This is a genomic window from Asanoa iriomotensis (assembly GCF_016862515.1).
In the GTDB taxonomy this organism is placed as follows: domain Bacteria; phylum Actinomycetota; class Actinomycetes; order Mycobacteriales; family Micromonosporaceae; genus Asanoa; species Asanoa iriomotensis.
Window position 1 is genome coordinate 55,310 of sequence record NZ_BONC01000024.1, and the last position, 51,682, is coordinate 106,991.

General features: G+C 71.6%; 56 protein-coding genes and 1 pseudogene (1 of these 57 only partly in view). 19 read left to right on the forward strand and 38 right to left on the reverse strand.

Features of this window, described 5'->3' with window-relative positions; genetic code table 11:
* On the forward strand, positions 1-311 hold the 3' end of the coding sequence (locus Air01nite_RS18315; protein ID WP_239090786.1) for a patatin-like phospholipase family protein. Its footprint begins 631 nt before the window's first position; 311 of the gene's 942 nt are visible here — the last part of the coding sequence; its start codon lies off the left edge, out of view; its stop codon occupies positions 309-311.
* Here the strand turns inward: Air01nite_RS18315 and Air01nite_RS18320 are convergent.
* A complete protein-coding gene (locus Air01nite_RS18320) occupies positions 276-674 on the reverse strand; it encodes a MerR family transcriptional regulator (protein ID WP_203703799.1) in 399 nt (132 codons plus the stop codon). The two genes, Air01nite_RS18315 and Air01nite_RS18320, sit on opposite strands and share 36 nt — an antisense overlap.
* A gap of 52 nt (positions 675-726) precedes the next feature.
* Between Air01nite_RS18320 and Air01nite_RS18325 the strand changes: the two genes are divergently transcribed.
* Together Air01nite_RS18325 and Air01nite_RS18330 are read left to right on the forward strand one after the other, a co-directional pair.
* Positions 727-1,710: an aldo/keto reductase gene (locus tag Air01nite_RS18325; protein ID WP_203703801.1), complete on the forward strand. Its 984-nt coding sequence runs from the start codon at positions 727-729 to the stop codon at positions 1,708-1,710.
* A gap of 61 nt (positions 1,711-1,771) precedes the next feature.
* Complete coding sequence (locus Air01nite_RS18330; RefSeq protein ID WP_203703803.1) at positions 1,772-2,362, forward strand: hypothetical protein; 591 nt, start codon at positions 1,772-1,774, stop codon at positions 2,360-2,362.
* Here the strand turns inward: Air01nite_RS18330 and Air01nite_RS18335 are convergent.
* The gene (locus Air01nite_RS18335; protein ID WP_203703804.1) at positions 2,332-2,760 is read right to left on the reverse strand and encodes a hypothetical protein; all 429 of its coding nucleotides are present in this window, start codon (positions 2,758-2,760) and stop codon (positions 2,332-2,334) included. The two genes, Air01nite_RS18330 and Air01nite_RS18335, sit on opposite strands and share 31 nt — an antisense overlap.
* A 127-nt stretch (positions 2,761-2,887) precedes the next feature.
* Here Air01nite_RS18335 and Air01nite_RS18340 point away from each other — a divergent pair, with 127 nt between their 5' ends.
* Positions 2,888-3,778 carry an RNA polymerase sigma-70 factor gene (locus Air01nite_RS18340; RefSeq protein WP_239090787.1) on the forward strand — a complete coding sequence of 297 codons (891 nt, stop codon included), beginning with the start codon at positions 2,888-2,890 and terminating at the stop codon, positions 3,776-3,778.
* On the opposite strand, the gene Air01nite_RS18345 is transcribed toward Air01nite_RS18340, so the two are convergent.
* Positions 3,775-4,611 (reverse strand): patatin-like phospholipase family protein, encoded by an 837-nt coding sequence (locus Air01nite_RS18345; RefSeq protein WP_203703805.1) that lies wholly within the window; start codon positions 4,609-4,611, stop codon positions 3,775-3,777. The two genes, Air01nite_RS18340 and Air01nite_RS18345, sit on opposite strands and share 4 nt — an antisense overlap.
* Positions 4,612-4,642: 31 nt before the next feature.
* Positions 4,643-5,092, reverse strand: a complete 450-nt coding sequence (locus tag Air01nite_RS18350) for a MarR family winged helix-turn-helix transcriptional regulator (protein WP_203703806.1) — start codon at positions 5,090-5,092, stop codon at positions 4,643-4,645.
* Positions 5,093-5,151: 59 nt separating this feature from the next.
* Between Air01nite_RS18350 and Air01nite_RS18355 the strand changes: the two genes are divergently transcribed.
* Positions 5,152-5,949: an alpha/beta fold hydrolase gene (locus tag Air01nite_RS18355; protein WP_203703807.1), complete on the forward strand. Its 798-nt coding sequence runs from the start codon at positions 5,152-5,154 to the stop codon at positions 5,947-5,949.
* Here the strand turns inward: Air01nite_RS18355 and Air01nite_RS18360 are convergent.
* The 5 genes from Air01nite_RS18360 to Air01nite_RS18380 all read right to left on the reverse strand — a co-directional run bounded on the left by Air01nite_RS18360 (position 5,921) and on the right by Air01nite_RS18380 (position 9,099).
* Complete coding sequence (locus Air01nite_RS18360; protein ID WP_203703808.1) at positions 5,921-6,211, reverse strand: hypothetical protein; 291 nt, start codon at positions 6,209-6,211, stop codon at positions 5,921-5,923. The genes Air01nite_RS18355 and Air01nite_RS18360 overlap by 29 nt on opposite strands.
* Positions 6,212-6,298: 87 nt before the next feature.
* Positions 6,299-7,012: a class I SAM-dependent methyltransferase gene (locus tag Air01nite_RS18365; protein WP_203703809.1), complete on the reverse strand. Its 714-nt coding sequence runs from the start codon at positions 7,010-7,012 to the stop codon at positions 6,299-6,301.
* 10 nt (positions 7,013-7,022) lie between these two features.
* On the reverse strand, positions 7,023-7,442 hold the full coding sequence (locus tag Air01nite_RS18370) for a hypothetical protein (RefSeq protein WP_203703810.1): 420 nt from the start codon (positions 7,440-7,442) through the stop codon (positions 7,023-7,025).
* 99 nt (positions 7,443-7,541) lie between these two features.
* Positions 7,542-8,789 carry a cupin domain-containing protein gene (locus tag Air01nite_RS18375; protein ID WP_308439974.1) on the reverse strand — a complete coding sequence of 416 codons (1,248 nt, stop codon included), beginning with the start codon at positions 8,787-8,789 and terminating at the stop codon, positions 7,542-7,544.
* Positions 8,782-9,099 (reverse strand): hypothetical protein, encoded by a 318-nt coding sequence (locus Air01nite_RS18380; RefSeq protein ID WP_203703812.1) that lies wholly within the window; start codon positions 9,097-9,099, stop codon positions 8,782-8,784. Before Air01nite_RS18380 ends, Air01nite_RS18375 begins: the two co-directional genes overlap by 8 nt.
* Before the next feature lie 141 nt (positions 9,100-9,240).
* On the opposite strand from Air01nite_RS18380, the gene Air01nite_RS18385 reads away from it, so the two are divergent.
* Together Air01nite_RS18385 and surE are read left to right on the forward strand one after the other, a co-directional pair.
* Complete coding sequence (locus Air01nite_RS18385; RefSeq protein ID WP_203703814.1) at positions 9,241-9,990, forward strand: DUF72 domain-containing protein; 750 nt, start codon at positions 9,241-9,243, stop codon at positions 9,988-9,990.
* On the forward strand, positions 9,987-10,778 hold the full coding sequence (surE, locus tag Air01nite_RS18390) for a 5'/3'-nucleotidase SurE (RefSeq protein ID WP_203703816.1): 792 nt from the start codon (positions 9,987-9,989) through the stop codon (positions 10,776-10,778). The genes Air01nite_RS18385 and surE overlap by 4 nt, the downstream gene beginning before the upstream one ends.
* On the opposite strand, the gene Air01nite_RS18395 is transcribed toward surE, so the two are convergent.
* Genes Air01nite_RS18395 through Air01nite_RS18405 form a run of 3 tightly spaced genes read right to left on the reverse strand, consistent with a single transcriptional unit; the run spans position 10,775 to position 12,812 of the window.
* Positions 10,775-11,236, reverse strand: a complete 462-nt coding sequence (locus Air01nite_RS18395) for a hypothetical protein (RefSeq protein WP_203703818.1) — start codon at positions 11,234-11,236, stop codon at positions 10,775-10,777. The two genes, surE and Air01nite_RS18395, sit on opposite strands and share 4 nt — an antisense overlap.
* 9 nt (positions 11,237-11,245) lie before the next feature.
* Positions 11,246-11,878, reverse strand: a complete 633-nt coding sequence (locus Air01nite_RS18400; protein WP_203703820.1) for a maleylpyruvate isomerase N-terminal domain-containing protein — start codon at positions 11,876-11,878, stop codon at positions 11,246-11,248.
* A 16-nt stretch (positions 11,879-11,894) separates the two neighbouring features.
* On the reverse strand, positions 11,895-12,812 hold the full coding sequence (locus Air01nite_RS18405; protein ID WP_203703822.1) for an AEC family transporter: 918 nt from the start codon (positions 12,810-12,812) through the stop codon (positions 11,895-11,897).
* A 37-nt stretch (positions 12,813-12,849) separates the two neighbouring features.
* On the opposite strand from Air01nite_RS18405, the gene Air01nite_RS18410 reads away from it, so the two are divergent.
* The 3 genes from Air01nite_RS18410 to Air01nite_RS18420 all read left to right on the forward strand — a co-directional run bounded on the left by Air01nite_RS18410 (position 12,850) and on the right by Air01nite_RS18420 (position 14,896).
* Complete coding sequence (locus Air01nite_RS18410; protein WP_203703824.1) at positions 12,850-13,536, forward strand: nucleoside/nucleotide kinase family protein; 687 nt, start codon at positions 12,850-12,852, stop codon at positions 13,534-13,536.
* A gap of 87 nt (positions 13,537-13,623) precedes the next feature.
* Positions 13,624-14,001, forward strand: a complete 378-nt coding sequence (locus tag Air01nite_RS18415; RefSeq protein WP_203703826.1) for a TraR/DksA family transcriptional regulator — start codon at positions 13,624-13,626, stop codon at positions 13,999-14,001.
* A gap of 10 nt (positions 14,002-14,011) precedes the next feature.
* Positions 14,012-14,896: a DUF72 domain-containing protein gene (locus Air01nite_RS18420; protein ID WP_203703828.1), complete on the forward strand. Its 885-nt coding sequence runs from the start codon at positions 14,012-14,014 to the stop codon at positions 14,894-14,896.
* Here Air01nite_RS18420 and Air01nite_RS18425 read toward each other — a convergent pair.
* The 6 genes from Air01nite_RS18425 to Air01nite_RS18450 form a co-directional block, all read right to left on the reverse strand.
* A complete protein-coding gene (locus tag Air01nite_RS18425; RefSeq protein WP_203703830.1) occupies positions 14,893-15,462 on the reverse strand; it encodes a hypothetical protein in 570 nt (189 codons plus the stop codon). The genes Air01nite_RS18420 and Air01nite_RS18425 overlap by 4 nt on opposite strands.
* Before the next feature lie 66 nt (positions 15,463-15,528).
* Positions 15,529-15,879 (reverse strand): winged helix-turn-helix domain-containing protein, encoded by a 351-nt coding sequence (locus Air01nite_RS18430; protein WP_203703832.1) that lies wholly within the window; start codon positions 15,877-15,879, stop codon positions 15,529-15,531.
* A complete protein-coding gene (locus Air01nite_RS18435; RefSeq protein ID WP_239090788.1) occupies positions 15,876-16,307 on the reverse strand; it encodes a rhodanese-like domain-containing protein in 432 nt (143 codons plus the stop codon). Before Air01nite_RS18435 ends, Air01nite_RS18430 begins: the two co-directional genes overlap by 4 nt.
* A complete protein-coding gene (locus Air01nite_RS18440; RefSeq protein ID WP_239090789.1) occupies positions 16,304-16,753 on the reverse strand; it encodes a cysteine dioxygenase in 450 nt (149 codons plus the stop codon). The genes Air01nite_RS18435 and Air01nite_RS18440 overlap by 4 nt, the downstream gene beginning before the upstream one ends.
* 52 nt (positions 16,754-16,805) lie before the next feature.
* Complete coding sequence (locus tag Air01nite_RS18445) at positions 16,806-17,030, reverse strand: winged helix-turn-helix domain-containing protein (RefSeq protein ID WP_203703835.1); 225 nt, start codon at positions 17,028-17,030, stop codon at positions 16,806-16,808.
* 262 nt (positions 17,031-17,292) lie between these two features.
* A complete protein-coding gene (locus Air01nite_RS18450; RefSeq protein ID WP_203703837.1) occupies positions 17,293-17,976 on the reverse strand; it encodes an ElyC/SanA/YdcF family protein in 684 nt (227 codons plus the stop codon).
* A gap of 100 nt (positions 17,977-18,076) precedes the next feature.
* Here Air01nite_RS18450 and Air01nite_RS18455 point away from each other — a divergent pair, with 100 nt between their 5' ends.
* Complete coding sequence (locus tag Air01nite_RS18455; protein WP_203703839.1) at positions 18,077-19,237, forward strand: MFS transporter; 1,161 nt, start codon at positions 18,077-18,079, stop codon at positions 19,235-19,237.
* 188 nt (positions 19,238-19,425) lie between these two features.
* Here Air01nite_RS18455 and Air01nite_RS18460 read toward each other — a convergent pair whose 3' ends face one another.
* The 11 genes from Air01nite_RS18460 to Air01nite_RS18510 all read right to left on the reverse strand — a co-directional run bounded on the left by Air01nite_RS18460 (position 19,426) and on the right by Air01nite_RS18510 (position 30,515).
* On the reverse strand, positions 19,426-20,769 hold the full coding sequence (locus Air01nite_RS18460) for a serine/threonine-protein kinase (RefSeq protein WP_203703840.1): 1,344 nt from the start codon (positions 20,767-20,769) through the stop codon (positions 19,426-19,428).
* 118 nt (positions 20,770-20,887) lie between these two features.
* A complete protein-coding gene (locus Air01nite_RS18465; protein ID WP_239090790.1) occupies positions 20,888-22,024 on the reverse strand; it encodes an ABC transporter substrate-binding protein in 1,137 nt (378 codons plus the stop codon).
* Positions 22,025-22,044: 20 nt separating this feature from the next.
* Entirely contained in the window at positions 22,045-22,866 is an 822-nt protein-coding gene (locus Air01nite_RS18470; RefSeq protein WP_203703842.1) for an ABC transporter permease, read from the reverse strand.
* Entirely contained in the window at positions 22,863-23,645 is a 783-nt protein-coding gene (locus Air01nite_RS18475; protein ID WP_203703844.1) for an ABC transporter ATP-binding protein, read from the reverse strand. Before Air01nite_RS18475 ends, Air01nite_RS18470 begins: the two co-directional genes overlap by 4 nt.
* A gap of 70 nt (positions 23,646-23,715) precedes the next feature.
* On the reverse strand, positions 23,716-24,573 hold the full coding sequence (locus Air01nite_RS18480; protein WP_203703846.1) for an ABC transporter permease: 858 nt from the start codon (positions 24,571-24,573) through the stop codon (positions 23,716-23,718).
* Positions 24,570-25,583: a TIGR03842 family LLM class F420-dependent oxidoreductase gene (locus tag Air01nite_RS18485; RefSeq protein WP_203703847.1), complete on the reverse strand. Its 1,014-nt coding sequence runs from the start codon at positions 25,581-25,583 to the stop codon at positions 24,570-24,572. The genes Air01nite_RS18480 and Air01nite_RS18485 overlap by 4 nt, the downstream gene beginning before the upstream one ends.
* A 15-nt stretch (positions 25,584-25,598) precedes the next feature.
* The gene (locus tag Air01nite_RS18490; protein WP_203703848.1) at positions 25,599-27,080 is read right to left on the reverse strand and encodes a CoA-acylating methylmalonate-semialdehyde dehydrogenase; all 1,482 of its coding nucleotides are present in this window, start codon (positions 27,078-27,080) and stop codon (positions 25,599-25,601) included.
* An 11-nt stretch (positions 27,081-27,091) separates the two neighbouring features.
* Positions 27,092-28,498 (reverse strand): dihydropyrimidinase, encoded by a 1,407-nt coding sequence (gene hydA, locus Air01nite_RS18495; RefSeq protein ID WP_203703849.1) that lies wholly within the window; start codon positions 28,496-28,498, stop codon positions 27,092-27,094.
* 13 nt (positions 28,499-28,511) lie between these two features.
* Entirely contained in the window at positions 28,512-29,351 is an 840-nt protein-coding gene (locus Air01nite_RS18500) for a nitrilase-related carbon-nitrogen hydrolase (protein ID WP_203703850.1), read from the reverse strand.
* Between the two features lie 69 nt (positions 29,352-29,420).
* On the reverse strand, positions 29,421-29,834 hold the full coding sequence (locus tag Air01nite_RS18505) for an acyl-CoA thioesterase (RefSeq protein ID WP_203703852.1): 414 nt from the start codon (positions 29,832-29,834) through the stop codon (positions 29,421-29,423).
* Positions 29,835-30,515 (reverse strand): N-acyl homoserine lactonase family protein, encoded by a 681-nt coding sequence (locus tag Air01nite_RS18510; RefSeq protein ID WP_203703854.1) that lies wholly within the window; start codon positions 30,513-30,515, stop codon positions 29,835-29,837.
* 23 nt (positions 30,516-30,538) lie between these two features.
* Between Air01nite_RS18510 and Air01nite_RS18515 the strand changes: the two genes are divergently transcribed.
* The 3 genes from Air01nite_RS18515 (at position 30,539) to Air01nite_RS18525 (ending at position 32,724) form a co-directional block, all read left to right on the forward strand.
* Positions 30,539-31,459, forward strand: a complete 921-nt coding sequence (locus tag Air01nite_RS18515) for a DUF3500 domain-containing protein (protein WP_203703856.1) — start codon at positions 30,539-30,541, stop codon at positions 31,457-31,459.
* A 127-nt stretch (positions 31,460-31,586) separates the two neighbouring features.
* Positions 31,587-31,979, forward strand: coding sequence for a hypothetical protein (locus Air01nite_RS18520; RefSeq protein ID WP_203703857.1), 393 nt, complete (start codon positions 31,587-31,589; stop codon positions 31,977-31,979).
* A 16-nt stretch (positions 31,980-31,995) separates the two neighbouring features.
* Positions 31,996-32,724 carry a TIGR03089 family protein gene (locus tag Air01nite_RS18525; RefSeq protein WP_239090791.1) on the forward strand — a complete coding sequence of 243 codons (729 nt, stop codon included), beginning with the start codon at positions 31,996-31,998 and terminating at the stop codon, positions 32,722-32,724.
* 104 nt (positions 32,725-32,828) lie between these two features.
* Here Air01nite_RS18525 and Air01nite_RS18530 read toward each other — a convergent pair whose 3' ends face one another.
* From Air01nite_RS18530 to Air01nite_RS18550, 5 genes are all read right to left on the reverse strand, one after another.
* Positions 32,829-33,554, reverse strand: coding sequence for a DUF2231 domain-containing protein (locus tag Air01nite_RS18530; RefSeq protein WP_239090792.1), 726 nt, complete (start codon positions 33,552-33,554; stop codon positions 32,829-32,831).
* Positions 33,555-33,675: 121 nt separating this feature from the next.
* Positions 33,676-34,419 carry a GAF and ANTAR domain-containing protein gene (locus Air01nite_RS18535; protein ID WP_203703859.1) on the reverse strand — a complete coding sequence of 248 codons (744 nt, stop codon included), beginning with the start codon at positions 34,417-34,419 and terminating at the stop codon, positions 33,676-33,678.
* A gap of 888 nt (positions 34,420-35,307) precedes the next feature.
* Entirely contained in the window at positions 35,308-37,614 is a 2,307-nt protein-coding gene (gene secA2, locus Air01nite_RS18540; RefSeq protein ID WP_203703860.1) for an accessory Sec system translocase SecA2, read from the reverse strand.
* 100 nt (positions 37,615-37,714) lie between these two features.
* Positions 37,715-38,809: a zinc-dependent alcohol dehydrogenase gene (locus tag Air01nite_RS18545; RefSeq protein WP_203703861.1), complete on the reverse strand. Its 1,095-nt coding sequence runs from the start codon at positions 38,807-38,809 to the stop codon at positions 37,715-37,717.
* Complete coding sequence (locus tag Air01nite_RS18550; protein ID WP_373310429.1) at positions 38,802-40,052, reverse strand: Gfo/Idh/MocA family protein; 1,251 nt, start codon at positions 40,050-40,052, stop codon at positions 38,802-38,804. Before Air01nite_RS18550 ends, Air01nite_RS18545 begins: the two co-directional genes overlap by 8 nt.
* Before the next feature lie 230 nt (positions 40,053-40,282).
* Between Air01nite_RS18550 and Air01nite_RS18555 the strand changes: the two genes are divergently transcribed.
* From Air01nite_RS18555 to Air01nite_RS18570, 4 genes are all read left to right on the forward strand, one after another.
* Positions 40,283-41,308, forward strand: a complete 1,026-nt coding sequence (locus tag Air01nite_RS18555) for a glucosyl-3-phosphoglycerate synthase (RefSeq protein WP_203703864.1) — start codon at positions 40,283-40,285, stop codon at positions 41,306-41,308.
* 807 nt (positions 41,309-42,115) lie between these two features.
* Positions 42,116-43,261 (forward strand): glycosyltransferase, encoded by a 1,146-nt coding sequence (locus Air01nite_RS18560; protein ID WP_203703866.1) that lies wholly within the window; start codon positions 42,116-42,118, stop codon positions 43,259-43,261.
* Positions 43,262-43,347: 86 nt separating this feature from the next.
* A complete protein-coding gene (locus Air01nite_RS18565; protein ID WP_203703868.1) occupies positions 43,348-43,878 on the forward strand; it encodes a hypothetical protein in 531 nt (176 codons plus the stop codon).
* An 83-nt stretch (positions 43,879-43,961) separates the two neighbouring features.
* A complete protein-coding gene (locus tag Air01nite_RS18570; RefSeq protein WP_203703870.1) occupies positions 43,962-44,471 on the forward strand; it encodes an AAA family ATPase in 510 nt (169 codons plus the stop codon).
* Positions 44,472-44,803: 332 nt separating this feature from the next.
* Here Air01nite_RS18570 and Air01nite_RS18575 read toward each other — a convergent pair whose 3' ends face one another.
* Positions 44,804-46,282, reverse strand: a complete 1,479-nt coding sequence (locus Air01nite_RS18575; RefSeq protein ID WP_203703871.1) for a glutamate-cysteine ligase family protein — start codon at positions 46,280-46,282, stop codon at positions 44,804-44,806.
* A gap of 157 nt (positions 46,283-46,439) precedes the next feature.
* On the opposite strand from Air01nite_RS18575, the gene Air01nite_RS18580 reads away from it, so the two are divergent.
* Positions 46,440-47,789, forward strand: a complete 1,350-nt coding sequence (locus Air01nite_RS18580; protein ID WP_203703872.1) for an AMP-binding protein — start codon at positions 46,440-46,442, stop codon at positions 47,787-47,789.
* 128 nt (positions 47,790-47,917) lie between these two features.
* Here the strand turns inward: Air01nite_RS18580 and Air01nite_RS18585 are convergent, their stop codons facing one another.
* From Air01nite_RS18585 to Air01nite_RS18595, 3 genes and pseudogenes are all read right to left on the reverse strand, one after another.
* Positions 47,918-50,500: a sensor histidine kinase gene (locus tag Air01nite_RS18585; protein ID WP_203703874.1), complete on the reverse strand. Its 2,583-nt coding sequence runs from the start codon at positions 50,498-50,500 to the stop codon at positions 47,918-47,920.
* Between the two features lie 22 nt (positions 50,501-50,522).
* Positions 50,523-51,425, reverse strand: a complete 903-nt coding sequence (locus Air01nite_RS18590) for a potassium-transporting ATPase subunit C (RefSeq protein WP_203703875.1) — start codon at positions 51,423-51,425, stop codon at positions 50,523-50,525.
* A pseudogene (locus Air01nite_RS18595) lies at positions 51,425-51,682 on the reverse strand (potassium-transporting ATPase subunit B); the annotation flags it as partial. The pseudogene Air01nite_RS18595 and the gene Air01nite_RS18590, both read right to left, overlap by 1 nt.

Sequence of the window (51,682 nt, forward strand, 5' to 3'; positions counted from 1 at the left end):
TGCGGACCCGGCGCGTCGACGAGAAGGCGTCGGCGCCCTCCCGCGGCGAACGCCTGTTGCTGTCCCGTTGGTTCGCCCGGCAGGCACCGGGCGCCTACGAGACCTGGCTGCGCCGTGCGACGCTGCGGGCGGAGGAGGAGCGCCTGCTGGCCACCCACCCCGCGACCCTGCAGATCCGCCCTCCGCTCGGCAGCGCACGGATCGGCCGCACCGAGCGACGCCCGGGCCCGCTGCGCGCGGCCGTCGACGCGGGCCGACTGGCCGCATCGCACGCGCTACAAACCGACTTCACGAGTCTCGCCCCGAGCTGAACCGGCCACTCTGCGCTCGTAGTAGCGGATCTTCCCCTGCAGGTGCTCGTGCTGCTGGTCGAGCAGGCGCATCTGTTCCTGTACGCGGAGCGCGTGGTCGCGGAGCAGGGCGAGGCGGTCCGTCTCCGTCTCGGTGCCGGCCCGGGACATCTCCGCGAACACGCACATCTGCGCGATCGGCATGCCCGTGTCGCGCAGGCAGCGCAGCACGCTGAGCCAGTCCAGGTCGTCGTCGGTGAAGACGCGCTGGCCGCCGCGCGTGCGGTCGATGTCGGCCAGCAGGCCGATCTTCTCGTAGTAGCGCAGTGTGTCCAATGTGAACCCACTGCGCCGGGCCGTCTCCGCCGGGGTGTAGACCGTCATCACCGGAACATACCTTGACCTGGAGCGCACTCCAGACCCCAGGCTGAATGCCATGACGACGACACGAGTCCTGGGACGCAGCGGCATCGAGGTTTCCGCGATCGGCATGGGTTGTTGGGCGATCGGCGGGCCGTTCTTCGGTGGCGACGGCGAGCCCTACGGGTGGGGCGAGGTCGACGACGACGAGTCCGTCCGCACGGTCCACCAGGCGCTGGACCTCGGTGTGACGCTGTTCGACACCTCCAGCAACTACGGCGCCGGGCACAGCGAGCGCATCCTCGGCCGCGCGCTGGCCGGGCGGCGCGACCAGGTGGTGATCGCCAGCAAGTGGGGACACACGTTCGACGAGTCCCGCCGGCTGATGCTCGGCACCGACAGCTCGCCGGACTACCTGGTCCGCTGCCTCGACGGGGTCCTCGACCGGCTCCGCACCGACTACCTCGACCTCTACCAACTGCACCTGAACGACCTGCCGGTCGACGACGCGCTGGCCCTGGTGGACACGCTCGAAGATCTGGTGACCAAGGGCAAGATCCGCGCGTACGGGTGGAGCACGGATCACCCGGCCAAGGCGGAGGCGTTCGCCAAGGCGGGCACCCACTGCGCGGCGATCCAGCACGACCAGTCGGTGCTCAACGACAACGCCGACATGATCGCGGTGTGCGAGGCGCAGGACCTGGCGAGCCTGGCCCGCGGCCCGCTGGCGATGGGGCTGCTGACCGGCAAGTACCACGGCCGCACGACGGCGACCGCCGCTGACGACGTGCGTACCCTGTCGCCCGAATGGTTGCCCTGGTTCGACAAGGGCATCGCCTCGCCGGAGTGGACACGGCGGGTCGACCAGCTCAGGGCGGCGTTGACCGCCGACGGCCGGACCCTGGCGCAGGGCGCGCTCGGCTGGCTGATGGCCCGCAGCCCGGCGATCGTGTCGATCCCAGGCGCGCGGACGCCGGCGCAGGCGATGGAGAACTTCGCGACCCTGGCGAAGGGTCCGCTCCCCGCCGACGCGATGGCCGAGATCGATCGTCTTCGGTGACCTGCGGCCTCCCGGCTGCCATGCTGGACGGAAGGGAGGAAGCGGACACGAGAGGATGGTCATGATCGACCTATCGGGGGACCCGCCGTCCGCGGTGGCGCCGCCTGGCTCGGCCTTCACGCGCATGTCCCGGCGGCAACTGCTGCTGGCCGGCCTTTGTGGACTGGCCGGTGGCGCCGCCGGGGCGTACGCCGTCATGTCTCTGACCCACAGCGACGATCCGGACACGGCGGCACACAGCGTCACCACCGTCGACCCGGCCGGCGATCCAGAGCAGTTCGTCGACCTGGCGACGCTCGGCCCGGCGGTCACGGTGGCGATCCGGGCGTCGGGGCGGTGCGCGGTCACCGTCGGGGCGACCATCGCGTACGGCTCGGCCGACGTCGACGTGCTCTCGCAGGCCGGCGCGATGTCGTTCGAGGCGAGCGGGGCCAACGAGCTCCCGCCGAGCCTGGAGCGGGCCGCGCGGTCGTCGCTGTCGCTGGGTGGTGTGGGGGTGCCGTTCACCGTCACGCAGCCGGTGGCCTCGACCACGATCCTCGACGACCTGCGGCCGGGGCGCACGACCTTCACGGCGAAGTACCGCGTCGAGGGTGGCTCCCCCGTGCCGGTGTTCTTCAGCTACCGCTCGATCATGGTCACGCCTCTCTGACGCGGGCGGGCGTCGCGGATCAGCGTCAGCACGATGACGGCCAGCCCCAGCAGCGCGACGACGGCGTTGGCCGTCGTGAGGAAGACCGCCTGGCCGACGGTGGCGTGCGCGAGGTGGCTCAGGTGGAAGAAGAAATGCGGCACGGCGAAGACGGAGTACGCCGCGGCGGCGGGGATCGTGAACACGGCCCGCGGCTTGACCAGCGCGATGCCCAGCAGGAGGGCGAGGCCGAGGGTCGCGCCGCCGAAGTCGCGCGCGTAGTGCTCGCTGAACGGCGGCGTGAGCGTGACGGTCGGGAAGTGGTCGTAGAAGCTCCTGGGAAAGACCTGGTTCCAGAACCCGACGACCAGTTCGTCGAGGAACAGGATCGCGAGGGCGATCCGGATCAGCAGGGTCATGTCAGGTGGACCGAGCGACAGCGGAATTCGTGACGGCGTCACGAACGGCGTGGCTGCTCGGTCCACCTGGTGAGCACCGACCCGGGCCGGGTACCTGCCTAGGCGTGCGGCGGTACAGGTCACGACGATGGTGCGGGCGGTGATGGTGGGGCAGGAGAGGGCCTTCGCGGCGTTCGAGGCGGTCCGGCCGAGGCTGTTCGGCATCGCGTACCGGATGCTCGGCAGCGTCCCGGACGCCGAGGACGTCGTGCACGACGCCTGGCTGCGCTGGCAGCAGGCCGACCGCGACCGGGTGCGGGACCCGGACGGGTTCCTGATCACCACGACGTCCCGCCTGGCGATCAACGCGGCCACGTCGGCGCGCGCCCGGCGCGAGGTCTATCCAGGACAGTGGCTGCCCGAGCCCGTCGACACCGCCGCTGACCCGCTGCTGCGCCTTGAACGGGACGAGTCGGTCGAGCTGGCGATGCTGTTGCTGCTGGAGCGGCTGTCGCCGGCAGAGCGCGCGGTGTACGTGCTGCGCGAGGCGTTCGACTACCCGTTCCGGCAGATCGGCGAGGTGCTCGGCACGACCGAGGCGAACGCGCGGCAGATCGGCCGCCGGGCCCGCGCCCACGTGGCCGAGGAGCGGCACGACCCGGTCGCGCGCGCCGACCACGGCCGGCTGCTGCGGTCGTTCCTCGCCGCCGCCCGGACCGGCGACCTCGACCAGCTCGAAACCCTGCTGACCGAGACGGCGATCTCGTACGCGGACGGCGGCGGCACCGTCCGGGCGGCCCCGATGCCCATCTACGGCCGGGAGAACGTGGCGCGGTATCTCGTCGGCCTGATGGCGAAGTTCGGCCACGACCTCACCTTCGAGATCGTGGAGTCCAACGGCCAGCCGGCGATCCTCGCGTCGCGGCACACCGCGGCGGCCGCACTGATCGCCATCGAAGTCTCACCCGACGGCATCGAACGGGTCCTGATCACCCTCAACCCCGCGAAGCTGGCCCGTTTCCAGCGACGGGAAGCCTAGGGCTGCCAGACGTCGCCGAGCTCGCCGGCGAGTGAGCGGCCCTGTGCGGTGGCGGCCTCGATCGCCGGCTCCCAGCGGCCCGCGTCGAGCACGTTGGGGCCGAGCGCGCGCAGGACGTCGTCGTCGGGCGCGACCAGGGCCACCCTGGACCGTTGCCGCAACGCGTCGAGCTCGGCGGCCGGGGCGCCGCGCATCCTGATGGGTGCCAGGGGTGCGAGCACGACGACGGTCGCGGCCTCGGCGGCCAGGTCGGCGTTCGTGCCCGACCGGACGCCGCCGTCCATGTAACGGACCCCCTCGATCGTCACCGGCGGGAAGACGCAGGGCACCGCGCAGCTCGCCGCCACCGCGCGGTGGAGCGGGACCCCGGAGCGGTCGTCCCAGACGACCGGGGTGCCCGACTCCGCGTCCACGGCGGTGACCAGCAACCGGCGGCCGGGCCAGCCACCAGGCGGCAGGCGGCGGCGCAGGGACTCGACATACGGCTCCTCGGCGCCGACCTCCGCCGCCAGCGCCAGTTCGCCGACGCGGGCCCGTACCTCTGCCGGGTCGCGGGTGTCGTCCCCGAGCAGGGCGAACACCTCGCTGCCACGGGCCCATTCCGGACGGATCGGCGGGTCGTCGGCGCCCAGCCGTGACTCGATCTTCGCGGCGTCGACGGGGTCGAGGCCGGAGGCGAGGAGAGCGCCGGTGACGGAGCCGGCGGAGGTGCCGACGATCAGGTCGGCGTCCGTGAGGTCGACGCCGACCTCGCGAAGTCCGATGAGGAGCCCGAGCTGCCAGGCGATGCCGGTTATGCCGCCGGCGCCCAGCACGAGTGCGGAGTCGACCACGGCACCATGGTTATCACGCCTGCGTGAACTGTCACTTCTCGAGCGCGTCGAGCAGGTCCTGCAGCGCGCGCGTCATCGCGGTGAAGCGTCGGTCGCCGATCAGGTCGGCCCAGTGCCGCTCGATCTCGGCGACCCGGTCGCCGGCGTCGGCCAGGGCGGCCCGGCCGCGGGCGGTCGGGACGATCAGCTTGGCGCGGCCGTCCTGCGGGTCGGGCTGGCGTTCGAGGTAGCCGAGGCGCTGCAGGTCGTTCACCAGCTCCGACGTGGCGGCCAGGCTGAGCTGGGCGCGGGCGGCCAACTCCGTGAGCCGGGCGCCGCCGTAGATGTTGCCGAAGATCTGCAGGTGCGGCTCGCGCAGGTCGCGGTAGCCGGACGCCGCGGCCGGCTCGAACATCTCGGTCCGGAACTGGCGCAGCAGGCGGACCAGGAGCTGCCCGACGGCAGCCCGGTCGGTCGGCAGGTCACTTGACGTCGGCTTCACGACGGGATGATACTTCGGAAACCGAAGCTTTGGGTTCCGAAGTAATTCTTGGAGGGGCAATGGCGACCGTGGCCACCCGGGTGGGCCGGCTCAACGTGGCGGTCGAGGGTTCCGGACCGCCCGCGGTGCTGTGGCACAGCCTGTTCGTCGACTCGACGACGTGGGCGCGGCTGCGCCCGTCGCTGGCCGCGACGCGGACGCTGGTGCTGATCGACGGGCCGGGACACGGCCGCAGCGGCGCGGCGCCGGGCCCGTACACGTTGTCGGACTGCGCCGTCGCCGCCCGCGAGGTTCTGCACGGCCTGGGCGTGACCGGCCCGGTGGACTGGCTCGGCAACGCGTGGGGCGGCCACGTCGGCGTCTACTTCGCCGCGGAACACCCGGACGCCTGCCGCAGCCTGACTACGATCGCCACACCGATCCACGCGCTGCTGCCGGCCGACCGGCGCTCGGTCCGGCTGCTCTACACGCTGCACGGCCTGGCCGGCCCACGCCCGGTGGCGGGCATCCTGACCGACGCGCTGCTGGGCAAGGGCTACGGCAGGAAAGACCCGGAAGCGGCAGCGGTCGTACGCGCGTCCTTCGTCAACGCGGACCGGCACGGCATGCGCCAGGCGATCCACTCGATCAGCCTGAACCGCCCGGACGCGACGCCGTTGCTGGGCCAGGTGAAATCCCCTGCTCTGCTCACCACGGGTGCTGACGATCCGATGTGCACACCGACCGACACGGCGACGTGGGCGGCCCAGATCCCGGACGGCCGGTCACTGACACTGCCGGGCGGGGGCCACCTCGCGCCGCTGTTCGACCCACACACCGCCGACGTCATCACCGACTTCTGGACGAACTGCCGCTAGCGGAAGCAGGGGATTCGTACCCGGTGATCGCGCAAAGCTGGCTTGGGGTCTTCGACGTCTGCAGGTGCATCAGCACCGCTGCGCGCACCGGTCCGACGAGCCGGCTCAGCGCCGATGGTGCGACCGTGCCGGCCGGATCGACGAGGAGGCCCGCACATGGGTAGACCACGACGTAACGGTGCGGCGCGAACAGGCACAGCCAGCCGTCGCGCGACAGCGTCGGGATGAAGGAAAGCCGCGCCTCGGTCAGGTCGACTCCCACACCCAGGTGAGCAGGTCGGCCGTGCGGTCGACTACGACGCCTTCGCCGCCAGCGGCCCAAGCTGACTGATCGGGCCAGGAGCGGTGGTCAGGTCGCTTTTCGCGCGAGCAGCAGCCGGCACCGGGGGCTGCCGTCGCTGTGGCGGCCCAGGGTGTCCAGGTCGATGGCTGACGCCGTGAAGCCTGCGGCCGTCAGGTCGGCGAGGACCTCGGGTGTGCGGTTGGTGCGGTAGTACATGACGAACGGCGGGCGCCACACCGCGTTGCGGGCGCGCATGGTCAGGTCGAACCCCAGCGTGACCCAGTGCGCGACCGAGGTCGCCGGCGGCACGGTGCCCACCGGGAAGGCGAACAGCCCGCTGGGGCGCAGCGCGCGGTGGACCCCGGCGAACAGCGCCGGCCGTTCCGCGGGCAGGAAGTGGCCGAGCGCGCCGAAGCTGACCGCGAGGTCGAAGCCGTTCGCGAACGGCAGGGCCCGGACGTCGGCCCGCACCCAGGTCGCGTCCGGATGGGCGTCGCGCGCCCGGGCCAGCATGCCGTCGCTGAAGTCGACCCCGGTGATCTGCCCGCGGCACAACGACCGCAGCACCGGCAGGCCCGCGCCGGTGCCGCAGCACACGTCGAGCCCACGGCCGAACGGGCCGTGCTCGGACAGTGCCGCCGTCGTCGCGTCGAGAATGCTTTCAGGCGTGCGAAACGGTGTGTAGTCGAACTTCGGCGCCAGCAGGTCATAGCCGCCCTCGACCGACGAGAGCGCCTGGACACACAACTCACGCAGCGACGGCCCGCGGGGTGAGAACACCCCACCGAGGTTAGTCGAGGCGGATGTTCACCAGGCCGGCGGTCAACTGCTCCTCCGAGTAATTGCGGACGTCCTGGCCGCCGATCATGACCACGTAGGTGCCCTCCCCCGCCGGCACGTCGTTGACGGAGAACGAGAACCGGCAAGTTCCGTCGTCTAGCGCCTGCGATACAGCGAGTTCTCCGCCGCCGAACCCGGCACCAGCGGTCACGACGACCACCGCGGCTCCCTCGACGACGTCGGCGTGGGTTCCGGTGCCGGCACAGCCACCCTGGTCGTCCTTGGTGAACGACGAGCCGAGCACCACCGCCCCGGACACCACGAAGCTACCGCTGCTCGGGCGATCCGCCACGGCGGGCGTGGGCGGTTGGTTTCTGTTGAGGAACATGTTGACGGCGAGCGCGAGCCCGGCAACGGCACCGACCCACATCCAGATCGGCCGCCGTGCGGGCGGCGACGGCTCGAACGGCTCCAGCGGGCTGCACGACCGGAAGTGTCGTCGTGGATCGTTGATCTTCGCAACCCCGCTCTACGCCGGGACAGCGACCGCTTCGCGGAGGAGGCGGCGGGCCAGGACCAGGCGGGACTCGTCGTCGTCCAGGCCTGGTAGGTCCGCGACCAGCGTGACCGTGCCGTCCAGGAAGGCGCGCAGGGCCTGCGCGCAGCCCGTCGGGAACGTCACCGAACGGTCGAACAGCCGCAGGCGGATCTTGTCCGTGTCCAGCGGTTCCAGGCGCCAGCGCAGGCCCGGGCGCGGCACGATGCGGTCGGCGGCCGTCAGCGCCGTGGCCGCCGCCGCCTGGGCCATCGGGCGCAGCGGGGCCGGGCGCGTCGCCGGCCACGTGCGCCGGCGCAGCCGCTCGGCCACCGCGACCGGGGACGCCGTCTCCAGCCACGAGCGCAGCGCCGCGACCGTTTCCGTCAGCTCCGGCTCCAACTGGTCCGGGTCGCTCACGTCCAGCGCGTACGGCAGGCTCGCCCGCAGCCGAGGTGCCTCCGCCGCCTCGGACAGCAGCGCCTCCACCAGGGCGTACCGCGTCAAGGCCCGCACGCCGACCGTCAGGTGCAGCGACGAGTCGTCCTGCGCGGTCGCGCTGTGCAGCCAACCGCGCGGCAGGTACAGGGCGTCACCGGGTGCGAGGACCACGTCCATCGCCGGTTCGCCCGCCGCCGTGGCCGAGACCTCCTCGGCGCGGCCGCCCCAGGCCTGCCGTTCCAGCGGCGCCTCCAGCACCGGCGGGTGGATCCGCCAGCGCTTGCGGCCGTCGACCTGCAGCACGAAGACGTCGTGCGTGTCGTAGTGGGTCGAGAAACCCTGGTTGCCGGGTGGCGTCAGATAGGCGTTGATCTGCAGCGGCTGGCCGAGCGCCGCGCTCAGCTCGCCGGCGAAGTCGATCAGCGGCGGCCACGTCCGGTGCAGTGCCTGCAGCACCAGGGTCGCGCCGTCCGCGTACAGGCCGAGGATCTTCTCGTCCAGGACCTGGTCGTCGATCTCGGCGCCCGCGCCGCCGCCGCCCGTGTACCGGCTCGTCGGCACCAGCGCGCCGTCCTTGGCGATGCGCAGGAAGGGCGTACGCAGGCCGCGCCGGCTCAGCAGCTCGTCCGCGTCCGCGGGCGAGAGAAGATCCATGAACCCCTCGGGACCGGCCAGTTCCGCCGCGCGCGACAGCAAGGGCGCCTTACCCCAGTAGGCGCCCGCGAACTGGCCCGGGTCGACGCTGACGCAACGGGTCAGCGCCGGGCGGTGCGTCCCGCCCGGCGCCGTCCCGTCAGGCACCGCCGTCGGCGCCACCGTCGTGGCCGCTCGGGTTCGTGCCGCCGTCCGCCGGGCCCTCGCCCGCGCCGCCGTCGGCGCCGCCGTCGCGGCCCTGCGGGTTCGTGCCACCGTCGGCGACACCCTCGTCCTTGGAGGCGCTGCCATCGGCGCCGCCGTCGTGGCCGCCCGCGTTGGTGCCGCCGTCCGCCGGACCCTCGCCCGCGCCGCCGTCGGCACCGCCGTCCTGGCGACCCGGGTTCGCGCCGCCGTCGGCCGGCCCTTCTCCGCTGCCAGCTCCGGTCGTGGCCATGTCGTCGTCGTCGAGTGTCATCGAGTCGCCCCCTCGCGCTTACGACGCCCCGGGGTGCGGGGCGTTCCAGCCGTCCTCGTACCCGTCGAACGATCACCTGTAACCCCAGAATGACCGGTCCGGACGCGCCTGCGGGGCTGATTCCGGGGTAAGTCAGGACCCGTGATCCTCGTCGGCACCTCCGGTTGGCAGTACCGCGACTGGCGTGGCCCGTTCTACCCCGAGAAGCTGCCGCAGAAGGCCTGGTTGGCGCACTACGCGGGCCGGTTCGCCACCGTGGAGGTCAACAACGCGTTCTACCGTCTCCCCGAGCGCGACACGTTCGTCAAATGGCGCGAGCAGACCCCCGACGACTTCCAGATCGCCGTCAAGATGAGCCGCTACCTCACCCACATCAGGCGCCTCAACGATCCCGCGGAACCCGTCAAGCGCTTCCTCGACCACGCCGACGGGCTGGGTGACCGGCTCGGACCGGTGCTGTTGCAGCTTCCGCCGAACCTCAAGGCCGCACCGAAGCAGCTCGATGCCGTGCTGACCGAGTTTCCGCGCACGACCAGGGTCGCGGTGGAGCCGCGGCACGAGAGCTGGTGGACCGACGAGGTGAAGGGCGTCCTCACCGACCACGCCGCCGCGCTCGCCTGGGCCGACCGGCTCGGCCGGCCGGTGACACCGCTGTGGCGCACCGCCGGCTGGGGTTACCTGAGGTTCCATCAGGGACGGGCGACACCGCGGCCGAGGTACGGGCGCAGCGCGTTGCGCACCTGGGCGGGGCGGCTGAAGGCGGCGTTCGGTGCCGGCGCGGACGCGTTCGTCTACTTCAACAACGACACGGGCGGCGCCGCGGTGGTCGACGCCGAGGCGTTCGCGCGGCAGGCCGCCGCGGCGGGATTGCAGCCATCGCGTACGCCATGAGCCCGCGGGTCCTGGTCACCAACGACGACGGCATCGACGCCGTCGGCATCCGCGTGCTGGCGGACGCGTTGCGCGCACGCGGGCTCGACGTCGTCGTCGCCGCCCCACGCACCGACTCCAGCGGCACGAGCGCCGCGCTGACCGCGACCGAGGACGACGGCCGGGTGCTGATCGAGCGCCGGGAGCGCGGGTACGCGATCGCCGGCTCCCCTGCCTACATCACGCTGCTGGGCCTGCACGGCGCCTTCGGTCCCCCGCCGGACCTGGTGGTGTCGGGCATCAACCGGGGCGCCAACGCCGGCCGCGCGGTGCTCCACTCGGGGACGGTCGGTGCGGCGCTGACGGCGTCCGCCGCCGGCTGCCGGGCGATGGCGGTGTCGCTGGACATCCTCTCCGTCTCTGCGGCCACGACGGCCAGCGGCGGCGCGGCGATGCGGATGTCCACAACGGACGAAGCCGCCCGCAACTGGTCCACCGCCGCCGCGACCGCGGTCGACCTGGTCGACGCGCTGCTGGCCGCGCCCGACGGCGTGGTGCTCAACGTCAACGCACCGGACCTGCCGGCGGAAAAGTTGCGCGGGGTGCGCCGGGCGACCCTCGCCGCGTTCGGCCAGGTCCAGCTGGCCGTGGTGGAAACCGGCGACGGCTTCGTCCGCACGGCGTTGGCGGAGTCCGGCGAACACCTGGTGCCGGGCACGGACCTGGCCGCCCTGGCCGACGGCTACGCCACGGTGACCGCCCTGCGCGCACTGGCCGAGCTGGACGTGCCGGGCGTCGCAGACCGCTAAGACCCCCCGGCGACCGCGGCGGTCTCCGCGTCCCACAACGCGATGACGACGCCGAGCACGAAGACCTGGGCCGGCACTGGCACGCCAGGCAGATCCAGCTCGACCTCGCGTCGCCAGGCACTGGTGCGGCGCGCGTAGCCCACCGCGTTGTCGCCGACGTAGAGATCCTGCCGCTGGCTCCACATCGAATGCCGGCGGAACGTGTAGGTCTGGCCCGCGTAGCTGACCGTCCACCGCTTGCGGCCCACCCGCTCGGCCGCCGCGACCTCGCCGCCCATCTCGTCGACCATCGTGGACTTCGTGCCCCAGGTGCTGGACCGCACCTCGAACCGGCGGCCGTCGAGCGTGAACGCCCCGCCCTGCTTCCAGAAGGAGGCTTCCCATGTGGTCAGCGGGCGGCCGTCGAGCGCGACGTCGTATCGGTTGCGCCAGGCGCTGGCCGGGCGTGCCGTGAGCATGGCCCCACGCTAACCGCGCAGCGCAACCGGGCGGCCGTCCCAGCGCCACGACTCCCGCCGCGGGTGGCCGGGCAGCTCGGTGCGGCCCGTGGCCCAGAGCAGCCGCTCCCACGGGTCCGGGTGCGCCGGCAGGTCGGGGAACAGGCGCCCGATCACCCGCTCGCACAGGTCGGCCGGCGGGTGCCAGGGCAGGCCCAGGGTGCCCGCCACGTCGTGGGCGTGCACGACGGTCTCCACCACGCCCATGGCCGCGAAGCCTTCGGGGTCGCTGACGCCGTAGGTGTGGTACGACAGCCGGTCGGCGGGGGTGACGGCGACCACGGCGGCGAGCATCGCGCCGCAGGATTCGAGCACCTGGAGCAGGCCCCGGGTGCCGCTGGCCCGCTCGACGAAGATGGTGCCGGCCGGGCCGCCGTCGCGCTCGTAGTGCCAGCGCGCCGGCACGTGGGTGTCGGTCGGCGCATCGGACGGGCCGAGCTGCAGGGCGTAGACGAACAGGTCGTCGGCGGTGTGCTCGATCGTCTCCCAGCAGGTCCAGGTGAGCGCCCCGGCGGGGACGTCCCAGGCGTCGTCGGGCACGTCGCGCAGGGTCGCGCGGAGCAACGCCACGGCGGCGGTCACGTCGGCGGGGGTAACTGTCACCGGCGGAATCTACCAATTACGTCAGCAGGGCGGCGACCACGATCAGGGCGGGCACGGCCGCGAGGGTGGACAGCACGATCGCGTCCCGGGCGAGGCCGGCGCCGCGGTCGTAGCGGGTCGCGTACACGAAGAGGTTCTGCGCGCTCGGCAGCGCCGACAGGACCACGGCGGCGAGCAGCGCGTGGCCGTCGAGGTGGAACAGGTAGCGGCCGATCGCCCAGGCCACGGCGGGCTGCACCGCGACCTTTAGCGCGACGGCGAGGTAGCGCTGACCGACGTCCGGGCCCGGCGCGAACGGGCGACTGCCGCGCAGCGCGAGACCGAGGGCGATCAGCGCGAGCGGCACGGCCGCACCGCCGACCAGGTCGAACGGGCGCAGCACCTCGGGCGGCAGGCGCCAGCCGGCGGCGGCCACGCCCAGCCCGCAGAGGCAGGCCACGCTGATCGGGTTGCGCAACGGCGTCGAGAGCAACCGCAACGGCGCAGGCCGGTGACCCGCCGCGGTCACGTCGAGCACGGCGAGGCCCGTCGGGGTCGCGATCAGGAGCTGGAAGAGCAGCACGGGTACGACCAGGGAGGCGTCACCGAGCACGTACGCGGCGATCGGCAGGCCGAGGTTGCCGGCGTTGACGTAGGACGCGCAGAGGGCGCCGATCGTCACCTCGGCCGCGGGCCTGCGTCGCAACGTCAGGGCGACGTAGAGCCCGGCGGCCACGAGCGTGCTGAGCACGAACACGGCCAGCGCCGGCGTGAACACCTTGTCGAGGCTCGAGGTGGCCAGCGTCGAGAACAGCAGCGCGGGCGCGGCGAGGTAGAAGACGATGCGGGCGAGCAGCGCGGTGGCCTCCGGGCCGAGGACGCCGAACCGCCCCGCCAGGTAGCCGGCCAGCGTGACCAGCCAGATCCCGGCGAACCCGGTGAGCACCGCCCGCATGCCGGACATCCTGCCGGTGCCAGGGCATCATGGGCGGGTGCGTGTGCGGCCGATCACTCCGGAACTGTTCGTCGAAGGCCTCGCGGAGCGGATCGAGCGGTCGTCGCCGCGAGCGTGGCTGACGGTCGCGCTGGACGGGCCGCCGCCGCCCGGTGCGAATCCGCTGTCGTCGCCGTCTTCGGCGGACAGCCCGCTGGCGGGGCCCGACCCGCTCGCGGCCGCGCTGGTCGAGGCGCTGCGACTGCGTGGGCGGCCGGCGCACGTCGTACCCGCGAACGGTTTCCTGAAATCCGCGTCGCTGCGTCTCGAGCAGGGCCGGACCAACCCGGACGCGTTCTACACCGACTGGCTCGACGAGGCCGGGCTGCGGCGGGAGGTGCTCGACCCGGCCCGGCCCGACGGTAGTGGCCGGATCCTGCCGTCGCTGTGGGACCCGGCCACGGATCGGGCCAGCCGGGCGGCCTACGCGCCGCTGGAGCCGTCGGCGGTCGTGCTGGTCACCGGCGGTTTCCTGCTGGGCGGCGCGCTCGGCTTCGACCTGACTGTGCACCTGGTGGTGTCGCCGGCGGCGCTGGCCCGGCGGACGCCGCCGGAGTGGGAGTGGACGTTGCCGGCCTGGCGCCGGTACGCCGCCGAGGTCGACCCGGCCGGCTGGGCGGACGTGGTGGTGCGCACGGACGACCCACGCCATCCCGCGCTGGTCGAGCGACTTTCGGATGAATGAATCACGAGTGAGTCCCGTGTCTGGTTTGCTCGGCGCGGAGTATGGGTAAACGCCCGCTCCTCCACCGACATTCGGAAGGCGGCCGCCATGCTCATCGACGACCAGACCCGCACCGAGCAGATCCGGCTCACGCTGCAGGGCCGCTACGACGAGCTGACCGCCGAGTACGAGGCCGAGCGCGACCGCGGCCACCGGCTCCGGCTGATCGAGGCGGGCGACTCGGCCGGTGACGACCAGGCCGACAGCGGCTCGAAGGCGGCGGAGCGCGACGCGGCCCGCTCGGTGCTCAACGTGATCCTCGACCGCCGCGCCCAGTACGAGCACGCGCTGACCCGCCTGGCCGCGGGCGGTTACGGCGCCTGTGAGACGTGCGCGGAGCCGATCCCCGTCGAGCGGCTGGAAATCTTCCCGTCCGCGACCTCCTGCGTGGCGTGCAAGCAGACGAAGGAGCGCCGGGCGGCCTAGGGTCGTTGCTGTGGGCGACATCAAGGTCGGCACCGCGTCGTGGACCGACAAGACGCTGCTCGAGTCGGGGTGGTACCCGCCGGGTGAGGACACGCCGGAGAAGCGGCTGGCGTACTACGCCGGCCGGTTCCCGCTGGTCGAGGTCGACGCGACCTACTACGCGCCGCCCGCGGAGCAGACCGCCACGCTGTGGGCCGCCCGCACGCCGCCGGGCTTCACGTTCAACATCAAGGCGTACAGCCTGCTCACCGGGCACCCGACCCGCGTCAGTTCGATCTTCAAGGACCTGCGGCCCGAGACCGACAAGACCAACGTCTACCCCAAGGACCTGCCACCACAGGCGTACGAGGAGATCTGGACGCGTTTCCTGTCGGCGCTGGACCCGCTGGTCGCGGCGGGCAAGCTCGGCGCCCTGCTGTTCCAGTTCCCGCCGTGGTTCGGCATCCGCCGGTCCAACAAGAACTTCCTGATCGAGGTCCGCGACCGCGTCAAGCCGCTGCGGCCGGTGTTCGAGTTCCGCAACGCCTCGTGGTTCGAGGGCGACAACCGGGTGGAGACGCTGGAGTTCCTGCGCCAGCACCACCTGCCCTACGTCGCGGTCGACATGCCGCAGGGCCACCGCTCGTCGATCCCGCCGATCCTGGAGGCGACCGCGGAGCTGGCGGTGATGCGCTTCCACGGCCACAGTCTCAAGTGGACGAGCAAGAACATCTACGAGAAGTTCGGGTACGAGTATTCGGACCGCGAACTGCGGATGTGGGCCCCGAAGCTGAAGAAGCTGGCATCGTCGGCGGACGAGACACACGTACTCATGAACAACTGCTATTCCGACTATGCCCAGCGCAACGCACAGGGCCTGCTCGACTTCCTCGGCGGCGGGGCCGACGACGACTAGCGCCGCGACTGCCAGCTCGTCTCCCATTGCGGGCGGTCCTGCGCCGTCAGACCCGCGGCGCCCACCAACTCGGTGTCCCTCTGCAGGTCGCCGAGTGGGATCGGCGTGTCCTCGGGCTTCGGCGTCTCGTCGGCGGGCGCTTCCGGCCACTGCCGCCAGCGCTTCGCGCTCACCACCGCGACGACGAGTAGCGAGCCCAGCAGCGCGGCGCTGCCGGTGCGCACCGGGGTGGCCAGGTTCGCGTCGTAGCCGCCGATGCGCAGCGTGTGGTCGAGCAGGTTGATCACCCGGCCGGGCGCGAAGACGGCCGCGACGGCGCTGCCGAGGTAGCCGAGCCCGATCAGCGTCGCACCCAGCGGCGACAGCCGCAGCGTGCCGACCACGCCGAGCAGCATGCCGGCCACCGCGATGAAGACGAACGCGGCGAGCGGGTCACCCGCCGACGGCAGGTCGGCGTTCGGCGCGGTGTCGAACACCGTCAGTGACCGGCCTTGGCCGAGGGCGACGAGCACCCAGGTCGCCGGACCGAGGACCACGGCGGCGACGAAGGTCGCGAGATGACGCATGAGAGCACCTGGCACTTTCTGTCGGACGTTTCCCCATAACGTCCAGCGCACCCGCCGCCGCGGGTGTCACAGCGGTGCTTCGGCCACCAACGTGATGGCGGCTTCGTCGGACAGGCGGTAGCCGATCCCGTACACCGTGCGCACGACCGGTGTTTCCAGCTTGCTCCGCAACCGTCTGATGTGGACGTCGACGGTGCGCGGGCCCGCGATCTCGTAGCCCCAGACGCTGCGCAGCAGGTGCTCGCGGCTGAACACCCGGCGCGGGTGCTGGGCGAGGAAGAGCAGCAGGTCGAACTCCAGGCGGGTCAGCGGCACCTCGCGGCCGGCGTGGAGCACCTGGCGGGCGGCGACGTCGATCCAGACCTCGTCGGTGACTGACGGTGACGGGAAGGCCAGCAGAGTGGTGTGCGCGGTCATGGTTCCTCCCGGGGGTGAGCGAGGACGAGGGGCGGGGTGGGCGGTGGCGGCGGCAGCACCGGTAGGCCGGCCGCGCGCCAGGCGACGAAGCCGCCGGCCAGATCGGTCGCCCGGTGCAGGCCGAGGTCCTGCAGCGAGGCGGCGGCGAGCGACGACGAGTAGCCCTGCTGACAGAAGAGCACGTAATGCGTGTCGTACGAGTCGGCGATCGGCAGCCGGGCCTCGCACCGCGGGTCGAGCCGCCACTCCAGCACGTTGCGGTCGATGACCAGCGCACCCGGGATCGTGCCGGTCGCCTCCCGCTGGCCGACCGGTCGGGTGTCGACCAGCACCGCACCGGACCGGGCGGCGACGTGCGCGGCCTCCGGGTCGAGCCGGACCAGCCGCTCCCGCGCCGCTTCGAGAATCTCGTCGATCGAACGCCTCACCAGGCCACCCCCGCGCGCGCCACCTCGGCAACACGGAGGGTGCCGTCGGTCAGGTCATATCGGGTCATGCTAGTCAATTCGGGTGCGTAGCAGTGCACGCTGATCGCCGGTTCGGTGCCGAGATTGCTGACGCGGTGGACGTAGCGCGGACCGAACCGGCGGCCGGCGCCGGGCGCCAACGGGCGGCCCTTCAGCGCGCCGCGGTGGACGGTCTCCTCGGTGAGCGTGCCGGAGACGACGGTGAAGCCGCCGCTCGCGCCGCCATGGTCGTGCAGGTCCGTGTGCTGGCCCGGCAGCCAGGTCAGCAGCCAGACCTCGTGCTCCGGCGTGGCCGCGATCCGGTGGTACCACCGCTCGACCGAGTCGAAGCGGGGCGCGACCGGCCAGCCGGCCGGGTCGCCGGCATGTTGCCGGGCGACGCTGAGCAGGTCAGTGGTGAGGAACATGCCGCTCAGCATAGCCCACTAATCCTACTGACTTAGTAGGGCATCCCGGATGTCAGGACCGGACGTACCGCCCCTTGCCCGGCACGCCGCGGATGAGCCCGCGATCCTCCAGCGTCGTGGTGACGCGGTGGATGGTCGAGACGCTGACGTCGAACTCGGCGGCTAGGCGGACCGTCGAGGGCAGCTTCTCGCCGGGCGCGAGCTCGCCCGACGTGATCCGCCGGACCAGCTCGTCGAGCACCTTTCGATATTCGGTGGTGGGTTCGTTGGGTTCCACGATGGAGACGCTCGCTTTCCGGTTGGCCACCGCGAGTCCACCACAACCACCCTTGTCATGTCACCTTGTTGGAACAAGTTGAGATTGCACATTGACCAGATGGAACCAGTTGGAATAAGTTGAGACCGGGAACGCGGGGTTCACTTCCGGGTTGGCGCCTACGGTGAGCACCGCGTCCCGGGCAGGCCGCCGGCTGGGCAGCTCGGCGGCCACCGCCCCCTGCCGGCCGGCGACCCCCATCACCGGCCGGCAGGACGGGCGTTCAGATGAGGGCGTCGCGGAGGATCGGGTGGCGCCACAGCCACGCGAGATAGGCGCGCAGTTCCGCCGGGGTGGCGACCCAACCGCGGTCCTGATAGGTCAAAATCCGGACCACTTCACCAGGCACCAGGTCGTACGCGGTTGCGCCGGTCTCCGGTATCGGCGCGTCCGGTGGCACCGCCACCGGGACCGGGATGAGCGGCAGGCGTTGGCCGCCGAGCGCTTTCAGGACCGTCAGGAAGACCCGGACCAGGTGGTACGGCGAGACGGTGAGCGCGAGGCTGCCGATGTGGTGCGCCCTTGTTTGGGCGACGATCCATGCCGCCTGAAGGCCGGTGTTCGGAGCCGGCTCGGCCTGGATGCTCACCCCGTCGAGCCGACGCAACCCCAGGCCGCGCAGGTAGACGAGGGTGATCGGCACATAGGTTTGTTCGTCCGGATTCCCGTTGGCCACCAGCAGGTGCCGCAGCCCCGGGTTCGCCTCCCACGAGCGGATCGCGTGGGTGAGCCGCCACTCCTCACCCTGGCCGCTCACCACGACGAGCGCGTCGACGTGGTCCGCGGCCGACCTCGGCAGCGTCAGCACCATGGTGAGCGCGCTGGCCACGTCCAGGAGCCGGGCGGCGTCGAGATCGGCGACCTGCGACGCCCCGACGACCCGAGGGGTCGCCTGGTCGCTCCGCACGCTTCAAGATTAACTTGGCGGCCCGGTAGATATCCGCGTGCCCCCGTTCGTCGTGTCTGTGTGGCGCCCGCCAGGGGCGTCCGGGTGGGAGGACGGGACGATGGCGGGCAGGGCACGCTGGGCGATCACCGCGGTGTTCGCCGCGAACGGGTTGCTGATAGCCACCATGGCGGCGCGGGCGCCGTCGGTCAAAGTGGACCTCGGGCTCTCGGCCGGGCAGCTCGGGCTGACGACGGCGGCGTTCGGCGTCAGCGCGGTGCTCGCGATGCAGGTGGCCGGCGGGCTCGCGGCGCGGTTCGGCAGCCGCCGGGTGGTGCGGGGCGCGGTGACACTGCTGCCGGTCGCGCTGGTCGGCACGGCGGTGCCCGACGGCCTGCTCGGCCTCTCCGCCGCGTTCCTCGTCTTCGGCGCCGTGCACGGCCTGCTGGACGTGACCATGAACGCGCACGCGGTCGCCGTCGAGCGCGAGCTGGGCCGGTCGATCCTCAACGGCTGCCACGCGGCCTGGAGCATCGGGGCGGTCGGCGGGTCGCTGCTCGCGTCGGGCGCCGCCGCGCTGGACCTGTCGCGGACCGTCCATTTCGGCCTGGTGGCCGCGGTGGTCGTGCCTACGGTCGCGGTCTGGACCGGTGCCCTGCTCCCGGCCAGCGCCGACCACGTCGAAGAAACCGCCGCCCGGCCGAAGGCCCGCTGGAGCCGCCAGCTCATCGTGCTCGGCGCGATGGGCGCCACGGTGCTCACCGTCGAGGCCGCCATCGCCAACTGGAGCGGGATCTTCCTGCACGAACGCCTCGCCGCCCCGCTCGGCCTGGCCGCCCTGGGCTACGTCGCGTTCACCGCCTGCCAGACCGCGGGCCGCCTGGTCGGCGACCGCCTGCTCGCCCGCCGCGAGCCGCACGAGTTGCTCCGCGCCGGCACGCTCACGGCGGCCGCCGGCCTGGCGCTCGTGGTGCTGAGCCCGTGGCCGGTGCTGGCGATCGCCGGCTTCGCGGTGGTCGGCATCGGCCTGGCCACTCCCCTGCCGGTGCTCTTCAGCACCGCCGGCCACCTCGGCGCCGCCACCACCGGCGCGGCAGCAACGGTCGCCCGCTTCAGCACGATGACCTACACGGGCATCCTGGTCGCCCCAGCCATCATCGGCGCGGTCGCGGACCTGGTCGGCCTCACCTGGACCCTCGCCGCCCTGGCCCCACTCCTGGCCGCCGTCGCCGCCACCGACCTGCGCGTCCTCGCCCGCCAACCAGCGGCGGTCATGCCCTGACAAGGCGGTCGAGGTCACCCGTCACGGCCGTGTGACCAGGACCTGATCGGCCTTACCTGGACCTTCGGTGCACCGGCCGGCTCCTGGCCGCCGCCGACCTGCACCCCTCGCCGCGAAGCGCGATCATGTCCTGGCGGCCGGCTCGTGGCCGCCGCTGGCCTACACCCCCCGCCGTCAACCAGCCGCGGTCATGTCCCGGCGAGGCGGTCCAGGTCTCGGTTCAGGGCCGTGTAGCCGAGGTCGGTCAGTTTGTCGTGGTCGTGCAGGTCGGTGAGCTTGGTGCGGAGGTCCTTGATCCGTTTGGCCGCGCCCGGTTCGTCGCCCTCGCGGAGGTGGCGGACGATGTCGTCGACCTTCTTGTGCAGGTCCTCCGCCTGCTTGGGGTCGAGGTCGGCGGCCGCTTCGGCGTCGATCGTGCGGTGGAGACCGGCCACCGGATCCACCGGCGTGCGGGTCGGCGCCGGACGCGACGGCGAGGGCGTCGGCGGCCGCGTCGACTGGACGACCACCGGCCGGCTCGGCGAGGGAGAGCTGGTGGGCACAGCAGGCGGCACGGCCACCACGGACGCGGGCGGCGGTGTGGCGGTGGTCGTGGGCGGGTCGTCCCTCGTGGCGGCGAGCAGGGACGCCACCGCGACCGCCGCCAGCACGGCGGCCCCACCAGCGGCGACACCCCAGCGCCGACGCGGCCCGGGCGGGGCCGGAGGCGCGTCGCCGACCACCGCCAGCCGCCCGGCGACGGACGCCGCATCGGCGGGCCGGGACTCGGGAGCCTTCGCCAGCAGGTCGTCGACCAGTTCGGACAGCCACACCGGGGCGTCGGGCCGCACGGCCCGCACGTCCGGCGCGGGTGTCGTGACGTGGTGGTGCACGACCGCGTACGGGGTCGCGCCGACGAACGGCGGTGCGCCGGTGAGCATCGCGTGGATGGTGCAGCCGAGCCCGTACAGGTCGGTCCGCGCGTCGACCGGGCCGCCCATGACCTGCTCCGGCGCCATGTAGCTGGTGGAGCCCATGGCGGTCTCGGCCGCCGTGAGCCGGGCCTGGCCCGCGGTGACGTGCTGCAGGTGTGCGATGCCGAAGTCGCAGATCTTGACGATGCCCGACGGGGTCCGGATCAGGTTCGCCGGCTTCACGTCGCGGTGCACGACGCCCGCGGCGTGTGCGGCCGCCAGCCCCGCGCAGGCCTGGGTCGCCACGGCCACCGCCTCGCCGACCGGCAGCGGCCCGTCGCCGAGCAGGGACGCGACGCTGCGGCCGGCCACGAGCTCCATGACCAGGTACGAGTCGGCGCCGTCGGACCCGAAGTCGTACACCGAGACGATGTTGGGGTGGTTGAGCCGCGCCACGGCGTGTGCCTCGCGGTCGAACCGCTCCACCATCGTGGGGTCGGCGAGCACGTCGCCGGACACCAGCTTGACGGCCACCGCCCGGTCGAGCCGCAGGTCGCGGCCGCGCCAGACGACGCCCATGCCGCCCTCGGCGACCACCTCCTCGAGCTCGTACCGGTCGGCCAGGCGCCGTCGAGCCATGCGGGGTCCTCCCCTGGTCCCGGCATCGATACTTGTGATCCAGCAACCATAGTTCAAGGAGGCCGACGGCGCTCGGCGACGACTCCGCACGCGGAGCCGCCGCCGGGACCGGTGGAACCTAGGCGCCGCCCTCGGTGAGGGTGACGGTCTTCGGGGTGAAGCCGCTGCCGTTGACGTCGACGTTCTGCGACCTCAGCGTCTCCAGGGCCTTCTGGACATAGTCGTTCGTGTACGCCAGCCCCTCGGGCGCCTTGGTCAGCACCGTCTGGCCGTCGGCGTTCTTCGTGGTCATCGACAGGTCGACGGTGGCCTTCCAGGCGGCCTCGTCGATCATCCCGGCGCCCGCCGGTGACGGCCAGATCAGCTTGTTGACCTCGTTGACCTGCCAGAGCTGGTGGCTCGCGCCGAGCTTCGAACCACGCTTGACGACCAGGTCGCGGCAGGCCTCCGGGTTGTCCCGGCAGTACGCCCAGCCCTTGATCGAGGCCGCCAGGAACTTGGTCGCGGTGTCCTGGTAGGACTGATCGGACTCCAGTTTGGACGTGTTGGCCCACACCGCGTCCTGGAGCATCGCGGTGCCCTCGTTGTTCCAGTCGAGCACCGTGAACGCCTCGGGCTTGTAGAGCTGCCCCGTGGCCGGGTCCTTGGCCTCCAACAGCTGCGCGTACTCGTTGTAGCTCATCGCCTGCGCCGCGTCGATGTCCTTGCGCAGCAGGCCCTGCATGTCGAACTGCTGCTGCACCAGCGTGACGTCCTTACCCGGGTCCAACCCCGCGCGGGTCATCGCGGCGAACAGCTCGAACTCGTTGCCGAAGCCCCAGTTGCCGACCTTCTTCCCCTTCAGGTCGGCCGGCGACTTGATGTTCGAGGAGGCGAACGAGACCTGGTAGGTGCCCGAACGCTGGAAGATCTGCCCGATGTTGGTGATCTCGGCGCCCTGCTCGCGGGACGCCAGCGCCTTGGGCACCCAGGCGATCGCGAAGTCCGCCTGGCCCTGCGCCAGCACGGTCTGCGGGACGATGTCGACGCCGCCTTCGAGGATCTCGACGTCGAGCCCCTGCTCCTGGTAGAAGCCCTGGTCCGCGGCCGCGATGTAGCCGGCGAACTGGCCCTGCACGAACCACTGCAGCTGGAGTTTGACCTTCTTCGTGCCGCCCGTGCCGGTCGAGGTCGACGGCTCGTCAGCGGTGCCGCACGCGGTGAGCACCATGGTGGACAGTGCCAGAACAGCAAGGGCGAATCTCGTACGCTTCACAATGGTCCTCCGGTTTGTGCTCAGACCCTCCGCCAAGGCATGACGAGCCGTTCCAGGAGAAGGGCCGCGAGATAGAAGACGAGACCGAGCACGCACGCGCCGACCACGAAGGCCCAGGCGCGGGGGTACGCGGTGTTGGCCGCCGCCGACGTGATCCGGGAGCCCAGGCCGTTCTGCAGACCGCCGAAGTACTCCGCGACCACCGCCGCGATCACCGCCAGGGAGGACGCCTGGCGCAGACCGGTGAAGACGAACGGCAGGGCGGCGGGAAGGCGGACCAACCGGGTGACGGTCCAGCCGCGCGCCGCGTAGCTGGCCATCAGGTCCCGGTGGATCGGGTCCACCTCGCGCAGCCCGCGCAGCGCGTTGACGAACACGGGGAAGAACACCACGATCGCGACCACCAGGCGCCGGGGGACGCTGCTGGTCGACTCGAACATGTTGTTGAGGATGGGTGCCAACGCGATGATCGGCAGCGCGTTGAGCGCCGCCGCCACCGGGATCGAGACCTCGCCGAGGAACGTGACCCAGGCCGCGACCATCGCCGCGAGCAGGGCCACGGCCGCACCGAGGAGCAGGCCGACCAGGGCGTTCTCGCCGCTGGCCAGGCCGGTGCGCCACACGACGGCGCGGTTCTGCCAGAGCTGCTCGCCGATCGCCGACGGCGCGGGGAGCACGTAGGGTGCGACCCGGCCGAGCTTGACGACCATCTCCCAGAGCAGCAAACCGGCCACGCCGACCAGCAGCGGCGGGAGCACCGCCAGCAGCGGGCCGGCCCGCCGGCGCCCGATGACCGGCGCGGTGGGGTCGGCCGCGACCAGCGGGTCGACGGCCGTGGTCATGCCGAAACCAGTGGCATGGCGTCGCCGCGCAGCGCCTTGCGGACCTTCGTGATGCCCGTGAAGAACCCAGGCGACTGCCGGGTCGTCTCGCCGCGCTCGCCGAGGTCGATCGGGACGACGTCGGTGATCCGGCCCGGGCGCGCCGACATCACGACGACCCGGTCCGACAGGTAGACGGCCTCCGGGATCGAGTGGGTGACGAAGATCGTGCTGGTGCCGGTGCTGGCGCAGATCCGCAGCAGCTCGTCCTGGAGCCGCTCGCGGGTCATCTCGTCGAGGGCGCCGAACGGCTCGTCCATCAACAGCAGCGGCGGGTGCACGGCCAGCGCCCGGGCGATCGCCACCCGCTGCTGCATGCCGCCGGAGAGCTGAGCCGGGTAATGCCCGGCGAACTCGGCCAGCCCGACCAGTTCGAGCATCTCCCGGGCCCGCTCGGCGCGCTCTTTCCGGGACGCGCCACGCAGTTCCAAGGGCAGCTCGACGTTGCGCTGGACGGTCCGCCAGTCGAAGAGCCCGGCCTGCTGGAACGCGATGCCGTATTCCTGGTCGGCCCGCGCTGTCCGGGCCGGCTTGCCGGCAACGGTGACCGTGCCGGCGCTCGGCTGGATCAGATCACCGACGAGCCGCAGCAGGGTGGACTTGCCGCACCCGGACGGCCCGATCAGCGAGACGAACTCGCCGCTCGCGACCGTCAGGTCGACGCCGGTCAGCGCGGTCACCTCGCCGGCCCGACCGGCGTTGAATACCTTTGACACACCCTCCAGCACCACGGCTGTCATGCCGCCGCCTCCCTTCGGTCGGCGGAGCACGACTGCTGGCAACTGAGCTGGCCGCGCTCGCTTCGCTCGCTCATGCGCGCACCCTCCGCCGGCCGACGAGGAACTCGCTGAGGCCGACGACCCCGGCGACCGCCAGCCCGAGGGCGGCCGCGCCGATCATCGCCGTGAAGACCTTGGCGGGGTCGGTGGTCGCCTCCCGTGAGTATTCGATCACCAATCGACCGACTCCACCACGGGTCCCCATGGAAATCTCGCCGACCACGGCGCCGACCACCGCCGCCGCGGCCGCCAGCCGCAGGGCCGGGAACAGGTAGGGGGTGGACGCCGGGAGCCGCAGCTTGACCAGCGTCTGCCACCAGCCGGCGGCGTAGCTGCGCATCAGCTCCTCGGCGATCGGCGCCGGCGACTGCAGGCCGCGCAGCATGCCGACCGCGACCGGGAAGAACGCCAGGTACATCGCGATCACGGTGACCGACATCCAGGGCTGCCAGGGGTACGTGCCGATGGAGAGCCGACCACCCCAGCCCGCGATCACCGGGGCGAGCGCGATCAGTGGCACGGTCTGCGACAGGATCACGTAGGGCAGCAGCCCCCGCTCGACCACCCGCAGGCGCTGCATGAGCACCGCGAGCAGCAGCCCGACGAGCCCGCCGGCGACGAACCCGATGGCGACGCTGCGCAGCGTGAACAGGCACGCCTGCAGCACCACCAGCCAGATCGGGTGCCCGCCGGCCAGCTCCGGCTCGCCGAACCGGGACAGGATGGTCCACACGTGCGGCATCGCGGCGTCGTCGGTGCGCGGCAGGACCCGCGTGCCGAACAGGACGGTCCCGTCGGGGTCGCCGACCGCCTTGTAACCCTCCCAGAGCAGCACACCAACCACCGCGGCGCCGAGCACGCCGAGGACCAGCCTGCCCCGGCGGTTCATCGCAGAGGCGAAGCCGTGGCCAGGGCCGGGATGATCTTCTCCCCGTACGCCTGGAGGGTGTGCTCCTTGTCGTCGTGCTGCAGGTAGAGCGCGAACTGGTCGACACCCAGGTCACGCAGCTCCAGCAGCTTCTCGAGGTGCGCCTCGACCGGACCGAGCACGCAGAACCGATCGACGATCTCATCGGGTACGAAGTCGGTGTGCGTGTTGCCGGCCCGCCCGTGCTCGGCGTAGTCGTACCCGTGCCGGCCACGGATGTAGTCGGTCAGCGCCTGCGGCACCGCACCGGACTCGCCGTAGCGGGTCACGATGTCGGCGACGTGGTTGCCGACCATGCCGCCGAACCAGCGGGTCTGCTCGCGCTGGTGCGCCAGGTCGTCGCCGACGTAGGCCGGGGCGGCGACACAGAACTTGATCGACGCGGGGTCACGGCCGGCCTTCTCCGCCGCCGCCCGGACCGACTTGATCATCCAGGCGGCGATGTCGGGGTCGGCGAGCTGCAGGATGTAGCCATCGCCCACCTCCCCCGCCAACGCCAGCGCCCGCGGCCCGTACGCCGCGATCCACATCTCGAGCTGCCCGTCGCGCACCCACGGGAAGTGCACCGGGCGGCCCTTGTAGTCGGCCTCCCGCCCGTGCGCCAGGTCGCGGATCAGCGTCACGCACTCGCGCAGCTCCGCGATGGTGGTGGGCTTGTAGCCTAGCGTCCGCAGCGCCGAGTCACCCCGGCCGATGCCGCAGACCGTCCGGTTGCCGAACATCTCGTTGAGGGTGGCGAACAGCGATGCCGTCACCGTCCAGTCACGGGTCCCCGGGTTCGTGACCATCGGCCCGACCGTCACGCGTTCCGTCTGGGCGAGGATCTGGCTGTAGATGACGAACGGCTCCTCCCACAGCAGATGGGAGTCGAACGTCCACACGTGACTGAAGCCGAGCGACTCCGCCTGCTTCGCGAGGCGGACGACCTCGCTGGCGGGCGGGTCGCACTGGAAGACGACACCGATGTCCATCCATGGTTCCTTTCTCTACCGGACTTTGGGGAACCCCAGGTCGACTTCGCTGGTGGCCGGGTCCGGCCAGCGGGACGTGACCACCTTGGTGCGGGTGTAGAAGCGCAGGCCGTCCGGCCCGTACATGTGCAGGTCGCCGAAGAGCGACGCCTTCCAGCCGCCGAAGCTGTAGTAGGCGACGGGAACCGGGATGGGGACGTTGACGCCGACCATGCCGCATTCGACGTCATATTGATAACGCCGGGCCGCGCCGCCGTCGCGGGTGAAGATGGCGGTGCCGTTGCCCCACTGGTTGTCGTTGACGAGCTGCACTGCCTCGTCGTACGTGTCGACCCGGACCACCGACAGCACCGGCCCGAAGATCTCGTCCTGGTAGTAGGGCGACCCGGTGTCGACCTTGTCCACAAGCGACGGTGCGAGGAAGAAGCCCGGCCCGTCGCTGATCGCGGCCGTGCGGCCGTCGACGACCACCTCGCCGCCGTCACCGTCCAGATAGGAGCGTACCTTGTCGCGGTGCTGCTGGCTGATCAGCGGGCCCATCTCGGCGTCCGGGTCGCTGGCCGCGCCCACCTTGATGCGACCGATCCGGGTGGCGATCTCCTCGACGAGCTTGTCGCCGACCGAGCCGACCGCGACCACGACCGAGACCGCCATGCAGCGCTCCCCCGCCGACCCGAAGCCGGCGGAGACCGCGGCGTCCGCGGCGGCCGGCACGTCGGCGTCGGGCAGCACGACCATGTGGTTCTTCGCGCCGCCGAGCGCCTGCACGCGCTTGCCGTTGCGGGTGCCGGTCTCGTAGATCGACTGTGCCACCGGTGTCGAGCCGACGAAGCTGATCGCCTTGACGTCGGGGTCGGCGAGCAGCGCGTCGACCGCCTCCTTGTCGCCCTGGATGACGTTGAAGATGCCGTCGGGCAGGCCGGCCCGGCGCAGCAGGTCGGCCAGCAGCAGCGAGACGGACGGGTCCTTCTCGCTGGGCTTGAGCACGAACCCGTTGCCGGCGACCAGCGCGTTGCAGAACATCCACATCGGCACCATGGCCGGGAAGTTGAACGGCGTGATGCCGGCGACGACGCCGAGCGGCTGCTGGATCGAGTAGACGTCGACGCCGCCGGCGGCCTGCTCGCTGTAGCCGCCCTTGAGCAGGTGCGGGGCGCCGGCCGCGAACTCGGCATTTTCCAGGCCGCGGGCGACCTCGCCGGAGGCGTCCGCGATGGTCTTCCCGTGCTCGGACGACAGCAGGGAGGCGATCTCCTTGCGGTGCCCGTCGACCAGGTCGCGGAACCGGAACATCACCTCGGCGCGGCGGGACAGGCTGGCCGCCCGCCAGTCGGGCTGCGCGGCGAGCGCGGTCCGTACCGCCGTGCGTACCTCCTCGGTGGTGGCGGCGACGACCTCGGCCTGGACCTCGCCCGTGGCCGGGTCGAAGACGGGCAACCGGCGCGAGCCGGTGCCCGCGACCTCGCGGCCGCCGATCCAGTGTGGAACCTGACGCATGGAGCTCACCTTCACCGTAGATAGGAGGACAGGCCGCGCTTGAGGTAACGCCCGCGGCCCTTGCGGCCGTGGTAGGTGCCGTCGCGGTCGACGAGGACCTCGCCGCGGGAGATGACCGTGTCGACCTTGCCGGCGATCTCGACGCCCTCCCACGCGGAGTAGTCCAGGTTCATGTGGTGGGTCGCGGCACTGATCGTGGTGCGCCCGTTGGGGTCGTAGAGGACGATGTCGGCGTCGGAACCGGGGGCGATGACGCCCTTGCGGGGGTAGAGGCCGAACATCCGGGCCGGGGTGGTCGCGATCGTCTCGACCCAGCGCTCGACGGACAGCTTGCCCTCGGCGACGCCCTGGTAGACGAGGTCGACCCGGTGCTCGACCGTACCGATGCCGTTGGGGATCTTGGAGAAGTCGCCGAGGCCCAGCTCTTTCTGGTCCTTCATGCAGAACGGGCAGTGGTCGGTCGAGACGATCGCCAGGTCGTTGGTGCGCAGCCCGCGCCACAGGTCGTCGCGGTGCGACTCGTCGCGTGGGCGCAGCGGCGGCGAGGCGACCCACTTGGCACCCTCGAAGCCGGGCGCGCCGAGCTGGTCCTCGAGCGTCAGGTAGAGGTACTGCGGGCAGGTCTCGGCGAAGACGTTGCGGCCGGTCGCGCGGGCCGCGGCGACCTCGGCGAGGGCTTCGCTGGCCGACAGGTGCACGAAGTAGAGCGGGGTGTCCCTGGCGACCTGGGCGAGGGCGATCGCCCGGTGGGTGGCCTCGCCTTCCAGGATCGAGGGGCGGGTGATGCCGTGGTAGACCGGGTCGGTCTGACCCTTGGCCAGCGCCTGGGCGACCAGCACGTCGATCGCGATGCCGTTCTCGGCGTGCATCATGATCGTGGCGCCGTTCTCCCGCGCGGTCTGCATCGCGCGCAGGATCTTGCCGTCGTCGGAGTAGAAGACGCCCGGGTACGCCATGAACAGCTTGAAGCTGGTCACGCCCTCGTCGGCGACGAGCTGGTCCATCGCCTTGAGCGCGTCGTCGTCGACCCCACCGATGATCATGTGGAAGCCGTAGTCGATGTGGGCGTTGCCGTCGGCCAGCGCGTGCCAGGCGGCCAGGCCGTCCTGCACGACCTCACCGGTGCGCTGCACGGCGAAGTCGACGATCGTGGTGGTGCCGCCGTGCGCGGCCGCCTTCGTACCCGTGTCGAAGTCGTCAGAGGCGAACGTGCCGCCGAACGGCAGCTTCATGTGCGTGTGCACGTCGATGCCGCCGGGGATGACGAGCTTGCCGGTCGCGTCGATGGTCTTCGCTGAATCCGCCGGGCCGGTGCCCGGTGCGAGGAGTGCGCTGATCTTCTCGCCGTCGACCAGCACGTCGGCGGCGAAGCGGCCGGTCGGGCCGACCACCTCGCCGCCCGTGATCAGGAGGGTCATGTCTGTCGGCTCCTCAGGGCTGGACGAGCTGGTCGTAGGCGTCGGGGCGGCGGTCGCGGTAGAACTGCCAGCGGTCGCGGACCTCTTCGAGCAGGCCCATGTCGAGGTCGCGGACGATCAGCTCCGGGTTGTGCGCGTCGCCGACCTCGCCGACGAACTTGCCCTCGGGGTCGACGAAGTAGGACGTGCCGTAGAAGTCGTTCTCGCCGAGGGGCTCGATGCCGGTGCGGTTGATCGCGCCGATGAAGTACTCGTTGGCGACGGCGCTGGCCGGCTGCTCCAACTGCCAGAGGTAGCTCGACAGGCCGCGGTGGGTGGCGCTCGGGTTGAAGACGATGCGGGCGCCGGCCAGGCCCAGGGCCCGCCAGCCCTCGGGGAAGTGCCGGTCGTAGCAGATGTAGACGCCGATCCGGCCGACCGCGGTGTCGAAGGTCGGGTAGCCGAGGTTGCCCGGCCGGAAGTAGAACTTCTCCCAGAAGCCCTTCACCTGTGGAATGTGCGTCTTGCGGTATTTGCCGAGGTAGCTGCCGTCGGCGTCGACCACGGCGGCCGTGTTGTAGAGGACGCCCGGCTGCTCCTGCTCGTACATCGGCAGGACCATGACCATGCCGAGCTCCTTGGCCAGCGCCTGGAAGCGCTCGGTGGTCGGGCCCGGGATGCTCTCGGCGTACGAGTAGTACTGCTTGTCCTGGACCTGGCAGAAGTAGGGCCCGTAGAACAGCTCCTGGAAGCAGATGACCTTGGCGCCCTGCGCCGCCGCCTGGCGGGCGTACTCCTCATGCGCCTTGATCATCGACTCTTTGTCGCCGGTCCAGTTCGTCTGCACCAGCGCCGCGCGGATGTGGTCCGCCATCGGAACCTCCTTGTCCCCGGCCAGCGTGAATCCGTTCAGCCTATGACCGAGGCGGGTTATCCGACAGGTTTAGAGTCCCAGCGTGGCGGGCTCCGGCGTGATCGCCTTCCAGCGTTCCCTCGGGTCCGCGACCAGTTTGCGGGTCTTCAGGTCGATCAGTCCGCCGACGCCGTCGACCTCGGCGGCCAGGGTGCCGTCGGTCTTGCGGATCTCCTGGTGCACCCCGAAGGTGCGGCCGTCGCCCCACCGGAACTCGCAGCTCACCGTGACCTCGTCACCGGCACGCAGCTCGCGGCGGTATTTGATCGTGGTCTCCATGGCGACGGGGGCGATGCCGGATGTGAGCAACGCCTCCTGGCTGAGACCGGCGGCGCGGAGGATCTCCCACCGGGCGTGCTCGGCGTACTGGAGATAGACGGCCTGGTTGAGGTGGCCGAGGCTGTCCAACTCGTAGCCGCGGACGGTGATGGTGACCTGGAACATCTAGTCCTTTCGTTCGCCGGGCATCCAGACCGCGGCGTCGTGGGCGAAGACGACGAGCTTCGGGTCGAGCTCCTTGAGCCTTTCAACCCATTTCGGGTACGGGACGCCTGGTTCTTTGTCGGCCAGCACGTCCCTTCCGTAGGTGGTGGCGTCGTCGCGGGCCTGGCCGGCGAGGATGACCGTGCCGTCCTCCCGTCGCACGGCCACGGACTGGTGTCCGTCGGTGTGGCCCGGGGTGGGGATGATCCAGACACCGGGCCAGAGCTCGGTCTCGCCGCTGAGCTCGAGGTAGTGGGCGTCCTGGAAGTCGACCAGCTCGGGGAGGGTGTAGTCGGTGGTCGTGCGGGCCGCGGCCAGCTCCGTCTGCTGGGCGACGATCGGCGTTCTCGGGAAACCGGGGTTGCCGCCGCAGTGGTCGAAGTGCAGGTGGCAGTTGACGATCATCGTGACGTCGTCTCTCGTCACGCCGGCGTTGGCCAGTGCTTCGTCGAGCGGCCTCCGGGTGGGCTTGTAGTGGGCGTCGACGTCGGGGTGCGTGCCCATGCCGGTGTCGAAGAGGAGGAGGCCCTCGGTGCGGCGGACGAGGTAGCCGTAGACGGGCTCGACCCGCGGGTGTGCGGCGCCGGCCTCCTCCGCAGGACGGACGAAGTAGCCGAGGTCGATCCGGCGGACATCTGCCACGTTCTTGATCCTAGGCTTTACCTGTGACGTCCTCCTTGGCCACTTCGATGTCGGCGGCCGCCGGTGAGCTGTTGTCGCTGGTCGGGCCGCCGCTGCCGTACTCGTTCGACGACGCGGGACGGCGGTGGATCGAGTACCGGCCGCGGACCCGGCCCGGCGTGTCGCTGGCCTCGCTCTCGTCGCCGGCGCGCAAGGCGGCGTTCCGGCTCTTGGCGACAGGGCTGAGCGCGCACGCGTACGCGCAGGCGCTGGCGATCGTGTCGCTGGAGGAGGTGCTGGACCGCGCGGAGGGTTTCGCCCGCGGTCGGCACCTCAACGACTACTGGGTGTCGGTGTTCGGGACGCCGGGGTCCTCGTCGCCGTGGTCGTGGCGCTTCGAAGGGCACCACCTGTCGGTGTCGATGACCGTCGTGGGGTCCACGGTGTCGCCGGCGCCGGTGTTCTTCGGTGCCAACCCGGCGCGGGTCTCGTACGGTGCGCACACCGTGTCGCGACCGTTGTCGGCCGAGGAGGACGTGGCGTTCGCGCTGCTCTCTTCGTTGTCCCCGACCGAGCTTTCGCTGGCGCTGGTTGCCGACGTGCCGCCGCCGGACATCGAGAGCGGCACGCTGGCGGTCGCCTCGTCGCTGTCGCCCGCAGGGGTGTCGGCGACGTCGCTCAACCCGGCTTCGGGTGCGCTGCTCGCGCAGCTCGTGGCCGTCTACCTGGACCGGCTGCCGTCTTCGTTGGCGGACGAGCTGAGCCCGTCGCTGGAGTCGCTGCGCTTCGCATGGGCCGGGCCCGCGCGCCCGGGGGTGCCGGCCTACTACCGCCTCCAGGCTTCGGACCTCTTGATCGAGTACGACAACACGGCGGGCGGCAACCACGCGCACACGGTGCTGCGGCGGCCGTCGGCCGACTTCGGGGCGGACCTGCTGGCCGAGCATCGCCGGGCGTACCACTGACGGGGTAGCCCGTTCTGTTTGACAACGCACGTCGATCGTGTGGTTATGGCCGTCGTCGGTGGGTCATGGGCGGTTTCGTCCTGTTCAATATCTTGAACCCGCTGGTGCCCGCCACGGAGCTGCCCTCATGTCGACGTCGCAGGCCGCCACGCCCGAGTGGCAGATGACCCCCCGAGCCCGTCGCACGTTCGTCGGGTTGATCGTCGGCGCGCTCGTGGTGATCCTGACGGCCAGCGCGTGGATGACGTACGACAGCCAGGTCCGCGAAGACCCGGGCGTGCGGGCGTGCGGCGCGTTCGCCCGGCGGGCGCCGTTCTCCTTGAGCGAGAGCGAATACCGGGACCTGCAGTCGATGTTCGCCCGGTCGTCGCGGGTGTCGCTGCGCGAGCACGGCTTGCGTGCGCTCAAGGCCGGAGTGGTCTCCCCGGGCCCGTCGCTGGTCGCGGTGCTGCACCCGGGCGACGGCGAAGGGGCGGCGTTGCGGGCGGCGTGCGTGGCGGAGGGTGCGCTGCCGGGCTGACGGTAGGGTGTCCGGCGTGGACTCCCTCGTCACGCACGCGGACCCGCTGCTCTCCTTCTATGACGACGCGACGGGCGCGCACCGGTCGTTGACGGCGGGCGAGCTCGGCTCGCTGGCGGCCGCGACGGCGTCGCTGCTGACCTCGGGTTGCGGCCTGGGCCCGGGCAGCCGCGTGGCGGTCGTGCTGCCGCCGCACTGGCAGACGGCGGCGGCGCTGTTGGGGGCGTGGTCGGCCGGGGTGGCGGTGTCGTTCCACCTGTCGGCGACGGCTGGTCTGCCGTCGCTGGATCCGGGCGGCTCGGAGCCGTTCGAGGCGCTCTTCGTGTCGCGGGGGGCGCTGGACGACTGGCTGGTCGACGTGCCGGAGGCGACGCACCGCTTCGTGTTCTCGGTGGACGACGAGAAGCGGCCGGTTGGTTTGCCGTCGGGCTACCGTGAGTTCCTGCCGGCCGTGTCCTCGTATGCGGGTGACCCGGATCCGTCGGTCCTCCTGCGGGCCACGGACCCGGCGAGCTCGGATGGCACGACTTACGCCCAGTGGGGCGCCTTGGCGCACGAACTCGCGGGGCGGGCCTCGCTGTCGACGGGCGACCGTGTCCTGGTCGACGCGTCTGAGCACGAGCATCCGGTGAAGTGGCTGCTGGCGCCGCTCTCGGCGGGTGCGTCGGTGGTCCTGTGCGCGAACCTGGACCGCGCACACCTGGAAGCTCGTATGGCCAGCGAACGCGTAACCCACGTCCTGTAGCCGCTCGGCCTTGACTCTTCTGGGCGGGCAGGCGATCCGTCGGCGGTGCGTCTCGACCGTCCGGCCGGGGCCCGTCCCAAGCTGGAGTCGGCGGGAGTTTGGTGTCAGGCGGGGTTGCGGCTGTCGGCGCTCAGGCCGTTCAAACCGCCAAGGCCGGTGCGGAACTCGGTGGTGAGATCGGTGTCGTTCGCTCCGGCCTGGCGGACGGTCAGACCGGCGCGATTCGCGGCGCGGTTCGTCGCGTACACGGTGCCGGGTCCGTTGGTCGCCGGTGTCGCGACGAGTCGGCGGCCTCGCGGCGGACCGGTGCGGTCGCCCGCCATCGTGCCGAAGCGGCGCATGAGCCCCGCGCCGAGCCGGATGCCGAGCACGCCGACGCCGAGCGCCAGCGCCTCCAGGATGACCATCGGCACGCTCGCCAGCGGCTGGCCGCTGCCCGCCCGCATCAGGCAGATCACCAGGAAGATGCCGGCCATGGCGGCGTTGACCGCGTTGAACGTCAGCACGTCGCGACGCACCGGCCCGGCGGGCACGTCCCAGAGGTCGACAAGACCGGCCACCATGGTCAGCGCGGTAGCCACAAGCCCGGCGACCGCGGTCCAATAGCCCACTTCACCGACGATCGCCGGCGCGCCGACAAGCCGTCCGACGTCGAACACGACGGCACACACGAACAGGCCGACGGGAAACGTCATCAGCACCGGCTGGATCGGATGGCCGGAGATCCGAAGGCGGGTATCCACGAGCTCCTCCACCCATAAGGTCGTGGTCAGGGTGCCATGCGTCGTTACCCGAAACGACCGGACGAAAACCCACGTCGCCCGATTCACCCGATCGATACGGTTAAAGCAGTATTAGCACCATCCGTTCGGGCGCATCCCTTCGGCGGGTCCCGCTCGGGCGACCCTCCACTACCGACAGTCCGGCGCCTGCCACTCTCGGGGCGCGCTGTCAGCTTGCGCGGGCCCGATCCTCCGCGGACCGCACCAGCCGCCGCGCGACGTCCTCGACCGGGATCGACAGCGCGGTCGACGCGCCGCGCAGCACGTCGAGCGCCTCGGCCGGCGGACAGCGGCGCTGCATCATCACGACGCCGATCGCCTGCCCGATCACCTCACCGGACGCGAGGGTGTCGGCGAGATCGCTGGGCATGGAGTCCCGCCGGTCGCGCTCCCGCACAGCCGCGAGCAACAGCCCGGCGTGTTCGGCCAGCAACATGGCGGTGAGCTGTGCCCCGGGCCCGAGCACACCCGGCTGGCACGCGTACAAGCTGATCGACCCAAGCACCTGGTCGTCAACGTCCACCGGCGCGGCGAGCACCGCACACGCCCCGTAGGTCACGGCCCGAGGCGTCCACTCGGCCCACCGCGTCTCGGAGCTCAGATCATCGGCGAGCACGACCTCGCGCTGCCGGATGGCACTCATCGCGGGCCCGTCCGCCGCGTACTGCAGCGAGTCCAACCGCTGCGCCCGCCGATCCGAGGCGGCGACGCTGGCGGGCTCGCCCGCCCGCAGAAGGGTGACGCTCGACCACGACACGCCCGGAAGAGCGTGCCGGCTGGTCTTGGCGAGGTGGTCCAACGCCTCCTCGAGGTCATTACTGGCCAACAGCCCAGCGGTCAACTCCCGCAGCAAGGCCGCGGTCTCCACCGCCACCAAACTCGTGGGATCCCCGCCCGAACGCGGACCCGCCATATCTGTTGTCCTCCCCCCGCACCGCGGACGCGAACGCCCCCTGTGCGACCGCGCGCGTCCCCGAGTACCCCGGGCACGCACCTCCAAGCCATCCTCCCCGCCCCGAGATCGGCCGGGGCAGGTTCACGCGCGCTTTGCGCCACCCGTCACCAACTCATCCCGACACGTCTTCTGTCCGATATCGCCCTATTCGCTGGTGACGCCTCTCCGGCAGCCCAACAGCGCCCTCCGGAGATCGCCATCGGACCTCGACCCAACGGGATGCGGGGCCGCCCGGTCAACGCGAGCAGCACCGCCTCGGCACCCCCGGCCGCGCCGCCGCGCCCACGCAGCCGGATTCGCGCCTACGGCCGATCGCCGTTGAAAGGCCGGCCGGGGCTACGGGTCGGTTTGCGCCCCAACCGTCTCGCGTCCGCAATTGGCGCTAGAGCGATGCAACCGATCACCGCGACCAGTTGCACGATGCGGCGCCGCCCCCGAACGCGGCTCCGGCGCCGCAGCGACCCACCGCCCGCCGCCTCGGCGAGGCGAGGGAGTCAACCCGCGGCCTCGGCCGTCGACCGCATCGCCACGACCCGCCGCAACAACATGGCCGCGCCGCGCCGACGGCGGCCGGCCTCCAAGAGCCGACCGAGTCAACGCAGGCAGCCCCGCGGACAGCCCGCCGACCACGGCGTAGCGACCCACCGAAACAACACCGCTGCGACATATCGACGGCGGCCAGCCGCCACCAGGCGACCGCGTCAGCGCGCGCCGGCGATCACGCCGCGCACCGCCGCGACCCACCGTCGCCGCCGCGACCGGCAGACCAGGCCGCAGCGATCCGCGACCGAGCCGCAGCGGTCCGGTGGCTGCGGCTCTTGCCGAGGCCCGGGCCGCGGGCGGCGGCTAGTTGTTGCCGCCCGCGCTGAGGCGGCGGCCGACGGCCGCGACCAGGCGGTCGAGCTCCGAGCCGAACGGGTTGTCGTGGACGAGGTAGGTCCAGGTCGCGCTCGGGCGTACCAGCGTCTTGTCGTCCGGGGCCCAGTCCTTGTCGAACTCGTTCTCCTCGAACGTCTCGATCGTGCGCTCCTCGATCGCGGGGATCAGCGCGTTGAAGGCCGGCACGGCCGCGCGGTGGAACTCGTCGAGGGGGTCGAGGCGGCCCAGGGCGCGTAGGTGGACGCCCTCGCGTACCTCGGACAGCTCCGCCAGGTGCTCGGCCCACAACCGGTCGATGTGGTAGAGCGCGATCGACCTCGACACCCGCGGCAGCAGCTCCTCGTCGAGCTCGACCAGCTCCTCAGCCTTCTCGGAGCTGCGGGTCTTGAGCATCTCGGCGGTCACGTCGCTGGTCAGCACACGCTCGCGGCGCTCGGACAGTGCCTTGCGCTGCTGCTCGATCACCACGCTGTAGCGCCAGGTGTTGCGGTGGATCTCGTGCTGCACGCCCTCGGAGACGCGCTGCGCGTGCTCGACCGCGTAGTCGACCTGCTCGTCGGTGACCAGACCGTCGAAGTTCATCCGCGGCGAGGCCGGGATCGCGTCGGGCGCGTTGCGCTGGATCAGGTCGTCCTCGAGGCTGACGAAGAAGGCCGAGGCACCGGGGTCGCCCTGGCGGCCGGCCCGGCCACGGAGCTGGTCGTCGACGCGCCGGCTGTGGTGCCGGCCGCCGCCGAGCACGTAGAGGCCGCCCAGCTCGGCGACCCGCTCGCGGTCGGACTGGTCGCTGCCGCCGAGGCGGATGTCGACACCGCGGCCGGCCATCTGGGTCGACACGGTCACCGCGCCGAACTTGCCGGCCTCGGCGATGATCGCGGCTTCCTCGTCGTCGTTCTTGGCGTTGAGGACGTTGGCCGGGATGCCCGCCGCGTCGAGCGCCTTGGCGAGGCTCTCCGACTCTTTGACGTCGAGGGTGCCGACGAGCACGGGCCGGCCCTTCTCGTGGCTCAGCGCGATCTCGGCGACCAGCGCGTCTTCCTTCTCCTGCCGGGTCGCGTAGATGCGGTCGGGCTCGTCGACCCGGATGCACGGCGTGTTGGGCGGGATGACCGCGACCTCGAGCTTGAAGTATTCGCGCAGCTGCTCGCCGACCAGCACCGCGGTCGCGGTCATGCCGCAGACCGTCGGGTAGAGCGCGATGTAGGCCTGGACGGTGATCGTGCCCAGCACCTCGCCCTCGGCGGTGGCGTCCAGACCTTCCTTGGCCTCGACCGCCGCCTGGAGGCCGTCGGGCCAGCGGCGGCGCTGCGCCACCCGGCCGCGCATCTCGTCGACCAGCTCGACAGCGCCGTTGCGCACGATGTAGTCGACGTCGCGGTGCAGCAGCGCGTGCGCGTGCAGGGCGACGTTGACTGCGGAGAGCTGCTCGACGTGCTCGTCGTCGTAGAGGTCGATGCCGCCCAGCTTGCGCTCGACCACCGCGAGGCCGGTGCTGGTGAAGGCCACGCTGCGGCCGTCGTCGGCGATCTCGTAGTGGCGCCCGGACCGCAGCCCCTTGACGACACCCGCGGCGACGTGCACCGGGTCGTGCTCGCCCGCCACCGCGCCGGCGAGCACCATCGGAACCCGCGCCTCGTCGATCAGGATGGAGTCGGCCTCGTCGACGATCGCCGTGGCCAGGGCGCCCTGGACCCGGGCGTCGACGTCGGTGACCAGTTGGTCGCGCAGGTAGTCGAAGCCTGCCTCGCTGACCGACGCGTAGGTGACGTCGGAAGCGTAGGCCGCCCGCCGCTCCTCGGGCGTCGACGACTCGGTGACCCAGCCGACCGACAGGCCGAGCAGCTTGTAGACCGGCTCCATCCACTCGGCGTCGCGGCGGGCCAGGTAGTCGTTGACGGTCAGCACGTGGACGGGGCCGTTGTTGCTGCGCACATGCCCGTACGCCGCGATCGCCGCCGTCAAGGTCTTGCCCTCACCGGTGGCCATCTCGGCGACGCTGCCGCCGAGCATCGCCAGCACGCCGAGCAACTGGACGTCGTAGGGCCGCTCGTCGAGGGCGCGCCGCGCCGCCTCACGGCCGAGCGCGCAGATCTCGGCGACCTGGGTGGCCTCGGCGGCGCGTTCGGTCAGCGCCGCGTCGTCGAGCTCCTTGAGCTCGTCTTCCAGGGCCTCGATCTCGGGCAGCACCTTCTGCAGCGGTGCCAGGTCGACCGTCGTGCCGGGCCGCTGGAGGAACCGCTGGGCCCTGTTCTTCAACCGCTGCATGACTCCCATGGACGGAAACGGTACCTGGAAGACGCCGCTCTGCGGAGCCCGGCACGGGCCTGTGGACAACTGTTCGAATCTGCCTGTGGATAACCGACCTGATCTTGGTTTAGACGCTCAGAATCACCTGCAGCTCCTGGCGTTTCCGGTTCGCGAGATCGACGAGCAGCGTCGCCGCCGACTCGAAGGGCACGACCGCCGACACCAGGTGCTGACGGAGCAACGCGCCCCAGGGAGAACGGAGCAGGTCGATGGTTTCAGCGGAAAGGCGATCCCGGTCCCAGGCGTGGGCGAGCCCGCGCGGCACCCGCCCGATTTGCGCACAGCGCACGGAAAGGCCGTTGTGATGAAACTCCTCGCCGAGCCGCACCGCGTCCGCGCCCGCTTGATAGAAGGCGAGGTCGACCACGGTCCCCTGGGGCCGCAACAGGCGCAGCGCCAGCTGCAAGGCGAAAGACTGCCCCCGACACTGGAACACGACGTCGGCGCCCCGGTCGCCCGCGGCGTGCCGCCACCGGGTCTTCAGCACCACGGCCGGGTCCTCGTCGGCGTCCGGGTCGAGCACGTCGAAGCCGAGCGCTGCCGCGACGGCCCGGCGCTCTGGGGTGGGGTCGACCACGACGACCGACGCCGCACCGTGGTGCCGGGCGAGGGCGGCGGTGAGCAACGCGACGACGCCGGCGCCCACAACCGCGACCCGCCGGCCCCGCACCCCGTCGCCGAGGTCCCGCACGCCACCTGAGGCGAGGTCCGCCGCGGCGTGCAGCAGCCCGTTGGCGCAGATCGGGCCCATGTGCGCGGCATAGACGCCGAGCATGGGGTCGACGTCGGCCGGCAGCGGCACCACCCGGTCCACGAGCGGGTCGCCGAGATAGGCGGTGCGGTGGCCGTAGGTCATCGCGACCAACCCGCCTTCGGGCACGGCCGCGGTCCCGCTGGCCACCACGCGGCCGACCTCCATATAACCCAACCGCTCGACCGGGTACGGCGAGGCCGATGCGCCCGGCTCGAACAGTCCCAGTTCCGCGTTCCAGGTGGACCCGAGATAGGGGTTGGTGCCTTTGACGTAGCTCAGCTCTGTGCCGGCCGACACGCCGGAGAAGACGGTCTCGACCCGGAAGGTCCCGGGCGTGACCTGCTCCGCGGCGACGTCCCGGATGGCCACCTCACCGGGCGCGGTCACCACCACCACGCGGTCACTCATCGGCCGACCCAACGTCCGCGGACGCGGGTGGGGTCGCCGTGGCACCGCGCGCATCGGGGCTCGCCTGCACGGGGGCGGTCCGCGACGCGGGAGCGCCCTGTACGGGGGCGGTCCGCGACGCGGGAGCGCCCTGCACGGTGGCGGTCCGCGACGCGGGAGCGCCCTGCGCGGGACCGGCCGGCGCCGGCGCGGAGGCCGGGGTCAGGTTCACCACCTGGCCCGTGCGGGCCGACTCCGCGATCGCACAGGTGACGCGGTGGGTCTCCAACGCCTCGGCGTACGGGACTCGGATGTCGTCGCCGATGCCGCGGACCGCGTCCACGAAAGCCCTGTCGACCGCGACGCGCGCCGCGTCCGGATCGCCCGGGATGCGGCGTTCCTGACCGGTCCCGTCCCGTACGACCAGCTCGTCCTCGCCCACGAACAACGCCAGACCGTCGGCCACGATCTCCAGCCCGGCCCGCTGCTTCCAACCCAGGACACAGGCCGAGCTGATCGTGCCGACGGCGCCGTCCGCGAAGATCAACGTTGCGGCGGTGGCCGCGTCGACGTCGGCGTCGGGCACCGGGGGTGGCGCCCCCGTGCCGGCGGCGAACACGGCGGTCACGGGGCCGACCAGGGCCCGCGCCAGGTCGACCACGTGCGCCGCCTGCTCCACCACCGGTCCGCCGGACCGGTCGGACCGGATCCACCACGCCACGGGAGGCACCTTGTCCCACCACACCCCGTTGACGAGCCGCACGGGGCGGTCGGCGAGCAACTGGGCCGCCGTGCGCACCACGTCCAGGTATCGCCAGTGGTGACCCACCGCCGTGAGCGTGCCGCGGCGGGCGACCTCGGCGGCCAGCCGGGTCGGCACCGTCAGGTCCGCAGCGAGCGGCTTCTCGACGAACAGGGCGGCGCCCGATGCCAGCACCGCTTCTTCGGCATGGCCGTGGGCGAATGGGGGAACACATACGTAGACAGCGTCGGGTTCGAGCGAGAGGAGGGCCGCCGCGTCCGGCACCGCGGGCGCTCCACACGTCGTGGCCAGCGCTTCGGCGGCGGGAGCGAGGACATCGGTCACACCGATGATCTCCACGTCGGGGAAACCGGACAGCACGCGCGCGTGGCGTTGAGCGACATTTCCGGCGCCGATCATTCCGATCCGACACTTTTCGCTATACGCCATAAACCGGCCTTTCGTCTCGAATGTCCGCAGCTCACCGGTTACTTTTGCCACCGGCGTATGCGGATCAAACATCTGATACGTGTCGGACTTCGGGAACCATCGACACTTACCGCGTCATCAAACGTTCACATAGGTGAGTGGGGAATGCGCAATTCGATGATCAGTATGTGTAAAAGCGGGCGCGGTTTGTTTCGGGCAAAGCGGGGAAATGGAACGCGCTCGCCGCAGCGCCGAGGGGCACGGCAGCACCGCGCACAGCAGCAGAAGTGAAGGCACAGCGGATCGCGTCTGGGGGTGTGCCTGTGTGGCACTCGCGAACAAGCGTTTCACCAGTGGTCGAGGCCTGGTCGACCTACCGCACCGGCTCAGCGGGCCAGTGGACACCGCGCCAGCTCGTCGCCGCCAAACGTGGCACGACGGTGAGCGTGGTCATTCCCGCCCGTAACGAGGAGGCGACGATCGGAGCGATCGTCGCCACCATCCGGCAGCAGCTCGTCGAACGGGTCCACCTGGTCGACGAGCTCATCGTGGTCGACTCACGGTCGTCCGACGCGACCGCCCGGGTGGCGGCCGCCGCCGGGGCCCACGTGGTCAGCCAGGACCAGATGACCCGCGGCCTGCCCCGGCTCGAGGGCAAGGGCGACGCCCTCTGGGCCGGCCTGGTCGCGGCGAGCGGCGACGTCGTGGCGTTCGTCGACGGCGACCTGGAGGACTTCGACGCCCGGTTCGTCACGGGCCTGGTGGGGCCGCTGCTCACGGACCAGAGCGTCGGCTACGTCAAGGGCTTCTACCACCGCGGCCTGCACCACCCGGCCGGCGTGGTCGAGGCCGACGGCGGCGGCCGGGTCACCGAGCTGACCGCACGGCCGCTGCTCAACCTCTTCTGGCCGGAGCTGTCGGGGTTCGTGCAGCCGCTGGCGGGCGAGTACGCGGGCCGCCGGACGCTCCTCGAACGGCTCCCGTTCGTATCCGGCTACGGCGTCGAGATCGCCATGCTGATCGACCTGCTCGACCTGGTCGGCCTCGACGCACTCGCCCAGGTCGACCTCGGCGAGCGGCGCCACCGCCACCAGAGCACGGAAGCGCTCGGCCGGATGGCCGCACAGATCATGCAGACGGTCTGGGTGCGCCTGCAGCGCCAGGGTTGGGTCACCGCCGACTCGGAGCCTTCGACCATGCTCACCCAGTTCCGCCGCGGCGGCACGGATGCACTACCCAACCTGGACCGCGAGATCGTCGTCACCGACGTCTCGGTCCAGGAGCGCCCGCCACTGCGCGAAATGGCCGACCTGGCCACCCGGCGACGGCGCAGCCGGGTGGCGGCGTGAGCGGCATAGACGCACGGACAACAAGACCCCGGCAAAGCCATGCCCGCACGGCGCGCCGGACGCCAGACACCAACGCGCCCGGCGAACGCGACCGCGGCGCGCCGATACGCCGACGGCCGCGAGCCCCTTCCGGGCGACTACGACGCACGCCCGAAACCGATGCGCTCAACGCGAGCGACCCCGGCGCGCCGCCACACAGAGCACCACCAGACCTTCTCCGCCAGCCGCAACACGCACCTGAAACCGATGCGCCCAACGCAAGCGACCACGGCGCGCCACACCAACCGCCAACACGTCCTCCCCTCCAGCCAGAACGCCCACCGGAAACCGATGCGGTCAACGCGAACGACCGCGCACAGGCACGCAGAGCACGGCCACACCCTCCCTTCCGGCCGCAACACACATCCAAGACCGATGCGCGCAACGCGAACGACCGCGACGCACAGACGCGCCGAGCACCAACAGACCGTCCCCGCCGGCAACAACGCGCACCGGAAGCCGATGCGCTCGACGTGAATGACCGCGGCGCACAGATACGAAGAGCGCCGCCCGACCCTCCCCCGGCCGCTACGAATGCCCGAACCCAGCCCTCTGTGCCCAGGCAGCGAACCCAACGCCGCGCCAACCCGCTCGCGGTCGAATCAGCCTGAGCCGACCGGCCGCGCGCCGACGGTCGCCGCGAACGTGCTGGCGACCGAGACGCGGAGATGACCAGACAGATGACCAGATCGCGGCGAAGCCGCGCCTACCCCCTATGTGGACCGTCCACAGGCCTGCGGCCAACATCCCCGGAAGCGAGGCCGCCGCATGACCTTCACCGTCCTTGTCAATGCTGGTCCCTGGCTTCCCGTGCCGCCGCGCGGCTACGGCGGCATCGAGAACATCATCGCGACCCTGGTCCCGGAACTGCGCCGGCTCGGGGTCACGGTGCTGCTGGCGTCGGTCGGCACCAGCACCGAACCCGTCGACGAGTTGCTCGCGCCCTTCTCCGACGGGCAGTTCGGTTGGCTGCAACGTCCCTACAACCAGGCGAACGGCGTCGCCACCGCGCACCAGGCCGCGGTCGTCCGCGCCGTGCGACAGCGTGACGACATCGACCTCGTACACGATCATGTCGAAGCGATCGGGCTCGCCATGCTGGCCGCGATGGAGCCGTCCGCCACCCCCGTCCTGCACACGCTGCACTGGGATCTCGGCAAGCACCCCGAGCTGTACGGCGAGTTCGACGGCGGCGGCCGCGTCAGTGTCAACGGCGTCAGCGCCGCGCAGCTGAGGAGGGCACCGCGCGCGCTTCGCGCGCACGCCATAGGTCACGTCCATCTGGCCACGCCGCTCGCCGTCGAGGCCGAGCGCCGGCCCATCCCCGACCGCGCCGAGCACCTCGTCATGCTCGGGCGCATCACCCCCGGCAAGGGCCAGGACCTGGGCGTACGCCTCGCGCACGAGACCGGATTCGACCTCGTGCTGGCCGGCCCGGTCGGCCCCTACAAGCAGCCCGACGACCTGGCCGCCGCCCTGCGCGACCCGGCCGCGGCCAACAACCCCGACGTCCGCTTCTGGCGCGAGCAGGTCGCGCCGCTGGTCGACGGCAGCCGCGTCCGCTGGGTCGGCACTCTGACCGGCGCGGACCGCGACACCCTTGTGGCCGAGGCCCGCGCCATGCTCGCACCCCTGCGCTGGGAGGAGCCCGGCGGCACGTTCGTCGTCGAGTCGCTCGCCCTGGGCACCCCAGTGGTGGGCACCGCCCGCGGCTGCCTGCCCGAGCTGATCGAGAACGGCCGCACCGGCCTGCTCACGAAATCCGAGGCCGAGCTGGCCGACCTGGTCATCGCCGCCGGCAAGCTCGACCCCGCCGAATGCCGGCACGAGGCGGCCCGCCGTTTCACCCCTGCGGTCATGGCCGAACGTTACGTGGAGCTCTACGAGGAGGTGGCCGGCCGGCCGGTGGGCTGATCTTCACCATTATTCATTCACGGGCGATCATCAGCGCTGATCAATACACTGGGTGAACACAGCCTGACGCAAAGTGGTGGTCAGCAATGAACGACACCGTCTTCTACCACTCCGGACCAACTGTCACGGGCCGCGTCGTGCGGCTGATGCCCGGGTACGCCCGCGAGATGAAAGTCGGCCAGCCGGCCCTCGTCGTGGTCGTCACGGCCGCCACGGTAGGCAGGTTGATCGGCCGCGCGATCCTCTCGATCCTCCAGGCAGGCACCCGCCGCGGCGCGCCACGCCGCTTCAAGGACCTGCGCAAGGCGCCGGAGTTCCTGGTCACCCCGCTGAGGCTCCGCGACGCCGCCGGCCGTCTCTGTGAGGTCGAGATCCACGGCCACCTGCCGCAGAGTGCCCTCGAGCCGTCGGACCACATCCAGGTGACGGTGGCCCGCCAGAAAGATCGCACAATGCCGCCGAGGGTGGAGCGCATCGTCAACATCACCACGGGCCAACTCCTGCGCCCGCGCATCCCGACACTGTGGAGCCACATCGGCCCGGCCCTGCTCCTGCAGGCCGTCCTCGGTCTCACCCTCGTCGGCGCGATCGCCACCGCCTACACGGCCGGTCGCTGAGATGGCGCGGACGACCGGGACCCGGTCCGACCGGATCACGATCGCGGACGACGGGTTTGCCCGCCGGTGGCACGATCTCCGCCATGATTGTCTGGATCAACGGCGCGTTCGGCGCGGGCAAGACGACGACGGCGGGCCTGCTGGCCAAACGCCTGGAAGACGCCAAGATCTTCGATCCCGAGTACGTCGGCTACATGCTGACGTCGTTCGTCCAGTCCCCGACCGGTGACTTCCAGGACCTGCCGCTCTGGCGCCACCTCGTCGTCGAGACCATGGCCGGGCTGGCCAGCCAGTACCAGCATCCGTGGATCGCACCGATGAGCCTGATCAACGCCGACTACCGGATCGAGATCCTCGGCGGCATCCGCGCCGCGGGCGTCGACGTCCGCGAGTTCGTCCTGAGTGTCCCCGAAGACCAACTGCGGGCCCGGATCGACGCCGACCAGGTCGAGGTCAACGCGCGGCAATGGCGACACGACCACGTCGCCCAGGCACTGACCACCTTCGCCACCCTGACCGACACCACCGTCGTCGACGGCACCCAACCCCCTGAGCAGGTGGCGGACACGATTCTGACGCGGGTGAAGGCCTGACGCGGCCGCCATGGGTAGGGCCACCCAAAGACAGGCCCGTTGCCGTGCATCAGGGGCACCTAGCCCGTGACCACCTGACGCAACGCCTCGCGGCGGTCGAGGTTTCCCTTCCAGGTGGTGTGGGGTACCGACCTGCCAGCCCGACCAGGTCGCGGACCCCGCCCTGACCCGAGTCAAGGCCTCAACGCAGCCGCCACGGACAGGTCCACCGCGCCGTGCTTCACGGGCACATAGTGCTTGACCACCTGACGCAACGCCTCGCGGTGGTCGAGGCCGGCCTGAGCAGGTGGCGGACACCGCGCTGACGCGCGTCAAGGCCTGAAAAGCAGACGCTACGGGTAGGGCCACTCGTGGACCGGCTCGTTGCTGTGCATCAGGGGTACGTAGCGCTTGACCACTTCGCGCAGGGCTTCGCGGCGGTCCAGGTTTTCCTCTTCCTCCAGGTGGTGCAGCGTGTCCACCTGCCAGCTCGCGCCGTTGCGGCCCAGCAGGCACCGCTGTTCGATGATGCCCAGCAGGCGGTCGCGTTCCTCCGCGGCCACGCCCCAGCGGTCCAGGCCCGCCGACGCCAGCGGCAGCAGCCGGCGCAACACAAGCTCCGTCACCGGCAGATAGCCCAACCCCGGCCAGAAGACCTGGGCCGCGATCCCGTTTCGGGCGCAGTTGTGGAAGCTCTCCTCGGCCGCGCTGAACGACATCTGGGACCACAGCGGGCGGTCCGACTCCGCGAGGGTGCGTACCACTCCGAAATAGAACGCCGCGTTGGCGATCGTGTCGATCACCGTGGGGCCTGCCGGCAACACCCGGTTCTCCACCCGCAGGTGGGGGCGGTTGCGGACCACGTCGTAGATCGGGCGGTTCCACCGATAGATCGTGCCGTTGTGCAGGCGCAGCTCGGCCAGGGTCGGCGTGTCGCCGTTGGCGAGGGCCTCCGCCGGGTCCTCCGGGTCGCAGATCGGCAGCAACGCCGGGAAGTAGCGGACGTTCTCCTCGAACAGGTCGAAGACCGAGGTGATCCAGCGCTCGCCGAACCAGACCCGCGGGCGTACACCTTGAGCTTTGATCTCTTCCGAACGGGTGTCCGTGGCCTGCTCGAAGAGCGGGATCCGGGTCTCGCGCCACAGCTCCTTGCCGTAGAGGAACGGCGAGTTCGCGCCCAGCGCCACCTGGACGCCGGCGATTGTCTGTGCGGCATTCCAGTAGGAGGCGAACTGCGCCGGCGACACCTGCAGGTGGAACTGCGTCGACGTGCACGCCGCCTCGGGCGCGACCGTGTCGGCGGTCGTGTTTAACCGCTCCACACCGTCGATGCGGATCGTCAGGTCCTCGCCGCGGGCCGCGAAGATCTGCTCGTTGATCAACGCGTAGCGAGGGTTCGCCGACAGCGACTCGACCGTCAGGTCGCTCTGCCGCAGCGTCGGCAGGATGCCGATCATGACCATGTGGGCGCCCACGGCCCGCGCCTTGTCCTCGGCCGCGTTGAGGCTCGCCCGGATGTCGGTCTCGAACTCCGCCGACCCGCGGGTGCCCAGCCGCCGCGGCGCCACGTTGATCTCGACGTTGAACTGGCCCAACTCGGTCTGGAACGCCGGGTCCGCGACGGCGGCGAGCACGTCCGCGTTGCGCATCGCCGGGTCGGCCGCGTCGTCGATCAGGTTGAGCTCGATCTCCATGCCGGTCAACGGGCGCTCGAAGTCGAAGCGTGACTCGCGCAGCATCTCCGCGAACACGTCGAGACACCGGCGCACCTTCTGCCGGTAGCGCGCCCGGTCTTCGCGGGTGAACTCCCGCTGGTCGACCTCTTCGCCCATCAGTCACCGCCCGTAGGAGTGGGTCCACCCGATGTACCCACAAAGCTCCCACGACACGCGGCCCGCCGAAAGGGTTACGGCGCGTCGTCCGCGAACTACTCCAAGAACACTAGGGGTACGGCGGCCCGGACGGCAGGCATATGGCAGCGTTGGCCGGGTGTCCCTGCTGCCCGCCCTGACCGGCTCGTACGGCGACGCACCCGACGCGGTGCGGATCGGTGACGACGCGCTCTCGTTCGAGGACCTGGCCGCCGCGGGCGCCGCCGTCGCCCGGCGGATCGCGGGCGCCCGGGCCGCCGCCGTCACCGCCACGTCCACCGTGGAGACCGTCGTCGCCGTCCTCGGCGGGCTCGCCGCCGGCGTCCCGATCGTCCCCGTCCCACCCGACTCCGGGCCGGCCGAGCGCGACCACATCCTCCGCGACTCCGGAGCCGAGGTCGTGCTGGACACCCTTGACCGCCACGACCGGGCAGACTGGACCGACCCGGCGGCGACGGACCGCCCCAACCTGATCCTCTACACGAGCGGCACCACGGGCCGGCCCAAGGGCGTCCCGATCACCGGCGCCGCGATCGCCGCCTGCCTCGACGGCCTCGCCGACGCCTGGGACTGGACCGCCGACGACCGGCTGGTGCACGCGCTGCCGCTCTACCACGTGCACGGACTGGTCCTCGGCGTCCTCGGCGCCCTGCGCACCGGCAGCCGCCTGCACCACACTGGCCGGCCGCGCCCCGACCTGCTCGCGGCCGCGAAAGGCAGCCTCTACTTCGCCGTCCCCACCATCTGGCACCGGGTGGCCGCGGACCCGGCGGCGGCTCGGGCCCTAAGAAAGGCCCGCCTACTCGTCTCCGGCAGCGCCGCCCTGCCGGCCGGCGTCTTCAGCGCGCTGGAGGACCTGACCGGCCAGGCGCCGGTCGAGCGCTACGGCATGACCGAAACCCTGATCACCGTGGCCACCCGAGCCGACGGAGAACGGCAGCCGGGCGCGGTCGGCAGGCCGATCGAGGGCGTCGAGACCCGCCTGGTCGACGACCACGGCAACCCGACCGCCCACGACGGGGTGACGCCGGGCGCGCTCGAGATCCGCGGCGCGACGGTCTTCGCCGGCTACCTCGGCCAACCGGACGCGACGCGACAGTCCTTCACCGAATCCGGCTGGTTCCGCACCGGCGACGTGGCCACGATCGACCCCACGGGGTTGCACCGGATCGTCGGCCGGGCCTCGACCGACCTGATCAAGACCGGCGGCTACCGGGTCGGCGCGGGCGAGATCGAGGACGCCCTGCTCACCCACCCCGACGTCCGCGAGGCGGCGGTGGTCGGCCGCCCGGACGACGACCTGGGCCAACGCATCGTCGCGTACGTCGTCGCGGACGAGGTCGCCGCGGACACCCTGGTCCGACACGTGGCGACCACCCTGTCAGCGCACAAGCGCCCCCGCGAGGTGGTCTTCGTGAGCGAACTCCCCCGCAACGCCCTCGGCAAGGTACAGAAACACCGGCTCTAGACGAGCAGGCCTGCTCGGTCAGCAGCTGGGCTCCCGGATGCGCCCGACCGCCGCGCGGGAAGCTCCAGGAGATGCCATTCGGTCGGAGCCGAACCAGCCGGGTGAGCATGCGGCGACGGGCACGCGCATCACCGCCGGTGGCGCCGCTCCCGCACCGCTCGTTCGACCGCCTCCGTGGCGTTGCCGTCGCCCGCCGACACCGCCGCCGGCAGGGCGAGCACCATCGTCAGACCGCCGCCGTTCGTGGTCTCCGGGCGCAACGACCCGCCCATCGCCTCGGCCAGCCCGCGCGAGAGCGCCAGGCCCAGCCCGACGCCGTTGTGGTTGTCGCGGTCGCCCATCCGCTGGAACGGCACGAACACCTTGTCGCGGTCGGCCTCCGGGATGCCGGGCCCGTGGTCGACCACCCGCAGCTCCACCCGGTCGTCCAGGTAGCGGGCCGTGACCAGCGGCGGACGCCCCGGCGGGCTGAACCGCAGCGCGTTGGCGATCAGGTTGACCAGGATCCGCTCCAGCAGCCCCGGGTCCGCCGCGACGGCGGGCAGGTCGGCGGAGAGATCCGAGCGCACCACCGCACCCAACTCGTCCAGCGCCCGCGGCACCGCGTCCTCCAGCCCGATCTCGGCCAGCGTCACGCCCAGCGCCCCGGCCTGCAGCCGGCTCAGGTCGAGCAGGTTGTCGACCAGGCGGGCCAGCCGGTCCAGCGACTCCCGGGCCGCGTCGAGCAGGTCGTCGCGGTCGTCGTCGGAGAACGCCACCTCCTCACCCAGCAGGCTGTCGACGGCGGCCTTGGCGGAGGCCAGCGGCGTGCGCAGGTCGTGACTGACGGCGGCCAACAGCGCCGTGCGCATCCGGTCCGCCTCCGCCAGCGGCCGAGCCTGGGCCGCCGCCGCGGCCAGCCGCTCGTGGCGCAACGCCACCGCGGCCTGCGCGGCGAACGCCTCGATCAAGCGGCGGTCGGCGGCAGCGGGGGTACGCCCGCGCAGCGCCAACACGAGATCGTCGTCGACCGCCACCTCCGTGTGCGCCTCACCGGGCGTGCAGCAGGGTGGCCCGCCGACGCTGGCGGCCACCGACCAGGCGGCCGGGCTGTGCTGCCGGTCGGGCCGCTCGGCGGCGTCGGAGGACCGCTCCAGCACCGTCACCGTGTCGAGTCCGAACGTCTCCCGGAGCCGCTCCAGCAGCGCGGTCAGCGGACCGGTGCCGCGCAGCACGCTGCCCGCGACCGTGGCCAGCGTTTGCGCCTCGGCGCTCGCCTGCGCGGCCTCGCGGGTGCGCCGCGCGGCCACGTCGACGATCCAGGACACCGCCGCCGCGATGCCGACGAAGACCGCGAGCGCCAGGATGTTCTCCCGCTCGGCGATCGTCCACGTGCCGGTCGGCGGCGTGAAGAAGTAGTTGAGGACCAGCGAGGCGGCGACCGCGGCGAGCAGCGCGGGCCAGATCCCGCCCACGAGGGCGATCCCGACGACGGCGGCCAGGAACAGCAGCATCTCGCTCGGCAGCGACAGGTCCGGCCGGAACGGCAGCAGCAGCCCGGTGAGCGCGGGCAGGCCCAGCACGATGAGCGCGAAACCGACGAGCCGGCGGCGGGGCGAGAGCGCGGGCGCCGGCACGGTCAGCCGGCCGCGACCCACTTCCGCGTGCGGCACGAGGTGCACGTCGATCGCATCGGACCGGGCCGAGGTGGTCACGCCGACACCGGCGGCCAACAGCTGCGCGAACCGGCCCCGCCGGCTCACACCCAGCACGAGCTGGGTCGCGTTGACACCCCGGGCGAAGTCGAGCAGCGCCCGCGGGATGTCACCGCCGACCACCTGGTGGAAGCTGCCACCCAGGCTCTCCACCAGCAGCCGCTGCTTGGCCAACAACGCCGGGTCGGCGCCGGTCAGACCGTCAGAGCGCGACACGTGTACGGCCATCAGGTCGGTGCCCTTGCTCCGGGCGGCGATCCGGGCGGCCCGGCGGATCAACGTGTCCCCTTCGGGGCCGCCGGTGACCGCGACCACCACGCGCTCGCGGGTCTCCCACGTCGACCCGATGCCGTGCACGTCGCGGTAGCGCTCGAGCTGCTGGTCGACCTTGTCGGCCAGCCAGAGCAGGGCCAGCTCGCGCAGCGCGGTCAGGTTGCCGACCCGGAAGTAGTTGCCGAGCGCCGCGTCGATCTTGTCCTTCTGGTAGATGTTCCCGTGCGCCATCCGCCGGCGCAGCGCCTCGGGCGTCATGTCGACGAGCTCGACCTGGTCGGCGCCGCGGATCACGCTGTCCGGCACCGTCTCCCGCTGGACGATGCCGGTGATCTGCTCGACGACGTCGTTGAGCGACTCCAGATGCTGGATGTTGACCGTGGACAGCACGGTGATCCCCGCGTCGAGCAGCTCCTGGACGTCCTGCCAGCGCTTCTCGTTGCGCGAGCCGGGCACGTTGGTGTGCGCCAGCTCGTCGATCAGCGCCACCTCGGGCCGGCGCGCGAGCACCGCGTCGACGTCGAGCTCGGTGAAGGTGGCGCCGCGATATTCGGCCGAGCGCCGTGGCACCACCTCCAGATCTCCGATCATGCGCGAGGTGTACGCGCGGCCGTGCGTCTCGACGAACCCGACGACGACGTCGGTCCCGCGCTCGATGCGGCGCTGTGCCTCCTCGAGCATGGCGACCGTCTTGCCGACACCCGGGGCGGCCCCGAGATAGATCCGTAGTTCTCCACGTGCCATCCGGAACCGCCCCGCCTTTCCGTCAGCGAGCAGGGAGCTCGCGGTCGAGTGCCAGGTTCAGCGTGAGCACGTTGACGCCGGGCTCGCCCATGAAGCCCAGCGACCGGCCGGTGGTGTTCGCCTCGACCAGATCGCGCACCGCCGCCGGGTCCGCGCCGCGCTCGCGCGCGACCCGGGCCACCTGGAGCTGTGCGTAATCCTCGCTGATCTGGGGATCGAGGCCGGAACCGCTGGCGGTGACCGCGTCCGAGGGCACGGCCGGCTGGGCCGGCGCGTCACCGCGGATCGCGACCAGCACGCCGCCCGAGTAGTCCTCGCCCGGCTTGGCGGACTCGACGGTGACGCCCTGGTAGGTGCTGATGAACGGGGTCGCCGGCGCGGCCTGGTTGACGCTGACCGCCCGGGTGACCGACCCCGTCAGACCGGAGGAGTAGAAGACCCGCAGGACCGCGCCGACGCCGTCGGGCGTGCAGTACGGCCGGGCGCCGGAGACGCCCTCACGCTGGCCGATCTCCGCGCTGCGCGCGCAGACCTGGGTCAGCAGGCTCTGCGAGCCCTCGTCCGGGTTGCCCTCGTCGTCGACCGCGCCCGGCACCGGCAGGGTGTCCTCGATGCTCTCCGGGCCGAGGTTGCTGGCCGCGGTCGAGGTCGGGTCGTAGCCGTCGCCGGCCGCGGACGGCCGCGACTGGAAGTACGTGAGCACCGGCTTGCCGTCGGCGTCGGTGAACGACTGCCCGATCAGCGAGCTGCCCACGTCCTTGCCGTCGGCGGTCTGTACGACGGACCCGTTCGCCTTGTCGCGCAGGCCCGGGATCTGGGCGATGCCCGTCATCAGGAACGGATAGGCGAGGCCCAGGATGACGGTGAACACCAGGACGGCGCGCAACGCCGCCAGATGCTGTGAGATCCAGGAAGGAAGGCGCATCAGAAGATCCCTTGGATGATCAGGTCGATGATCTTGATGCCCGCGAACGGGACGATGATCCCGCCCAGGCCGTAGATCCAGAGGTTGCGGGTCAGCAGCTTGGACGCGCTGCTCGGCCGGTAGCGGACGCCGCGCAGGGCCAGCGGGATCAGCGCGACGATGACCACCGCGTTGAAGATGACCGCCGACAGGATCGCGGACTCCGGGCTGCTCAGCTTCATCACGTTGAGCGCGTCCAGGCTCGGGTAGATCCCCGC

Coding starts and splice junctions, on each gene's coding strand:
- Air01nite_RS18320 (WP_203703799.1), bottom strand. CDS start 674: ATGACGGTCTACACCCCGGCGGAGACGGCCCGGCGCAGTGGGTTCACA.
- Air01nite_RS18325 (WP_203703801.1), top strand. CDS start 727: ATGACGACGACACGAGTCCTGGGACGCAGCGGCATCGAGGTTTCCGCG.
- Air01nite_RS18330 (WP_203703803.1), top strand. CDS start 1,772: ATGATCGACCTATCGGGGGACCCGCCGTCCGCGGTGGCGCCGCCTGGC.
- Air01nite_RS18335 (WP_203703804.1), bottom strand. CDS start 2,760: ATGACCCTGCTGATCCGGATCGCCCTCGCGATCCTGTTCCTCGACGAA.
- Air01nite_RS18340 (WP_239090787.1), top strand. CDS start 2,888: ATGGTGCGGGCGGTGATGGTGGGGCAGGAGAGGGCCTTCGCGGCGTTC.
- Air01nite_RS18355 (WP_203703807.1), top strand. CDS start 5,152: ATGGCGACCGTGGCCACCCGGGTGGGCCGGCTCAACGTGGCGGTCGAG.
- Air01nite_RS18370 (WP_203703810.1), bottom strand. CDS start 7,442: ATGTGGGTCGGTGCCGTTGCCGGGCTCGCGCTCGCCGTCAACATGTTC.
- Air01nite_RS18380 (WP_203703812.1), bottom strand. CDS start 9,099: ATGACACTCGACGACGACGACATGGCCACGACCGGAGCTGGCAGCGGA.
- surE (WP_203703816.1), top strand. CDS start 9,987: ATGAGCCCGCGGGTCCTGGTCACCAACGACGACGGCATCGACGCCGTC.
- Air01nite_RS18395 (WP_203703818.1), bottom strand. CDS start 11,236: ATGCTCACGGCACGCCCGGCCAGCGCCTGGCGCAACCGATACGACGTC.
- Air01nite_RS18405 (WP_203703822.1), bottom strand. CDS start 12,812: ATGCGGGCGGTGCTCACCGGGTTCGCCGGGATCTGGCTGGTCACGCTG.
- Air01nite_RS18415 (WP_203703826.1), top strand. CDS start 13,624: ATGCTCATCGACGACCAGACCCGCACCGAGCAGATCCGGCTCACGCTG.
- Air01nite_RS18425 (WP_203703830.1), bottom strand. CDS start 15,462: ATGCGTCATCTCGCGACCTTCGTCGCCGCCGTGGTCCTCGGTCCGGCG.
- Air01nite_RS18430 (WP_203703832.1), bottom strand. CDS start 15,879: ATGACCGCGCACACCACTCTGCTGGCCTTCCCGTCACCGTCAGTCACC.
- Air01nite_RS18440 (WP_239090789.1), bottom strand. CDS start 16,753: ATGTTCCTCACCACTGACCTGCTCAGCGTCGCCCGGCAACATGCCGGC.
- Air01nite_RS18455 (WP_203703839.1), top strand. CDS start 18,077: ATGGCGGGCAGGGCACGCTGGGCGATCACCGCGGTGTTCGCCGCGAAC.
- Air01nite_RS18460 (WP_203703840.1), bottom strand. CDS start 20,769: ATGGCTCGACGGCGCCTGGCCGACCGGTACGAGCTCGAGGAGGTGGTC.
- Air01nite_RS18470 (WP_203703842.1), bottom strand. CDS start 22,866: ATGACCACGGCCGTCGACCCGCTGGTCGCGGCCGACCCCACCGCGCCG.
- Air01nite_RS18475 (WP_203703844.1), bottom strand. CDS start 23,645: ATGACAGCCGTGGTGCTGGAGGGTGTGTCAAAGGTATTCAACGCCGGT.
- Air01nite_RS18480 (WP_203703846.1), bottom strand. CDS start 24,573: ATGAACCGCCGGGGCAGGCTGGTCCTCGGCGTGCTCGGCGCCGCGGTG.
- Air01nite_RS18485 (WP_203703847.1), bottom strand. CDS start 25,583: ATGGACATCGGTGTCGTCTTCCAGTGCGACCCGCCCGCCAGCGAGGTC.
- Air01nite_RS18490 (WP_203703848.1), bottom strand. CDS start 27,080: ATGCGTCAGGTTCCACACTGGATCGGCGGCCGCGAGGTCGCGGGCACC.
- hydA (WP_203703849.1), bottom strand. CDS start 28,498: ATGACCCTCCTGATCACGGGCGGCGAGGTGGTCGGCCCGACCGGCCGC.
- Air01nite_RS18500 (WP_203703850.1), bottom strand. CDS start 29,351: ATGGCGGACCACATCCGCGCGGCGCTGGTGCAGACGAACTGGACCGGC.
- Air01nite_RS18505 (WP_203703852.1), bottom strand. CDS start 29,834: ATGTTCCAGGTCACCATCACCGTCCGCGGCTACGAGTTGGACAGCCTC.
- Air01nite_RS18520 (WP_203703857.1), top strand. CDS start 31,587: ATGTCGACGTCGCAGGCCGCCACGCCCGAGTGGCAGATGACCCCCCGA.
- Air01nite_RS18535 (WP_203703859.1), bottom strand. CDS start 34,419: ATGGCGGGTCCGCGTTCGGGCGGGGATCCCACGAGTTTGGTGGCGGTG.
- secA2 (WP_203703860.1), bottom strand. CDS start 37,614: ATGGGAGTCATGCAGCGGTTGAAGAACAGGGCCCAGCGGTTCCTCCAG.
- Air01nite_RS18545 (WP_203703861.1), bottom strand. CDS start 38,809: ATGAGTGACCGCGTGGTGGTGGTGACCGCGCCCGGTGAGGTGGCCATC.
- Air01nite_RS18550 (WP_373310429.1), bottom strand. CDS start 40,052: ATGTTTGATCCGCATACGCCGGTGGCAAAAGTAACCGGTGAGCTGCGG.
- Air01nite_RS18560 (WP_203703866.1), top strand. CDS start 42,116: ATGACCTTCACCGTCCTTGTCAATGCTGGTCCCTGGCTTCCCGTGCCG.
- Air01nite_RS18565 (WP_203703868.1), top strand. CDS start 43,348: ATGAACGACACCGTCTTCTACCACTCCGGACCAACTGTCACGGGCCGC.
- Air01nite_RS18570 (WP_203703870.1), top strand. CDS start 43,962: ATGATTGTCTGGATCAACGGCGCGTTCGGCGCGGGCAAGACGACGACG.
- Air01nite_RS18575 (WP_203703871.1), bottom strand. CDS start 46,282: ATGGGCGAAGAGGTCGACCAGCGGGAGTTCACCCGCGAAGACCGGGCG.
- Air01nite_RS18585 (WP_203703874.1), bottom strand. CDS start 50,500: ATGGCACGTGGAGAACTACGGATCTATCTCGGGGCCGCCCCGGGTGTC.
- Air01nite_RS18590 (WP_203703875.1), bottom strand. CDS start 51,425: ATGCGCCTTCCTTCCTGGATCTCACAGCATCTGGCGGCGTTGCGCGCC.